The sequence below is a fragment of the Streptomyces sp. NPDC002776 genome, assembly GCF_053592195.1.
The window spans coordinates 57672-112606 of the sequence record NZ_JBSFVG010000010.1; the positions used below are offsets into that span (position 1 = coordinate 57672).

57 protein-coding genes and 2 pseudogenes (2 of these 59 cut by a window edge) are annotated in these 54935 nt (G+C 69.9%); 29 read left to right on the forward strand and 30 right to left on the reverse strand.

Features of this window, described 5'->3' with window-relative positions:
- The 3 genes from ACWD11_RS20825 to ACWD11_RS20835 form a co-directional block, all read right to left on the reverse strand.
- A protein-coding gene (locus ACWD11_RS20825; protein ID WP_451284661.1) for an aldehyde dehydrogenase family protein crosses the window boundary here: on the reverse strand, window positions 1-1241 show its 5' portion. 205 nt of this gene lie to the left of the window's left edge; the window shows 1241 of its 1446 coding nt (coding positions 1-1241); the start codon lies at window positions 1239-1241; its stop codon lies off the left edge, out of view.
- Between the two features lie 134 nt (window positions 1242-1375).
- Entirely contained in the window at window positions 1376-3061 is a 1686-nt protein-coding gene (locus ACWD11_RS20830) for a PucR family transcriptional regulator (RefSeq protein ID WP_451284663.1), read from the reverse strand.
- A 110-nt stretch (window positions 3062-3171) separates the two neighbouring features.
- Window positions 3172-5286 carry an ATP-binding protein gene (locus tag ACWD11_RS20835; RefSeq protein WP_451284665.1) on the reverse strand — a complete coding sequence of 705 codons (2115 nt, stop codon included), beginning with the start codon at window positions 5284-5286 and terminating at the stop codon, window positions 3172-3174.
- A 392-nt stretch (window positions 5287-5678) separates the two neighbouring features.
- On the opposite strand from ACWD11_RS20835, the gene gabT reads away from it, so the two are divergent.
- Together gabT and ACWD11_RS20845 are read left to right on the forward strand one after the other, a co-directional pair.
- Complete coding sequence (gabT, locus tag ACWD11_RS20840) at window positions 5679-7013, forward strand: 4-aminobutyrate--2-oxoglutarate transaminase (protein WP_389414700.1); 1335 nt, start codon at window positions 5679-5681, stop codon at window positions 7011-7013.
- Between the two features lie 133 nt (window positions 7014-7146).
- The gene (locus ACWD11_RS20845; protein ID WP_451284667.1) at window positions 7147-7989 is read left to right on the forward strand and encodes a phosphatase PAP2 family protein; all 843 of its coding nucleotides are present in this window, start codon (window positions 7147-7149) and stop codon (window positions 7987-7989) included.
- Here ACWD11_RS20845 and ACWD11_RS20850 read toward each other — a convergent pair.
- From ACWD11_RS20850 to ACWD11_RS20885, 8 genes are all read right to left on the reverse strand, one after another.
- Complete coding sequence (locus tag ACWD11_RS20850) at window positions 7928-9721, reverse strand: chitinase (protein ID WP_389414702.1); 1794 nt, start codon at window positions 9719-9721, stop codon at window positions 7928-7930. The genes ACWD11_RS20845 and ACWD11_RS20850 overlap by 62 nt on opposite strands.
- 112 nt (window positions 9722-9833) lie before the next feature.
- Window positions 9834-10280 carry a hypothetical protein gene (locus ACWD11_RS20855; protein WP_451121705.1) on the reverse strand — a complete coding sequence of 149 codons (447 nt, stop codon included), beginning with the start codon at window positions 10278-10280 and terminating at the stop codon, window positions 9834-9836.
- A gap of 114 nt (window positions 10281-10394) precedes the next feature.
- Window positions 10395-11813: an NAD(P)/FAD-dependent oxidoreductase gene (locus ACWD11_RS20860; protein ID WP_389414704.1), complete on the reverse strand. Its 1419-nt coding sequence runs from the start codon at window positions 11811-11813 to the stop codon at window positions 10395-10397.
- Window positions 11814-11837: 24 nt separating this feature from the next.
- The gene (locus tag ACWD11_RS20865) at window positions 11838-12638 is read right to left on the reverse strand and encodes an ABC transporter permease (RefSeq protein ID WP_389414705.1); all 801 of its coding nucleotides are present in this window, start codon (window positions 12636-12638) and stop codon (window positions 11838-11840) included.
- The gene (locus ACWD11_RS20870) at window positions 12639-13568 is read right to left on the reverse strand and encodes an ABC transporter permease (protein WP_451284670.1); all 930 of its coding nucleotides are present in this window, start codon (window positions 13566-13568) and stop codon (window positions 12639-12641) included. It abuts the gene before it with no gap.
- Window positions 13568-14725 carry an ABC transporter ATP-binding protein gene (locus ACWD11_RS20875; protein ID WP_389414707.1) on the reverse strand — a complete coding sequence of 386 codons (1158 nt, stop codon included), beginning with the start codon at window positions 14723-14725 and terminating at the stop codon, window positions 13568-13570. The genes ACWD11_RS20870 and ACWD11_RS20875 overlap by 1 nt, the downstream gene beginning before the upstream one ends.
- The gene (locus ACWD11_RS20880) at window positions 14722-15969 is read right to left on the reverse strand and encodes a polyamine ABC transporter substrate-binding protein (RefSeq protein WP_451284671.1); all 1248 of its coding nucleotides are present in this window, start codon (window positions 15967-15969) and stop codon (window positions 14722-14724) included. The genes ACWD11_RS20875 and ACWD11_RS20880 overlap by 4 nt, the downstream gene beginning before the upstream one ends.
- Before the next feature lie 51 nt (window positions 15970-16020).
- On the reverse strand, window positions 16021-17556 hold the full coding sequence (locus ACWD11_RS20885; protein WP_451284673.1) for a gamma-aminobutyraldehyde dehydrogenase: 1536 nt from the start codon (window positions 17554-17556) through the stop codon (window positions 16021-16023).
- Window positions 17557-17767: 211 nt separating this feature from the next.
- On the opposite strand from ACWD11_RS20885, the gene ACWD11_RS20890 reads away from it, so the two are divergent.
- Entirely contained in the window at window positions 17768-18322 is a 555-nt protein-coding gene (locus ACWD11_RS20890; RefSeq protein WP_389414710.1) for an NADAR family protein, read from the forward strand.
- Between the two features lie 68 nt (window positions 18323-18390).
- Here ACWD11_RS20890 and ACWD11_RS20895 read toward each other — a convergent pair whose 3' ends face one another.
- Window positions 18391-19077, reverse strand: a complete 687-nt coding sequence (locus tag ACWD11_RS20895; protein ID WP_389414711.1) for a DUF4190 domain-containing protein — start codon at window positions 19075-19077, stop codon at window positions 18391-18393.
- A gap of 61 nt (window positions 19078-19138) precedes the next feature.
- Here ACWD11_RS20895 and ACWD11_RS20900 point away from each other — a divergent pair.
- Both ACWD11_RS20900 and ACWD11_RS20905 read left to right on the forward strand, forming a co-directional pair.
- Window positions 19139-20295, forward strand: a pseudogene (locus ACWD11_RS20900) (adenosine deaminase); the annotation flags it as partial.
- 8 nt (window positions 20296-20303) lie between these two features.
- A complete protein-coding gene (locus ACWD11_RS20905) occupies window positions 20304-20996 on the forward strand; it encodes a glycerophosphodiester phosphodiesterase (protein ID WP_451284676.1) in 693 nt (230 codons plus the stop codon).
- A gap of 67 nt (window positions 20997-21063) precedes the next feature.
- Here the strand turns inward: ACWD11_RS20905 and ACWD11_RS20910 are convergent, their stop codons facing one another.
- Window positions 21064-22503, reverse strand: coding sequence for a gamma-aminobutyraldehyde dehydrogenase (locus ACWD11_RS20910; RefSeq protein WP_389414713.1), 1440 nt, complete (start codon window positions 22501-22503; stop codon window positions 21064-21066).
- 171 nt (window positions 22504-22674) lie between these two features.
- Here ACWD11_RS20910 and ACWD11_RS20915 point away from each other — a divergent pair, with 171 nt between their 5' ends.
- The 7 genes from ACWD11_RS20915 to ACWD11_RS20945 all read left to right on the forward strand — a co-directional run bounded on the left by ACWD11_RS20915 (window position 22675) and on the right by ACWD11_RS20945 (window position 29373).
- Entirely contained in the window at window positions 22675-23205 is a 531-nt protein-coding gene (locus tag ACWD11_RS20915; protein WP_389414714.1) for an Lrp/AsnC family transcriptional regulator, read from the forward strand.
- A gap of 19 nt (window positions 23206-23224) precedes the next feature.
- Entirely contained in the window at window positions 23225-24589 is a 1365-nt protein-coding gene (locus ACWD11_RS20920; RefSeq protein WP_451284678.1) for an aspartate aminotransferase family protein, read from the forward strand.
- Window positions 24590-24783: 194 nt separating this feature from the next.
- The gene (locus ACWD11_RS20925; protein WP_389414716.1) at window positions 24784-25524 is read left to right on the forward strand and encodes an ABC transporter ATP-binding protein; all 741 of its coding nucleotides are present in this window, start codon (window positions 24784-24786) and stop codon (window positions 25522-25524) included.
- Entirely contained in the window at window positions 25506-26855 is a 1350-nt protein-coding gene (locus ACWD11_RS20930) for a hypothetical protein (protein WP_451284680.1), read from the forward strand. Before ACWD11_RS20925 ends, ACWD11_RS20930 begins: the two co-directional genes overlap by 19 nt.
- A gap of 119 nt (window positions 26856-26974) precedes the next feature.
- On the forward strand, window positions 26975-27382 hold the full coding sequence (locus tag ACWD11_RS20935; RefSeq protein ID WP_389415603.1) for a VOC family protein: 408 nt from the start codon (window positions 26975-26977) through the stop codon (window positions 27380-27382).
- Between the two features lie 26 nt (window positions 27383-27408).
- Window positions 27409-28530: an LOG family protein gene (locus ACWD11_RS20940; RefSeq protein WP_451284682.1), complete on the forward strand. Its 1122-nt coding sequence runs from the start codon at window positions 27409-27411 to the stop codon at window positions 28528-28530.
- A gap of 150 nt (window positions 28531-28680) precedes the next feature.
- A complete protein-coding gene (locus ACWD11_RS20945) occupies window positions 28681-29373 on the forward strand; it encodes an LAETG motif-containing sortase-dependent surface protein (RefSeq protein WP_389414719.1) in 693 nt (230 codons plus the stop codon).
- A 66-nt stretch (window positions 29374-29439) separates the two neighbouring features.
- Here ACWD11_RS20945 and ACWD11_RS20950 read toward each other — a convergent pair whose 3' ends face one another.
- The 4 genes from ACWD11_RS20950 to rlmN form a co-directional block, all read right to left on the reverse strand.
- Window positions 29440-30459, reverse strand: a complete 1020-nt coding sequence (locus ACWD11_RS20950) for an ABC transporter ATP-binding protein (RefSeq protein WP_389414720.1) — start codon at window positions 30457-30459, stop codon at window positions 29440-29442.
- The gene (locus ACWD11_RS20955) at window positions 30459-32060 is read right to left on the reverse strand and encodes an ABC transporter permease (RefSeq protein ID WP_451284879.1); all 1602 of its coding nucleotides are present in this window, start codon (window positions 32058-32060) and stop codon (window positions 30459-30461) included. Before ACWD11_RS20955 ends, ACWD11_RS20950 begins: the two co-directional genes overlap by 1 nt.
- 35 nt (window positions 32061-32095) lie before the next feature.
- The gene (locus tag ACWD11_RS20960) at window positions 32096-33178 is read right to left on the reverse strand and encodes a thiamine ABC transporter substrate-binding protein (protein WP_451284684.1); all 1083 of its coding nucleotides are present in this window, start codon (window positions 33176-33178) and stop codon (window positions 32096-32098) included.
- A gap of 221 nt (window positions 33179-33399) precedes the next feature.
- Window positions 33400-34506 (reverse strand): 23S rRNA (adenine(2503)-C(2))-methyltransferase RlmN, encoded by a 1107-nt coding sequence (rlmN, locus tag ACWD11_RS20965; RefSeq protein WP_389414722.1) that lies wholly within the window; start codon window positions 34504-34506, stop codon window positions 33400-33402.
- A gap of 229 nt (window positions 34507-34735) precedes the next feature.
- On the opposite strand from rlmN, the gene ACWD11_RS20970 reads away from it, so the two are divergent.
- Together ACWD11_RS20970 and ACWD11_RS20975 are read left to right on the forward strand one after the other, a co-directional pair.
- A complete protein-coding gene (locus ACWD11_RS20970) occupies window positions 34736-35281 on the forward strand; it encodes a RipA family octameric membrane protein (protein ID WP_451284686.1) in 546 nt (181 codons plus the stop codon).
- Between the two features lie 76 nt (window positions 35282-35357).
- Entirely contained in the window at window positions 35358-35756 is a 399-nt protein-coding gene (locus ACWD11_RS20975; protein WP_451284687.1) for a hypothetical protein, read from the forward strand.
- A gap of 5 nt (window positions 35757-35761) precedes the next feature.
- On the opposite strand, the gene ACWD11_RS20980 is transcribed toward ACWD11_RS20975, so the two are convergent.
- The 3 genes from ACWD11_RS20980 to ACWD11_RS20990 all read right to left on the reverse strand — a co-directional run bounded on the left by ACWD11_RS20980 (window position 35762) and on the right by ACWD11_RS20990 (window position 38222).
- Window positions 35762-36616: a toll/interleukin-1 receptor domain-containing protein gene (locus tag ACWD11_RS20980; protein WP_451284689.1), complete on the reverse strand. Its 855-nt coding sequence runs from the start codon at window positions 36614-36616 to the stop codon at window positions 35762-35764.
- Between the two features lie 65 nt (window positions 36617-36681).
- Entirely contained in the window at window positions 36682-37302 is a 621-nt protein-coding gene (locus ACWD11_RS20985) for a TIR domain-containing protein (protein WP_451284691.1), read from the reverse strand.
- On the reverse strand, window positions 37299-38222 hold the full coding sequence (locus ACWD11_RS20990; protein WP_451284693.1) for a DUF4231 domain-containing protein: 924 nt from the start codon (window positions 38220-38222) through the stop codon (window positions 37299-37301). The genes ACWD11_RS20985 and ACWD11_RS20990 overlap by 4 nt, the downstream gene beginning before the upstream one ends.
- A 494-nt stretch (window positions 38223-38716) precedes the next feature.
- On the opposite strand from ACWD11_RS20990, the gene ACWD11_RS20995 reads away from it, so the two are divergent.
- Entirely contained in the window at window positions 38717-39277 is a 561-nt protein-coding gene (locus ACWD11_RS20995; protein WP_451284695.1) for an HDIG domain-containing metalloprotein, read from the forward strand.
- Here ACWD11_RS20995 and ACWD11_RS21000 read toward each other — a convergent pair.
- Both ACWD11_RS21000 and ACWD11_RS21005 read right to left on the reverse strand, forming a co-directional pair.
- Window positions 39265-39735 carry an NUDIX hydrolase gene (locus tag ACWD11_RS21000; RefSeq protein WP_451284697.1) on the reverse strand — a complete coding sequence of 157 codons (471 nt, stop codon included), beginning with the start codon at window positions 39733-39735 and terminating at the stop codon, window positions 39265-39267. The genes ACWD11_RS20995 and ACWD11_RS21000 overlap by 13 nt on opposite strands.
- Before the next feature lie 28 nt (window positions 39736-39763).
- A complete protein-coding gene (locus ACWD11_RS21005; RefSeq protein WP_451284699.1) occupies window positions 39764-40495 on the reverse strand; it encodes an XRE family transcriptional regulator in 732 nt (243 codons plus the stop codon).
- A 155-nt stretch (window positions 40496-40650) separates the two neighbouring features.
- Here ACWD11_RS21005 and ACWD11_RS21010 point away from each other — a divergent pair, with 155 nt between their 5' ends.
- The 13 genes from ACWD11_RS21010 to ACWD11_RS21070 all read left to right on the forward strand — a co-directional run bounded on the left by ACWD11_RS21010 (window position 40651) and on the right by ACWD11_RS21070 (window position 47930).
- Window positions 40651-41007 (forward strand): SCO3933 family regulatory protein, encoded by a 357-nt coding sequence (locus tag ACWD11_RS21010; RefSeq protein ID WP_451284701.1) that lies wholly within the window; start codon window positions 40651-40653, stop codon window positions 41005-41007.
- Between the two features lie 2 nt (window positions 41008-41009).
- A complete protein-coding gene (locus ACWD11_RS21015; RefSeq protein WP_451284703.1) occupies window positions 41010-42365 on the forward strand; it encodes an FtsK/SpoIIIE domain-containing protein in 1356 nt (451 codons plus the stop codon).
- An 81-nt stretch (window positions 42366-42446) separates the two neighbouring features.
- Window positions 42447-42620, forward strand: a complete 174-nt coding sequence (locus ACWD11_RS21020; protein ID WP_451284705.1) for a hypothetical protein — start codon at window positions 42447-42449, stop codon at window positions 42618-42620.
- Window positions 42620-43294, forward strand: a complete 675-nt coding sequence (locus ACWD11_RS21025; protein ID WP_451284706.1) for a DUF2637 domain-containing protein — start codon at window positions 42620-42622, stop codon at window positions 43292-43294. The genes ACWD11_RS21020 and ACWD11_RS21025 overlap by 1 nt, the downstream gene beginning before the upstream one ends.
- A 17-nt stretch (window positions 43295-43311) precedes the next feature.
- Window positions 43312-43500 (forward strand): hypothetical protein, encoded by a 189-nt coding sequence (locus tag ACWD11_RS21030; RefSeq protein WP_451284708.1) that lies wholly within the window; start codon window positions 43312-43314, stop codon window positions 43498-43500.
- Window positions 43501-43505: 5 nt separating this feature from the next.
- Window positions 43506-43697: a mobile element transfer protein gene (locus ACWD11_RS21035; RefSeq protein WP_451284710.1), complete on the forward strand. Its 192-nt coding sequence runs from the start codon at window positions 43506-43508 to the stop codon at window positions 43695-43697.
- Window positions 43698-43708: 11 nt separating this feature from the next.
- A complete protein-coding gene (locus tag ACWD11_RS21040) occupies window positions 43709-43867 on the forward strand; it encodes a hypothetical protein (protein ID WP_451284712.1) in 159 nt (52 codons plus the stop codon).
- Between the two features lie 19 nt (window positions 43868-43886).
- Window positions 43887-44210 carry a SpdD-like protein gene (locus ACWD11_RS21045; protein WP_451284714.1) on the forward strand — a complete coding sequence of 108 codons (324 nt, stop codon included), beginning with the start codon at window positions 43887-43889 and terminating at the stop codon, window positions 44208-44210.
- Between the two features lie 94 nt (window positions 44211-44304).
- Window positions 44305-44859: a GGDEF domain-containing protein gene (locus ACWD11_RS21050; RefSeq protein WP_451284716.1), complete on the forward strand. Its 555-nt coding sequence runs from the start codon at window positions 44305-44307 to the stop codon at window positions 44857-44859.
- An 85-nt stretch (window positions 44860-44944) separates the two neighbouring features.
- Window positions 44945-45127 (forward strand): hypothetical protein, encoded by a 183-nt coding sequence (locus ACWD11_RS21055; protein ID WP_451284718.1) that lies wholly within the window; start codon window positions 44945-44947, stop codon window positions 45125-45127.
- A complete protein-coding gene (gene repSA / locus ACWD11_RS21060; protein ID WP_451284720.1) occupies window positions 45120-46496 on the forward strand; it encodes a replication initiator protein RepSA in 1377 nt (458 codons plus the stop codon). Before ACWD11_RS21055 ends, repSA begins: the two co-directional genes overlap by 8 nt.
- A gap of 1 nt (window position 46497) precedes the next feature.
- Window positions 46498-46695 carry a helix-turn-helix transcriptional regulator gene (locus ACWD11_RS21065; RefSeq protein ID WP_451284722.1) on the forward strand — a complete coding sequence of 66 codons (198 nt, stop codon included), beginning with the start codon at window positions 46498-46500 and terminating at the stop codon, window positions 46693-46695.
- On the forward strand, window positions 46695-47930 hold the full coding sequence (locus tag ACWD11_RS21070) for a tyrosine-type recombinase/integrase (protein WP_451284724.1): 1236 nt from the start codon (window positions 46695-46697) through the stop codon (window positions 47928-47930). Before ACWD11_RS21065 ends, ACWD11_RS21070 begins: the two co-directional genes overlap by 1 nt.
- A 156-nt stretch (window positions 47931-48086) precedes the next feature.
- Here ACWD11_RS21070 and ACWD11_RS21075 read toward each other — a convergent pair whose 3' ends face one another.
- The 6 genes from ACWD11_RS21075 to rpsB all read right to left on the reverse strand — a co-directional run bounded on the left by ACWD11_RS21075 (window position 48087) and on the right by rpsB (window position 53376).
- The gene (locus ACWD11_RS21075; protein ID WP_389414723.1) at window positions 48087-48536 is read right to left on the reverse strand and encodes an SRPBCC family protein; all 450 of its coding nucleotides are present in this window, start codon (window positions 48534-48536) and stop codon (window positions 48087-48089) included.
- Between the two features lie 122 nt (window positions 48537-48658).
- Window positions 48659-49783: a phosphatidate cytidylyltransferase gene (locus ACWD11_RS21080; protein ID WP_389414724.1), complete on the reverse strand. Its 1125-nt coding sequence runs from the start codon at window positions 49781-49783 to the stop codon at window positions 48659-48661.
- Window positions 49783-50340 (reverse strand): ribosome recycling factor, encoded by a 558-nt coding sequence (gene frr / locus ACWD11_RS21085; RefSeq protein ID WP_389414725.1) that lies wholly within the window; start codon window positions 50338-50340, stop codon window positions 49783-49785. Before frr ends, ACWD11_RS21080 begins: the two co-directional genes overlap by 1 nt.
- A 144-nt stretch (window positions 50341-50484) precedes the next feature.
- Window positions 50485-51243 carry a UMP kinase gene (pyrH, locus tag ACWD11_RS21090; RefSeq protein ID WP_389414726.1) on the reverse strand — a complete coding sequence of 253 codons (759 nt, stop codon included), beginning with the start codon at window positions 51241-51243 and terminating at the stop codon, window positions 50485-50487.
- A 186-nt stretch (window positions 51244-51429) separates the two neighbouring features.
- Window positions 51430-52266: a translation elongation factor Ts gene (tsf, locus tag ACWD11_RS21095; RefSeq protein WP_451284726.1), complete on the reverse strand. Its 837-nt coding sequence runs from the start codon at window positions 52264-52266 to the stop codon at window positions 51430-51432.
- A gap of 183 nt (window positions 52267-52449) precedes the next feature.
- A complete protein-coding gene (gene rpsB, locus ACWD11_RS21100) occupies window positions 52450-53376 on the reverse strand; it encodes a 30S ribosomal protein S2 (protein WP_389414728.1) in 927 nt (308 codons plus the stop codon).
- Between the two features lie 272 nt (window positions 53377-53648).
- Here rpsB and ACWD11_RS21105 point away from each other — a divergent pair.
- A pseudogene (locus ACWD11_RS21105) lies at window positions 53649-54074 on the forward strand (peptidoglycan DD-metalloendopeptidase family protein); the annotation flags it as partial.
- Between the two features lie 168 nt (window positions 54075-54242).
- On the opposite strand, the gene ACWD11_RS21110 reads toward ACWD11_RS21105, so the two are convergent.
- Together ACWD11_RS21110 and whiG are read right to left on the reverse strand one after the other, a co-directional pair.
- The gene (locus ACWD11_RS21110; protein WP_389415605.1) at window positions 54243-54800 is read right to left on the reverse strand and encodes a TetR/AcrR family transcriptional regulator; all 558 of its coding nucleotides are present in this window, start codon (window positions 54798-54800) and stop codon (window positions 54243-54245) included.
- Between the two features lie 85 nt (window positions 54801-54885).
- Window positions 54886-54935: the end of an RNA polymerase sigma factor WhiG gene (gene whiG, locus ACWD11_RS21115; RefSeq protein ID WP_389414729.1), read on the reverse strand. 793 nt of this gene lie beyond the right edge of the window; 50 of the gene's 843 nt are visible here — the last part of the coding sequence; its start codon lies off the right edge, out of view; it ends in the stop codon at window positions 54886-54888.

Below are 54935 nucleotides of genomic sequence, written 5' to 3' on the forward strand. Positions count from 1 at the left end.
AACACGCCCGCCTGGAGGCCGTACTTGGAGTCGTTGACGGCGGCGAACGCCTCGGCCTCGCCGTCCACCTTCTGCACCGACAGCACCGGGCCGAAGACCTCCTCGCAGGCCAGCGTGGTGCCGGCCGGCAGGTCGGTCAGGACGGTCGGCGCGTAGGAGGCGCCGTCGCGCTTGCCGCCGGTGAGCAGCGAGGCGCCCGCCCCGACCGCTTCCTGGACCCACGCCTCGACGCGCCGGGCGGCGTCCTCGCTGACCAGCGGGCCGACGTCGGTCTTGTCGTCGGAGGGGTCACCGGTGACCTGGGCCTCGACGGCGGCGACGATCCGCGGCAGCAGCCGGTCGTACACCGAGGCGTCGGCGATCACGCGCTGCACCGAGATGCAGGACTGGCCGCCCTGGTAGTTGGAGAAGGTGGCGATGCGCGTCGCGGCCCAGTCCAGGTCCTCGTCGCTCGCCCAGTCGCCGAGGACGACGGCGGCGCCGTTGCCGCCGAGCTCCAGCGTGCAGTGCTTGCGCGGCACCGAGTCCATGATCGCGTAGCCGACCTGCTCGGAGCCGGTGAAGGAGATCACCGGCAGCCTCTCGTCCTGCACGAGGGCGGGCATCCGGTCGTTGGCGACCGGCAGGATCGACCAGGAACCGGCGGGCAGCTCGGTCTCGGCGAGCAGGTCACCGAGGATCAGACCGGAGAGCGGGGTCGCCGGGGCGGGCTTGAGGATGATCGGGGCGCCGGCGGCGATCGCGGGGGCGACCTTGTGCGCGCACAGGTTCAGCGGGAAGTTGAACGGCGCGATGCCGAGCACGACCCCCTTCGGGAAGCGCCGGGTCAGCGCCAGCCGGCCCTGGCCGCCGAGGTCGGTGTCCAGGCGCTGGGCCTCGCCGCCGTTGAAGCGGCGGGCCTCCTCGGCGGCGAAGCGGAACACCGAGACGGCACGGCCGACCTCACCGCGGGCCCACTTGATCGGCTTGCCGTTCTCGGCGGAGATCAGCTGGGCGATCTCCTCGGTGCGCTCGGCGAGACGGCGGCTGACGTGGTCCAGGGCGGCGGCCCGTACGTGCGCCGGGGTCGCGGCGAACTCGTCCCGCACGGCATACGCGGCGGCCACGGCCTCCTCGACCTGGGCGTCGGTCGGCACGCTCACCTTGCCGACGACCCGGCCGTCCCACGGCGAGGTGACGTCGAAGGTGTCCGCGCCGGAGACCTGGCGGCCGGCGAGCCAGAAGGCGTGGGTGGAAGTCATGTGATTCCCGGCCCTTCCGCGTTGGGGGTGGGTGTTCCTCGGTTCGGGATCCACGGTAGGGGCGCGAGGGCGGCGGGGTGTTTGTCCGAGTCGTAGTAGTGGCGGAGCAGGGCACTACGGATTGGCGCGGTGGGCTATTCGACGGAGGTCGCCTTCAGCGCCAGCCACAGCTCCATGCGGACGTCCGGGTCGTCCAGGGAGCGGCCGAGGATCTCCTCGACGCGCCGCATCCGGTAGCGCAGGGTGTGCCGGTGGACGCCGAGGTCGGCCGCGGCCGCGTCCCACTGGCCGTGCCGGGACAGCCAGGCCCGCAGGGAGGCGACCAGATCGCCGCGGCCGGTCGCGTCGTGGTCGTGCAGCGCCCTGAGCAGCCCGTCGGCGAAGGCCCGCACCGCGTCGTCCGCGAGCAGCGGCAGCACCGATCCGGCCGCCAGCTGCTCGTGCTCCACGCACACCCGCCCGCGCCGCCGGGCCACCGACAGCGCCTGCTCGGCCTGCTTGTAGGCGGCGGCCGCGGCGATCGGGCCGGCCGGCGCGGAGAGCCCGACGACCAGTTCGTCCTCCTCACCGGCCGCCGTCTCCCGTCCGGCGCTGCCCGCCCGCGCCGCCTCCAGTGCCGTCGCGTACTCCGCGCACGCGGCCACCGCGGCGCCGCCGTCCGCGGCCAGCACCACCAGGCGCTCCCCCTCCGGTACGACGAGCACCGCCTCCCCGGCGCGTGCGGCGGCCGACTCGACGATCTCGGCGAGCGCGCCGAGCGGGTCGCCGTCGGTGCCGGAGGCGGCGGCGAGGGCGGCGGCCGAGGGCTTGGCGCCGGACGGGACGCGCGGCGGGTTCTCCACGGCGGCCAGGGCGGCCGAAGCGGAGCCCGACACCACCACCGACTCCGCGACGATCACCCGGAAGGGGGCGTCCAGCAGCACGCCGTACAGGTCCCCGGCGACCGCCCGGGCGTGGTCCGGCTCGCCCGCGAGCAGCATGCGCAGCACTGCGGTGCCGATCCGCTGCTCGGCGGCGTGCAGGGAGCGGGAGCGCTCGGTGGTCAGGGTGAGCAGCGCGATGGCCGAGTGGACGGCGTACCGCTCGGCGGTGCCGAGGGCCGCGGCGGTGCCGACCGCGAGCGCCGCGCGGGGCCTGCGGCCGGTGCCCAGGGAGTGCAGTTCGACCCGGTCCTCGTTGTCCGGGCCGCCGACGACCGACGAGGCGGGCGCCGGCCGTTCGCGCAGCCGTTCCACGTCCGCGGTGATCCGCGCCGCCCGGCGGCCCGCCCACTCCGGGGCGGTGGCGACGACGGCGCCGGAGGCGTCGTAGAGCGCGGCCCAGCCGTCGACCTGCGAGGCCAGCGCGGTGAGCAGCCCCTCGGGGCCGTCGGTCAGCGCCTGCCTGGTCAGCTCGCGCTGGGCGGCGAACCCCGCCGTCACCGCCCGGTACTGGTCGGCCGCGATGGCCGCCGACACGGCCTTGCTGATGGCGAGGAAGGGGGTGCGGCGCGGCACCTCCAGCAGCGGCAGCCCCTCCTGCCGGGCCGCCTCGACCAGGGCGGCCGGGATGTCCTCGTAGTTCACCCCGACGGCGAACCCGAGTCCGACGACCCCGGCGCCGGCCAGCCGCTTCACATAGCGGCGCATCACCTCGGGGTCCTCCGCGTCCAGCTTCAGGGCGGTGATCAGCAGCAGCTCCCCGCCCTCCATGTAGGGGACGGGGTCGGCGAGCTCGCTGACGTGCGCCCAGCGGACGGGGACGTCCAGGTGGTCCTCACCCGCACGCACGGTCAGTTTGAGCGCGGAGTGCTGGACGAGCGAGGCGAGCGTGGGGGGCATGGGGCCTTCAGTTCGATGAAGTCTGTGTGATCGCGGTGATCATTTGGCCGCCGCGTATGAACGGCCTATGCCGATTCTGCCTCACCGTAAGGTCGCCGCGCCGCCTCGAATCAGCCCCGGAGATCCACCAGCAGCGGCGGCGCGTGCTCGCCCCGCACGTCCGTCAGCGACAGCACCGCGTGTCCCGGCGGCACCGCGTGCGCCAGCTCGGAGGCCGACCACCGCTCCCGCTCGACCTGCCGTACGGTGACGGCCCGCGCGGTCGCCGCCTTGCCGGTGATCACCCGGCGCACCATGTGCACGGCCTTCCCGGCGGGCGTCTCGGCGATGATCTGCCGGTCGGTGACGTCCCGTGCCTCGGTCCACTCCTTGCCCCACACGTCGGCGAAGTCCTGCCCGTCCCACGGGGTGATCCCGGACAGCGCCATCCGGCAGCCGGCGGCCCCGAGCAGCGGACCGCGCAGCGGCCTGGGCACGTCGTCCAGGGAGCGCAGGGTCAGCACGGCCCCGGCGTTCCCGGAGCGCAGCCGCTGGATGCCCCGGACGGCCTCGGGCGTCACGGCGCCCGTCGCGTCGTCGAGGATCAGACAGGCGAACAGCGAGCGGTCCTCGCGGACCGCCACGCTCGCCGTGAACTGGGCGAGCACCAGCCGCGTCAGCATGCGCGAGGCGTCCGCGTGCCCGCGCGCGGGCAGGTCGATCCGGACCCGCACGGGGTGGTCGAGGGCCTTGAGGGAGAACGGCCGCGACTGCCCGGAGGTGTCGAAGAACCCGGCGAAGGCGGGCCGGTCCAGCAGGGCCACCCGGTCGGCGAGGACGCCCCCGACATCGCCGGGCTGCGCCATCTGCCGCTCCCGCGCGTCCAGCTCCCGCAGCAGCGACTCCTGCCCCGAGCCCTCCAGCGCGGTCCGCAGCGCGGCGAACGGTCCGGGCGCGCCGTCGAGCAGCTGGCGCAGCTCCGGAACGGACGGGAAGCGTCCGTGCACCGCCCGGAACGGGCCGAGCAGCTGCGCCAGCACGGTCGTGGAGCGGCGGGTGTCGCTGCCGGGGTGCGGATCGGCGAGGTCCCCGGCCAGCGCCTCGGCCAGGACGGCCGCGGCCTCGTCGGGGTCGGTGGTCCCGCCGTACAGGTCGAGGTCGTACACGGACTCCGGGTTCCCGATGCGTACGACGACGTCGTAGGCATCGGCCGGGCCGAGTCCGGTGCCCGCGGCGCCGACCACCACGACCGCGGCGCGGCCGGCGAGGGCGTGCAGGCACAGCGACTCGGCGAGCGGGCGGACGACGGTGCCGGTCTTGCCGGAGCCGGCCGGGCCGACGGCGAGCAGGGAGGTGCCGAGCAGTTCGGGGCCGAGGGCGAGGCCGGTGCCGCGGTAGGCGTAGGGGTTGCGCGGGTCGTCGGCGGTGGTACCGAGCCGGACCTGGCCGGTGACCAGGTCGTGCGGGGCGAGCCGGGTGGGCAGATCGCGGGCGCCGGAGGGGTGCGGGCAGGCGGCGGCGCCGTCCTTGAGCACGGCGCCGGTGAAGGTGGCGAGGCTGTGCCGCCCACTGCGCACGCCCTGCCAGGCCCGGACGATCCGAGCGTGGTCCACATCCCGCATCATCCCGGCCCTGGCCTCCCCGGCCAGCCGCTCAGCAGCGTCAACGGCCCCCACGGCCCGAACCTGCGGCCACTCAGCGGGATCCTGCTCGGGGACGGGGGGCGCGGGGGCGGGCGGGCGCCGCCGGAAACGAGGGGCCACGAAACGGCGCCACACCTCGCTCCAGCGCCCGAGCCTGGCTACTCCGATCATGATGCCGATGGCGATGAGCACCTCGTAACCGCGGTACACGAGGGCATTGCCGACGTCCCCGATGACACTGTCGTCGCCGCGCCAGGAGTCGGGGACGATCAGGTCGAACGGCACCCACCACCAGCTGCCGAGATAGCCGTTTTGCAGCAGGGACCAGATGAGCCAGCCGACGAGGAACGCGATCAGCGCCCCGCTCAGCAACTGCCGCGTCGGAATCTCCTCGGGCTCCTCCGCCGACCGGGGGCTGTGCCCGAACCGCCACACCCCCGGCAGCGCGTCCGGCCGGGGTGTCCGCAACCAGATCAGGAAGGCGGAGCCGTCCGGGGCTCGCATCGGTCGGGGCGGTACCACCGGAGGCTCCGGTGGCGCCGCCGGACGCGGTACCGGAGTCGCATGCGTACCCCGAGCGTCCTGCGTCCCGTCGCTGTCCATCGCCCTGCCCCCTGAGCAGCCGTTCCGTCGCCCTTCAGTGAGCCAATCTAACGCCCCGGCAAGGGGAGTTCACCGTAAGGGCCGGTCTGACAAATCCCGCCTGCCCCCGACGCTTCGCCCGCGCCCCCGTGGCAGTGCCCGAACGCCCACGTGGTTCCTCCGTCCCGCTCGACTCCGCCCACGCGAAACCCTCCCGCGGGCGTAAGAAGCCATACGCTCAATCGGCCCTGGGCAGCACCCCCCGCGCGAGGGGCCCGTCCTCCCGCTATGTCCACCACGGACAACCCTCCCCCTCGACAACGCCCACATGGAGCATGCCCACCCCCCGTTCCCCGGCCTAGCCTGCGAGAAAAGAGAAGACAAGCGTCCGCAAGACCCCCCAGGAGCCCCTCATGTCCGACCTTCCGCAGGAGCGCCGCGTCGTCACCGCCATCCCCGGCCCGAAGTCGCAGGAGCTGCAGACCCGCCGCCTCGCCGCGGTGGCGCAGGGCGTGGGCTCCGTGCTGCCGGTGTTCACCGCGCGCGCGGGCGGCGGCATCATCGAGGACGTCGACGGCAACCGCCTGATCGACTTCGGCTCCGGCATCGCCGTGACGTCCGTCGGCGCCTCCGCCGAGGCCGTCGTACGGCGCGCGAGCGCCCAGCTCGCCGACTTCACCCACACCTGCTTCATGGTCACCCCGTACGAGGGCTACGTGGAGGTCGCCGAGGCCCTCGCCGAGCTCACCCCGGGTGACCACGCCAAGAAGTCCGCGCTGTTCAACTCGGGCGCCGAGGCCGTCGAGAACGCCGTCAAGATCGCCCGCTCCTACACCAAGCGCCAGGCCGTCGTCGTCTTCGACCACGGCTACCACGGCCGCACCAACCTCACGATGGCGCTGACGGCGAAGAACATGCCGTACAAGCACGGCTTCGGCCCGTTCGCCCCGGAGGTCTACCGCGTGCCGGTCGCCTACGGCTACCGCTGGCCGTCCGGCCCGGAGAACGCGGGCCCCGAGGCCGCCGCGCAGGCCATCGACCAGATCACCAAGCAGGTCGGCGCCGAGAACGTGGCCGCGATCATCATCGAGCCGGTGCTCGGCGAGGGCGGCTTCATCGAGCCGGCCAAGGGCTTCCTGCCGGCCATCGTGAAGTTCGCCAACGACAACGGCATCGTCTTCGTCGCGGACGAGATCCAGTCCGGCTTCTGCCGTACCGGCCAGTGGTTCGCCTGCGAGGACGAGGGCATCGTCCCGGACCTGATCACCACCGCCAAGGGCATCGCGGGCGGTCTGCCGCTCGCCGCCGTCACCGGCCGCGCCGAGATCATGGACGCCGCGCACGCGGGCGGCCTGGGCGGCACCTACGGCGGCAACCCGGTGGCCTGCGCCGGCGCCCTCGGCTCGATCGAGACCATGAAGGAGCTCGACCTCAACGCCAAGGCGAAGAACATCGAGGCGGTCATGAAGACCCGCCTCGGCGCCATGGCCGAGAAGTTCGAGATCATCGGCGACATCCGCGGCCGCGGCGCGATGATCGCCATCGAGCTGGTCAAGGACCGCACCACCAAGGAGCCGCACCCGGAGGCCACCGCCGCCCTCGCCAAGGCCTGCCACGCCGAGGGCCTGCTGGTCCTGACCTGTGGCACCTACGGCAACGTGCTGCGCTTCCTGCCGCCGCTGGTCATCGGCGAGGACCTGCTGAACGAGGGCCTCGACATCATCGAGCAGGCCTTCTCCCGCATCTGACGGGGACCCGGGGGACAGAGGGTGTGAAGAAGGTGTGCGAGGTCTCTGTCAGGACGCGAAACCGCCTGTCCTGGGCCCACGCCCTGTCGTAGGTTCTACCCAGATGAGAGATACACCCCGCCCACAGGGGACTGTGGGCGACATCAGGACGGGGCCTCCCCAGCTTCGGCCTGGTCGTGCCCTCGCGCACACATACGGGGCCTCTGGCTCCGGATCTCCTCACCGATCGGACAGCCGCCCGCCCCAAACCCCCCGGGGCGTGCGGCCACCCGATCCGGTCGGCCGCCCCGGAACTACCCCCCCTGTTCCGGGGCGGCCGACCTCCCTCCTCTCCCGGCTGGGACTTCTCGGGCTTCCCGCCCTTCTCTTCGCGCTGATCACCTGGCAGGTCGTCGCCGACGGCCCGCTGGTGGACCTGGACGAGCGCCTCAGCAAGGCCCTCGTCCACCCCGACCGCGCCGGCGAACTCCTCTCCGACCTGGGCGATGTCCAGATCGCGCTGCCCGTCCTGCTCCTCGGCGCGGGATACGCGGCCTGGCGGTCCCGGCGCGCCGGCACAGACCGGTGGTGGTGGCCGGCCGCCGGCGCCCTGCTGCTGATGGCCCTGGTCCCGGCCCTGGTCATCCCCCTCAAGGAACTGACCGACCGCCCGGGCACCCCGGCCGTACCGCCCGCCACCGGCTACTTCCCGTCCGGCCACACCGCGACCGCCGTCATCGCCTACGGCGCCGCCACCGTGCTGCTCCTGCCCCTGGTGCGTTCCGCGGCCGCCCGCCGCGCCGTCGTCACCGGCTGCGCGGCCCTCGTGCTCGGCGTCTCCTACGGCCTGGTCCGGCGTGGCTTCCACTGGCCGCTGGACGTCGTGGCCAGCTGGTGCCTCGGTGCGGTCCTGCTGACCGGTTACGTCCTGCTCGTCAGCCGAAGTATCCGTCGAACGTCCGCTGGAACTCCCAGTTCGCGTAGCGGTCCCAGTTGATCGACCACGTCATCAGGCCCCGCAGCGCGGGCCAGGTGCCGTGGGTGGCGTACGAGCCGCAACCGGCCCTCTTCGTCAGGCAGTCGAGGGTCTTGACGACCTCGGCCGGAGGGACGTGACCGTTGCCCGCGTTCGTGGAGGCCGGCATGCCGATGGCGATCTGGTCGGGGCGCAGCGGCGGGAAGACGTTGCCGGTGTCACCGGCTACCGGGAAGCCGGTGAGCAGCATGTCGGTCATCGCGATGTGGAAGTCGGCGCCGCCCATCGAGTGGTACTGGTTGTCGAGGCCCATGATCGGGCCCGAGTTGTAGTCCTGGACGTGCAGCAGCGTCAGGTCGTCGCGCATCGCGTGGATGACGGGGAGGTAGGCCCCGGCGCGCGGGTCCTGGCCGCCCCACTTGCCGGTGCCGTAGTACTGGTAGCCGAGCTGGACGAAGAAGGTCTCCGGGGCCATGGTCAGGACGAAGTCGTCGCCGTAGCGGGCCTTGAGGGTCTTCAGGGCGGAGATCAGGTGGACGATCACCGGGGTCTTCGGGTGCTTGAAGTCGGTGTCGTCGGCGTCCAGCGACAGTGAGTGGCCCTCGAAGTCGATGTCCAGGCCGTCGAGACCGTACTCGTCGATGATCTTCGAGACCGAGCTGACGAACGTGTCGCGCGCGGCGGTCGTGGTGAGCCGCACCTGGCCGTTCTGGCCGCCGATGGAGATCAGCACCTTCTTGCCGGCCGCCTGCTTGGCCCTGATCGCGGCCTTGAAGTCGGCGTCGCTCTCGACGTTCGGGCACTCGGCGGCCGGGCAGCGGTCGAAGCGGATGTCGCCGGAGCTGACCGAGGTCGGTTCGCCGAAGGCCAGGTCGATGACGTCCCAGCTGTCGGGGACGTCGGCGAGCCGGGTGTAGCCGGAGCCGTTGGCGAAGCTCGCGTGCAGGTAGCCGACCAGGGCGTGCGGCGGCAGGTCGGAGGAGCCGCCGCCGCCCGCGGTGGTGGTCGCGGTGACCGGGGCGGACCTCGAGGACTCTCCGGCGTCGTTCACGGCGGCGACCTGGAAGGCGTACGCCGTCTGCGGCGCGAGTCCGGTCATCGTCGCCGAAGTGCCGCTCACCGTCCGGACCTTGGTCCCGTCACGGTAGACGGCGTATCCGGAAGCGCCCGGCACCGCGGTCCAGGACAGGTCGACGCTGGAGGAGGTGACCGTGCCGGTGCGCAGGCCGGTGGGCGGGGCGGGCGGCTGACCGGGGTCGACGGACGGGCCGGCCAGGGAGATGTCGTCGGCGTGGTAGGCGCCGGTGCCGTACCAGCCGTGGGTGTAGATCGTGACCTTGGTGGTGGCCGGGCCGGTGCGGAAGGTGGTGGTGAGCTGCTGCCAGGCCGGGGCGGACTGGGTCCAGGCCGAGACGTCGGTGGTGCCGGTGCCGCTCGCGCCGAGATACACGTAGGAGCCCCGGACGTGTCCGGACAGCGTGTACTGGGCGTCCGGTTTCACGGTCACCGTCTGCGCGCACCGGGCGTTGTCGCTGCCGGCCGGGGTCGCCTGAAGCGCCGAACTGCCGCTGCGCACGGGTGAGGTGACGGCGGTGCCCGCCGTGCAGGTCCAGCCGGTGAGGCCGGACTCGAAGCCTCCGTTCCTGGCCAGGTCCGCGTCGGCCGCACGGGCGGCCGACGAGAGCGCGGTGATGCCGGTCGCGGCCAGCAGAGCGGCCGTCAGCACGGCGACGAAAGGTCTGGAGCGGTCCACGAGTGCCTCCGGGCATGGGGGATGTGGAGGGGTGGAACGCGCTCAACTTGGTCCAGACCAATCGGGTTGTCAAGACTTCTCACCGTGACCGCGCATCCGTCACGGCACCGCTTCAGTCGTCATCGGCCAATCCGGCCGCCGCTTCATGCATGGCGAGTTCCAGCAGCGCGGGATCGGTCAGCGTGCCGGAGCCGTCCGGCGGCACCAGCCATCGCACGCCCTGGGTGGAACGGCCCGGATACGGCACCACGATCCAGGTGCCGGCGCCCGCGGTGCGGATGCCGGTGCCCAGCCAGCGGGCCGCGGTGCCCGGCGGTACGAAGAAGCCCATGCGCGCGTCACCGAAGTCGACGAGCACCGGGCCGGGCCGGTCGAGAATGCGGGTGAGCACATCGAGGGTCGGGTAGCCGAGCCCGGCCGGCAGGACGAGCACGTCCCAGGCCTTCCCGGCCGGCAGCAGCGCGACCCCGAGCGGGTTGCGCTCCCATTCCCAGCGGCAGGCCTCGGGATCCGGTGCCACGGACGCGAGCCATTCGACCGCCGTCTTCGCCCCTGTCATGACGGGGACCTCCCTTGTCCGTCGTGGACGCCTTGTGCGTCACGAGGGAGAGGGAGGTCCCCTGCCTGCCATTACGCGGGTTCCGCGCACCCGTAAGGGTGACGTGGGTCACCGTCAGCTGTCGAAGCCCAGCCCCAGCCGGTCCATCGTCCTGAGCCACAGGTTGCGCCGCCCGTCGTGCGCGTCGGCCCGGGCCAGCGACCACTTGGTGAGCGCGATGCCGGTCCAGGCGAACGGCTCGGGCGGGAACGGCAGCGGCTTCCTGCGGACCATCTCCAGCTCGGTGCGCTCGGTGGACTCCCCCGACAGCAGGTCCAGCATCACGTCCGCGCCGAACCGGGTGGCCCCGACACCGAGCCCGGTGAAGCCCGCCGCGTACGCCACCTTCCCCTGGTGGGCGGTGCCGAAGAACGCCGAGAAGCGCGAGCAGGTGTCGATCGCGCCGCCCCAGGCGTGGGTGAAGCGCAGGCCCTCCAGCTGCGGGAAGCAGGTGAAGAAGTGCTCGGCGAGCTTGGCATAGGTCTCCGGGCGGTCGTCGTACTCGGCGCGCACCCGGCCGCCGTACGGATAGACGGCGTCGTAACCGCCCCACAGGATCCGGTTGTCGGCGGAGAGCCGGAAGTAGTGGAACTGGTTGGCGCTGTCTCCGAGGCCCTGGCGGCCCTGCCAGCCGATCTCCTTGAGCTGGTCGTCGGTGAGCGGCTCGGTCATCAGGGCGTAGTCGTAGACCGGGACGGTGAAGGCGCGCACCCGCTTGACCAGGTTCGGGAAGATGTTGGTGCCGAGGGCGACCCGGCGGGCGCGGACCGTACCGTACGGGGTGCGTACGGCCATGCCGGCGCCGTACGGCTTCAGGTCCAGCGCGGGCGTGTGCTCGTAGACCCGCACCCCGAGCCGGACGCAGGCCGCCTTCAGGCCCCAGACCAGTTTGGCCGGGTTGAGCATGGCGACGCCCCGGCGGTCGTGGAGCCCCGCCTGGAATGTCGGTGAGTCGACTTGTCGCCGTACGGCGTCGGCGTCCAGGAACTCGATGCCCTCGGCCAGTCCCCGGCGCTCGATCTCCTCGTACCACTCGCGCAGTTCCCGCGCCTGGTAGGGCTCGGTGGCGACGTCGATCTCGCCGGTGCGCTCGAAGTCGCAGTCGATGCCGTACCGGGCGACCGCCGCCTCGATCTCGTCGAGGTTGCGGGCGCCCAGCTCCTCCAGCTTGTGGATCTCGTCCGGCCAGCGGGTCAGTCCGTTGGACAGCCCGTGGGTGAGGGAGGCGGCGCAGAAGCCGCCGTTGCGGCCCGAGGCGGCCCAGCCCGCCTCGCGGCCCTCCAGCAGCACGACGTCCCGCTGCGGGTCGCGCTCCTTGGCCAGGAGCGCGGTCCACAGTCCGCTGTACCCGCCGCCGACGACCAGCAGATCGCAGGTCTCGGCGCCGGTGAGCGCGGGCTCGGGGTGGGGCCTGCCGGGGTCGTCCAGCCAGTACGCGACCGGCTGGGCATCGGAAAGTGACGTCGTCCAACGGCTCATGGCGCTTGGGGCCATGATTTCAACTCCCTACGACTGCGTTCATGCCTTGCGCTTGGTGCGGCGGTTGGTGATGACCATGGAGGTCAGGACGAGGAGTACGGCGATGACGAACATGGCGGTACCGATGACATTGATCTGCACGGGCGTTCCGCGCTGGGCCGAGCCCCAGACGAACATGGGGAAGGTGACGGTCGAGCCCGCGTTGAAATTGGTGATGATGAAGTCGTCGAAGGAGAGCGCGAAGGCGAGCAGCGCGCCCGCGGCGATGCCGGGCGCCGCGATCGGCAGGGTGACCCGCAGGAAGGTCTGCAGCGGGCCGGCGTAGAGGTCCTGCGCGGCCTGCTCCAGCCGCGGGTCCATCGACATCACGCGCGCCTTGACGGCCGTCACCACGAAGCTGAGGCAGAACATGATGTGGGCGATGAGAATCGTCCAGAAGCCCAGCTGGACGCCCATGTTGAGGAACAGGGTGAGCAGCGAGGCGGCCATCACGACCTCGGGCATCGCCATCGGCATGAAGATCAGCGAGTTCACCGCGCCGCGCGCCCGGAACCGGTAACGGACCAGAGCGAAGGCGATCATCGCGCCGAGGACCGTGGCGCCCAGCGTCGCCCAGAAGGCGATCTGGAGGCTGAGGGTGAGCGAGGAGCACAGCCCCGAGACCCCGCACGGGTCGGTCCAGGCGTCGGTGGAGAACTTCTGCCACTCGTAGTTGAAGCGGCCCTTGGGGTCGTTGAAGGAGAACACCGTCACGACGACGTTGGGCAGCAGCAGGTATCCGAGGGTGAAAAGGCCCGCGAGGACGACCAGATTGCGCTTGAACCAGTTGACGAAGGCCATTTAAACCAGATCCTCCGTGCCGGACTTGCGGATGTACAGCGACACCATCACGAGGATCGCGAACATCAGGATGAAGGAGAGCGCCGCCGCCGTCGGATAGTCGAGGATCCTGAGGAACTGCGACTGGATGACGTTGCCGATCATGCGGGTGTCGGTGGAACCGAGCAGATCGGCGTTGACGTAGTCACCGGCGGCCGGGATGAACGTCAGCAGCGTGCCGGAGACGACACCGGGCATCGACAGCGGGAAGGTGACCTTCCGGAAGGTGGTGATCGGCTTGGCGTACAGATCGCCCGCCGCCTCGTGCAGCCGGCCGTCGATGCGCTCCAGCGAGGTGTAGAGCGGCAGGATCATGAACGGCAGGAAGTTGTACGTCAGACCGCACACCACCGCCAGCGGGGTGGCCAGCACCCGGTCCCCCGCCGTCATGCCGAGCCAGCTGGTGACGTCCAGCACGTGCAGCGAGTTGAGCGCGCCGACGACCGGGCCGCCGTCGGCGAGGATCGTCTTCCAGGCCAGGGTGCGGATCAGGAAGCTGGTGAAGAACGGCGCGATCACCAGGATCATGATCAGGTTCCGCCAGCGCCCGGCCCGGAAGGCGATGAGGTACGCCAGCGGGTAGCCCAGCAGCAGACACAGGATCGTCGCGGAACCGGCGTACAGCACCGACCGCAGGAACTGCGGGTAGTACTCGGTCAGCGCGTCCCAGTAGGTCGCGAAGTGCCAGGTGACCTCGTAGCCCTGCTCCAGCGAGCCGGTCTGCACGGAGGTGGACGCCTGGTAGACCATCGGCAGCGCGAAGAACACCAGCAGCCAGGCCAGTCCGGGCAGCAGCAGCAGGTACGGCGTCCAGCGGCCCCTTCTGCGCGGGGGCTTCTTCTTCGGGGCGGGCGGCGCCAGGGGCGGCGGCGCGTCGGTGAGGGTCGCCATCAGACCGCCTCTTCCTGGATGCCCGCGTCGATGTCCTGCGTGGCGTCCAGGCCGAAGGTGTGGGCGGGGCTCCAGTGCAGGACGACCTCGGCGCCGGGGACCAGCCGGGCGTCGCGGTCGACGTTCTGGACGTAGACCGAGAGGTCGGCGCAGACCGGGCTGTCGATGACGTACTGCGTGGAGACGCCGATGAAGGACGCGTCGGCGATCGTGCCGGTGACGCGGTTGCGGCCGTCGGGGATCTCACCGGCGTCGTCGGCGTGCGTCAGGGAGATCTTCTCCGGGCGGATGCCGACCAGCACCTTGCCGCCGGTGGCGGCGGGGGCCGAGCAGCGCGCCTCGGGCAGGACGAGCTTGCCGCCGCCCGCCCGGAGCACGATGTCGTCGCCGCTCCTGGCGTCGACCTCGGCCTCGATGAGGTTGGAGGTGCCGAGGAAGTTGGCGACGAAGGTGGTCCTCGGGTTCTCGTACAGATCGGCGGGGGCGCCGAGCTGCTCGACGCGGCCCGCGTTCATCACGGCGACCCGGTCGGCCATGGTCATGGCCTCCTCCTGGTCGTGCGTGACATGCACGAAGGTGATGCCGACCTCGGTCTGGATGCGCTTGAGCTCCAGCTGCATCTGGCGGCGCAGCTTGAGGTCGAGGGCGCCGAGCGGCTCGTCGAGAAGGAGCACCTTGGGGTGGTTGATCAGCGCGCGGGCGACCGCGACCCGCTGCTGCTGGCCGCCGGAGAGCTGGTGCGGCTTCTTGCGCGCCTGCTCGCCGAGCTGGACCAGCTCCAGCATCTCCTCGACCTGCTTCTTCACGCTCTTGACGCCGCGCCGGCGCAGACCGAAGGCGACGTTCTCGAAGATGTCGAGGTGCGGGAAGAGGGCGTAGGACTGGAAGACGGTGTTCACCGGCCGCTTGTACGGCGGCAGCCGGGTCACGTCCTGGTCGCCGAGGAAGACGGTGCCGGAGGTCGGCTCCTCCAGTCCGGCGATCATCCGCAGGGTGGTGGTCTTGCCGCAGCCGGAGGCGCCGAGCAGGGCGAAGAAGGAGCCCTGGGGCACGGTGAGGTCCAGCGGGTGTACGGCGGTGAAGGAGCCGTAGGTCTTGCTGATGCCGGTGAGGCGGACGTCCCCGGTGTGGTCGTTCGTCGTGGTCACGTCTGTCACGCCCCCGTCAGCTTCGCGAACTTCGTTTCGAACTCGGTCTCTTCCTTCGAACTCAGCGAGCGGAAGGCGCGGGACTTCGCGGCCATGGCCTTGTCGGGGATGATCAGCGGGTTGTTCGCCGCGTCCTCGTCGATCTTGGCCAGTTCTTCCCTGACCCCGTCGACGGGGCAGACGTAGTTGATGTACGCGGCGAGCTGGGCCGCCGCCTTCGGCTCGTAGTAGTAGTCGATGAGCCGCTCGGCGTTCGTCTTGTGCCGGGCCTTGTTGGGGACCATGAGGTTGTCGGTCGAGGTCACGTAACCGCTGTCCGGGATGATGAAGTCGATGTCCGGGCTGTCCGCCTTGAGCTGGACGACGTCCCCCGCCCAGGCGATACAGGCGGCGAAGTCGCCGCTGGACAGGTCCGAGGTGTAGTCGTTGCCGGTGAAGCGGCGGATCTGGCCCTTGTCGACGGCCTTCTGGATACGGGCGATCGCCGCGTCGTAGTCGTCGGCGGTGAAGTCGCCCGGGTCCTTGCCCATGTCGAGCAGGGTCATGCCGATGCTGTCGCGCATCTCGGACAGGAAGCCGACCCGGCCCTTGAGCTTGGGGTTGTCGAGCAGGTCGGAGACCGTCTTCACCTCGACGCCGTCCAGCGCCTTCTTGTTGTAGGCGATGACGGTCGAAATGCCCTGCCATACGTACGAGTAGGAGCGGCCCGGGTCCCAGTCGGGGGAGCGGAACTGGGACGACAGGTTGGCGTAGGCGTTCGGCAGGTTGGCCGGGTCCAGTTTCTGGACCCAGCCGAGGCGGATCAGCCGGGCGGCGAGCCAGTCCGTGACGCAGATGAGGTCGCGCCCGGTGTCCTGGCCGGCCGCGAGCTGCGGCTTGATCTTGCCGAAGAACTCGACGTTGTCGTTGATGTCCTCGGTGTACTTGACCTTGATACCGGTCCGCTCGGTGAACGTGTCGAGCGTGGGGTGGTGCTTCTCGCTCTCGTCGACGTCCATGTACTCGGTCCAGTTGGAGAAGCTGACTGTCTTCTCCTTGGCCGAGTGGTCGTCCGAGGACACTTCGCCCTCGGTCTTGCCGGCGGCCGGGATGCCGCAGGCGCTCAGCGTGCCCAGACCGCCGACCGCGAGCGCGCCGCCGGTGGAGGCGCGCAGCAGCGAACGACGGCTGAGGGCGGCCCTGCCGTTGCGGAAGCTGCGCCGCATGGCGGCCACTTGGGCCGGTGACAGGCGGTCGGGCTCGTACTGCTCCATGCGCTTGGTGCCCTTTCGGAGGGGGCGGCCGCGGGTCAGGCGGCCTGGCTGCTATCGGTCCCCGAAGATCGTGCGGTGCCAGTCCTTGCGGGCGACCGCCGTGTTGTCGAACATCACGTGCTTGAGCTGCGTGTACTCCTCGAAGGAGTAGGCTGACATGTCCTTGCCGAAGCCGGACGCCTTGTAGCCGCCGTGGGGCATCTCGCTGATGATCGGGATGTGGTCGTTCACCCACACGCACCCCGCCTGGATCTCCCGGGTGGCGCGGTTCGCCCGGTAGACGTCCCGGCTCCACGCGGAGGCGGCCAGGCCGTACGGCGTGTCGTTGGCGAGCGCGAGCCCCTCGTCGTCGGTGTCGAAGGGGAGGACGACCAGGACGGGTCCGAAGATCTCGGACTGGACGATCTCGCTGTCCTGGGCGGCGTCCGCGACGAGCGTGGGCCGGTAGTAGGCGCCCTGCTTCAGGTCCCCCTGCGGGGCCTCCCCGCCGGTCACCACGCGCGCGTAGGCACGCGCCCGGTCGACGAACCCGGCGACCCGGTCGCGCTGGACGTGCGAGATCAGCGGGCCGAGGTCGGTGCCGGCGGCGAAGGGGTCGCCGAGCCGGACGCTTTCCATGAGGGCGGCGGTCCGCTCCACGAACGCCTCGTACAGCGGCCGCTGCACGTACGCGCGCGTGGCGGCCGTGCAGTCCTGGCCGGTGTTGATGAGCGCGCCCGCGACGGCGCCGTTGGCGGCGGCCTCCAGGTCGGCGTCGTCGAAGACGACGAAGGGTGCCTTGCCGCCGAGCTCCAGGTGGATCCGCTTCACGGTGGCGGTGGCGATCTCGGCGACCCGCTTGCCGACGGCGGTGGACCCGGTGAAGGAGGTCATGGCCACGTCGGGGTGCCCGACGAGGTGCTCGCCCGCCTCCTTGCCCGCGCCGGTGACGATGTTGACGACACCGTCGGGGATCCCCGCCTCGGTGCAGGCCTCGGCGAAGAGCAGCGAGGTCAGCGGGGTCAGCTCGGCCGGCTTGAGCACGATGGTGTTGCCCGCGGCGATGGCCGGGAGGATCTTCCAGGCGGCCATCTGGAGGGGGTAGTTCCAGGGGGCGATCGACCCGACCACGCCGATGGGTTCCCGGCGGACGTACGAGGTGTGGTCGCCGGAGTACTCACCGGCGGACTGCCCCTGGAGGTGCCGGGCGGCACCCGCGAAGAACGCGGTGTTGTCGATGGTGCCCGGCACGTCGAACTCACGGGTGAGCTTCAGCGGCTTGCCGCACTGGAGGGACTCGGCGCGGGCGAACTCCTCCGCCCGGTCGGCGAGCACGGCCGCCAGCTTGTGCAGCGCCTCGGAACGCTCGCCGGGGGTGGCTCCGGACCAGGCCGGGAAGGCGGCGCGGGCGGCGGCGACGGCGGCGTCCACGTCGGCCGGGCCGGCCAGCTCGTAGCTGAGTACCTCCTCCCCGGTTGCCGGGTCGACGACCGCGTGGGTGCGGCCCGAGGTGCCCTGGGTGAAGCGGCCCGCGATGTACTGCGCACCGGCCGCGAAGCGCTCGGATGCGGGGAATCGTTCCGGGGTGGCGTTGCCCGGGTTGTGCATGTCGCTCTCCTCCGCCTTCGCCCCGCTGTCCACGGGGGCGGGTGGCGTAGCTCCAGCTCGATTTGAGTGCCGATCCTGACAGAGCAATAGCACTCCAACAAGGGATTCCGTTGTTGCCTTTTGGTTACGCGACGGAATCTGTCGACCAGGTGTCGAGTGAACGCGAAAAAGCCAGGACGGAGTGTCCGTGGTGCCTGCCAGACTCGCGTGCATGGGAAAGATCGATTCTTTGGATGCCCTGGTCAGGGAGGTCCGCGCGGGGGCGGATATCAAGTATCTGCACTTCTGGGGCCATCGGCCGAGAACTGACGGCCGGGTCGGCGCGAGCTGTCTGAGTCAGTGGTGGCCGTCGCCGTTCACCGTGGACGGCGTGCGGTACGCGACGGCCGAGCACTGGATGATGGCCGGCAAGGCCCGGCTGTTCGGCGACCCCGACGCCGAGCGCCGGATCCTGGCGGCCGGGCACCCCTCGGAGGCGAAGAACGCCGGGCGGCTGGTGCGCGGTTTCGACGAGGAGACATGGGCGCGCGAGCGGTTCGGCATCGTGGTCGAGGGCAGCGTGCACAAGTTCGCGTCGGACGAGGCGCTGCGCGGCTTCCTGCTGGGTACGGGTCGGCGGGTCCTGGTGGAGGCGAGCCCGGTGGACCGGGTCTGGGGCATCGGCCTCGCGGCGACCGACGACGGGGCGATGAACCCGGAGCGGTGGCGGGGTCCGAACCTGCTGGGCTTCGCGCTGATGGAGGCGCGGGAGCGGTTGCGGGGGTAGGGGCGGATGTACGGGATGGAGGTACGGGCCGCGAGGCCTGACGGCCCCCGCAGCAGCTCCCGCACCCCCTACCGCGTAGCGATCACGAAGGCCAGCATGGCGCAGCCGAGGACGATGCCCGCGGCGCCGCAGATCACCCCGGCCAGGGCCTGGCCGCCGTTGGTCGCCTCGCCCCGGCGGGTTTTGCCCCGGCCGATCAGGCCGAAGATCAGCGCCAGGATGCCGAGCAGGATGGCCACCGGCCACAGGCAGAACACCGCCGCCGAGATGATCCCGAGCACCAGCGCGGTCGTGCCCATGCCGTTGCTCGGCATCGGCGCGGGCTGCATACCGGGCCAGGCGTACTCCCCGCCCGGGTAGCCGTATCCGCCCGGGTAGCCGTAGGGCAGCTGTCCGGGGCCGTCCGGGGCGATGGGCGGCGGAGGGACCGGCCCGCCCTGGCCGTAGGAGGCACCCGGAGCCGCGAAGGGGTTCGCCGGAGCGGGCCACGGCTGCTGCGGGCCCGGCGCGCCGGCGCCCGGCATGGAGGCCACCGTCTGCTGATCGTGCACGGAGGGCGCCGACGGAACCGAGGGCGCCGACCAGGTCCCCGACGACGAGGCCACCGTGTTCCCGGGACCGTCCGCCGACGGCGGTGCCCAGGGGTTCGGCTCGGGCGCGGACGCCTCCGGTCCCTTGTCCAGCCGGACCTCACGCGCGGGCCCGTGTCCCGACGGGTGCTGCGGTTCGCGCCGCGGCGGCGTGTCCTCGGACATGCGCGGGCCCCCCTCTGTCTGCCTCCCGTCATGCTACGGCGCGGCCCCGGACCCCGCGGCCCCGGCCTACGATGATCCCGAGTCACCGATCAGCCGATCACCCGCGTCCCGCCGCAACCCGGCCGGGGACGCCGTTCCCGGGGAGGAACCTTGACCGACCGCACCGCCGCCGGCCTCGCGGGCGCCACGCGCGACCTGCACGCCTTCATCGCCGGACTGCCCAAGGCCGAACTCCATGTGCACCACGTCGGCTCCGCCTCCCCGCGCATCGTCTCCGAGCTGGCCGCCCGCCACCCCGACTCCAAGGTGCCCACCGACCCCGAGGCCCTGGTCGACTACTTCACCTTCACGGACTTCGCCCACTTCATCGAGGTGTATCTGTCCGTCGTCGACCTGATCCGCACCCCGGAGGACGTACGTCTGCTGACGTACGAGGTGGCCCGGGACCTGGCCCGGCAGCAGGTGCGCTACGCCGAGCTGACCATCACCCCCTTCTCCTCCACCCGCCGCGGCATCGACGAGCGCGGTTTCATGGACGCGATCGAGGACGCCCGCAAGGCGGCCGAGGCCGAGTTCGGGACCGTACTGCGCTGGTGCTTCGACATCCCCGGCGAGGCCGGGCTCGACTCCGCCGAGGAGACCGTGCGGCTCGCCACCGACGACCGGCTGCGCCCCGAGGGCCTGGTGTCGTTCGGGCTCGGCGGCCCCGAGATCGGCGTGCCGCGGCCGCAGTTCAAGCCGTACTTCGACCGGGCCATCGCCGCGGGCCTGCACTCCGTGCCGCACGCCGGTGAGACCACGGGCCCGGAGACGGTGTGGGACGCCCTGACGCATCTGGGCGCCGAGCGCATCGGGCACGGCACGAGTTCCGCGCGGGACCCGAAGCTGCTCACCCACCTCGCCGAGCACCGGATCCCGCTGGAGGTGTGCCCGACCTCCAACATCGCCACGCGCGCGGTACGCACCCTCGACGAGCACCCGGTCAAGGACTTCGTCCGGGCGGGTGTCGTGGTCACGATCAACTCCGACGACCCGCCGATGTTCGGCACCGACCTCAACACCGAGTACGCGGTGGCCGCCCGCCTGCTGGAGCTCGACGAGCGCGGCCTGGCCGCACTCGCGCACAACGCGGTCGACGCGTCCTTCCTCGACGAGCCCGGCAAGGCCCGCGTCAAGGACGAGATCGACGCGTACACCGCCGCCTGGCTCGCCCCCTGACCGCCCCGATGACCACCGAGGTGACCGCGGTCGCCCACCGCGGCGACCCCTATCGGTTCCGGGAGAACACGCTCGACTCGCTGCGTTCGGCGCTCAGCAGGGGCGCCGACGCCGTGGAGGTCGACGTACGCCTGACCCGGGACGGCACGCCCGTCCTGCTGCACGACGAGTCGCTGAAGCGGCTGTGGGAGCTGGACCGCCCGCTGTGCTCCCTGTCGGCGGACGAGGTGCTGGGACACACGGGCGGCAAAGTGCCGACGCTGGCCGAGGCGCTGGCGGCGACCGACGGTCACCGGGTGATGCTCGACCTGCCCGGCCGGCCGGACCTGCGCGCCGCCCGCCGGATCGTGGACGCCGTACGGGAGGCGGGCGCCTCGGACCGCGTGTACTACTGCGCCGGCGCCCCCGCCATGCTCGCGGTGCGCGCCGCCGATCCGGCCGCCGAGATCGCTCTGACCTGGACGACGCTGGCACCGCCGCGGCCCGCGCTGCTGGAGGCGGTGCGGCCGCGCTGGCTCAACTACCGTTTCGGCCTGGTCGACCGGGCCCTCGCGGAGCGCGTCCACCGGGGCGGGCACCTGCTGTCGGTCTGGACCCCGGACACCCGCCGCTCGATGCGCCGGCTGATCGCCCTGGGCGTCGACTCGATCACCACGAACCGCATCGACACCCTCCTCGCCGCCCGCCGCGGGAACGCCTGACGACACCAGGGGTGCCGGGACTTCTCCCGGCACCCCTGGTGCGAAACGAAACCGCGGAGACCAGCCGTCAGCCGTCCAGCGACGTCATCACGTGCTTGATCCGCGTGTAGTCCTCGAAGCCGTACCCCGAGAGGTCCTTGCCGTAGCCGGACTTCTTGAAGCCGCCGTGCGGCATCTCCGCGACCAGCGGAATGTGCGTGTTGATCCAGACGCAGCCGAAGTCCAGCGACTTCGACATCCGCATCGCCCGCCCGTGGTCCTTGGTCCACACCGAGGAGGCGAGGGCGTAGTCCACGCCGTTCGCCCACTCGACGGCCTGCGCCTCGTCCGAGAAGGACTGGACGGTGATGACCGGCCCGAAGACCTCGTTCTGGATGATCTCGTCGTCCTGCTTGAGCCCGGAGACGACGGTCGGCGCGTAGAAGTAGCCCTTGTCGCCGACCCGCTGACCGCCGGCCTCGACCTTGGCGTGCGCGGGCAGCCGCTCGATGAAGCCGGAGACCTGCTTGAGCTGGTTGGGGTTGTTCAGCGGGCCGAAGAGCACGTCCTCGTCGTCCGGCTGACCCGTCTTCGTCTCGGCGGCGGCCTTGGCGAGCGCGGCCACGAACTCGTCGTGGATGGACTCCTGGACCAGGACGCGGGTGGCGGCCGTGCAGTCCTGGCCGGCGTTGAAGAAGCCCGCGACGGAGATGTCCTCGACGGCCTTGGCGATGTCGGTGTCCTCGAAGACGACGACCGGCGCCTTGCCGCCCAGCTCCAGGTGGACCCGCTTGAGGTCCTTGGCCGCGGACTCGGCGACCGACATGCCGGCGCGGACCGAGCCGGTGATGGAGGCCATCGCCGGGATCGGGTGCTCGACCATCAGGCGGCCGGTGTCCCGGTCGCCGGTGACGACGTTGAAGACGCCCTTGGGCAGGATCGAGCCGATGATGTCGGCGATCAGGACGGTCGAGGCCGGGGTGGTGTCCGACGGCTTCAGCACGACGGTGTTGCCCGCCGCGATGGCCGGCGCGAACTTCCATACGGCCATCATCATCGGGTAGTTCCACGGCGCGACCTGCGCGCAGACGCCCACCGGCTCGCGACGGACGATGGAGGTCATCCCCTCCATGTACTCACCGGCCGAGCGGCCCTCGAGCATGCGGGCCGCGCCGGCGAAGAACCGGATCTGGTCCACCATCGGCGGGATCTCCTCGGACCGGGTCAGTCCGATCGGCTTGCCGGTGTTCTCCACCTCGGCCGCGATGAGCTCCTCGGCACGCTCCTCGAACGCGTCCGCGATCTTCAGGAGGGCCTTCTGGCGCTCGGCGGGGGTGGTGTCGCGCCAGGCGGGGAAGGCGCGGGCGGCGGCCTCCATGGCGGCGTCGACGTCCGCCTGCCCGGACAGCGGCGCGGTCGCGTACGCCTCGCCCGTCGCGGGGTTGACCACCTCGGTGGTCCGTCCGTCGGCGGCGTCCCGGAACTCACCGTCGATGTAGTTGCGCAGACGACGCAGCTCGGTGCTCACTGCCGGCCTCCTGTTCAGGGGTTCTACTGTCCGATTGCTGAGACACCCACCCTAATCGGCAAGCCGACGTTTTCAACACCCCTGATCCCACGCGAACTGCGAAATCCGCAGGACTCACACACGTAAACAACGAATTTCATCGCCTGGACCTTGCGAAACTATCGAGACCTCGTGCACAGTGAGGTCGTGGCCAGTCGAAGCGCAGACCCCCGGGACTCTCGTGAGTCCCCCCGCGAATCCAGGAACGGCAGCTCGCCGCACCTGGACGCCGTCTCCCTCGCCATCATCGAACAGCTCCAGCAGGACGGCCGCCGGCCGTACGCCGCCATCGGCAAGGCCGTGGGCCTCTCCGAGGCGGCCGTGCGCCAGCGCGTCCAGAAGCTGCTCGACCAGGGCGTGATGCAGATCGTCGCCGTCACGGACCCGCTCACCGTGGGCTTCCGTCGCCAGGCGATGGTCGGCATCCATGTCGAGGGCGACGTGGAGTCCGTGGCCGACGCGCTCACCGCGATGCCCGAATGCGAGTACGTCGTGATGACAGCGGGCTCCTTCGACCTGATGGTGGAGATTGTCTGCGAGGACGACGACCACCTGCTGGACGTCATCAACCGCCGTATCCGAGCCATCCCCGGAGTGCGCTCCACCGAGAGCTTCGTCTACTTGAAGCTCAAGAAGCAGACCTACATGTGGGGAACCCGATAGCCGTGAGGACCCGATAACCGTGAGCACCAAGGACCTCAGCCAGACCGCGTACGACCACTTGTGGATGCACTTCACCCGCATGTCCTCGTACGAGAACTCCCCCGTCCCCACGATCGTCCGGGGCGAGGGCACCTACATCTACGACGACAAGGGCAAGCGCTACCTCGACGGGCTCGCGGGCCTGTTCGTGGTCCAGGCAGGCCACGGCCGCCAGGAGCTGGCCGAGACCGCCATGAAGCAGGCGCAGGAGCTCGCCTTCTTCCCGGTCTGGTCCTACGCCCACCCCAAGGCCGTCGAGCTGGCCGAGCGCCTGGCGAACGAGGCCCCCGGCGACCTCAACAAGGTCTTCTTCACCACCGGTGGCGGCGAGGCGGTCGAGACCGCCTGGAAGCTCGCCAAGCAGTACTTCAAGCTGACCGGCAAGCCGACCAAGTACAAGGTCATCTCCCGCGCGGTCGCCTACCACGGCACCCCGCAGGGCGCCCTGTCCATCACCGGCCTGCCGGCCCTGAAGGCCCCCTTCGAGCCGCTGGTCCCGGGCGCGCACAAGGTCCCGAACACCAACATCTACCGCGCCCCGCTCTTCGGCGACGACCCGGAGGCCTTCGGCCGCTGGGCCGCCGACCAGATCGAGCAGCAGATCCTCTTCGAGGGCCCGGAGACCGTCGCCGCGGTGTTCCTGGAGCCCGTGCAGAACGCCGGCGGCTGCTTCCCGCCCCCGCCCGGCTACTTCCAGCGGGTGCGCGAGATCTGCGACCAGTACGACGTGCTGCTCGTCTCGGACGAGGTCATCTGCGCCTTCGGCCGGCTGGGCAAGACCTTCGCCTGTGACAAGTTCGGCTACGTCCCGGACATGATCACCTGCGCCAAGGGCATGACCTCGGGCTACTCCCCGATCGGCGCCTGCATCATCTCCGACCGCCTGGCCGAGCCGTTCTACAAGGGCGACAACACCTTCCTGCACGGCTACACCTTCGGCGGCCACCCGGTCTCCGCGGCGGTCGGCGTCGCCAACCTCGACCTGTTCGAGCGCGAGGGCCTCAACCAGCACGTGCTCGACAACGAGGGCGCCTTCCGCGCCACGCTGGAGAAGCTGTACGACCTGCCGATCGTCGGCGACGTCCGCGGCAACGGCTTCTTCTACGGCATCGAGCTGGTCAAGGACAAGCACACCAAGGAGTCCTTCACCGACGAGGAAACCGAGCGCGTGCTCTACAACTTCCTCTCCAAGGAGCTCTTCAACAACGGCCTGTACTGCCGTGCCGACGACCGCGGCGACCCGGTCATCCAGCTCTCCCCGCCGCTGATCTCCAACCAGGAGACGTTCGACGAGATCGAGCAGATCCTGCGCGCGACGCTGACGGAGGCGTGGACGAAGCTCTAGCCCTCGAAAGGCCGAGCCGCCCGTACGGCCCGGGGTGCACCCATCCGAGTGAGAAGGGCGCACCCCGGGCCGCGTGCTGTCCGGGCTCCTGTCCCGGGATCCTTAGCGTGCCTGGTAACCGATCGGCCCTGCTGTCGTTCCCCCGCACGGGGGACCACGGCAGGGAAAACGGATCAGAACGAGGTGGTACGCGCATGGAGGCCCCGCCCGACAACGATGTGCTCTGGGCCCGTGCCCTGCACTTCACCCACCCCGACGGCTCGCCCGCGCTCGGCGGTGTCTCGCTCGGCGTCCGCGAGGGCGAGATCCTCGCCGTCAGCGGGCCCCGCGGCAGCGGCAAGTCGACGCTCCTGCGCTGCCTCTCCGGCCAGACACGGGCGCAGCGCGGCGAGATCTTCTTCAACAGCGCCCCGGTGCACACCCTGGGCCCCGTCGGCCGCGAACGGCTGCGCCGCGACCGCTTCGGCTGGATCGACCCCGAGCCGGTACTGGTCCCCGAGCTCAACGTCTGGGAGAACGCCGCCCTGCTGCTGATGCTGCGCGGCACCGGCCGCCGCCGCGCCAAGACGGCCGCCCTGGAGTGGCTGGAGCGCCTCGACATCGGTGACAGCGCCCGCAAGCGCCCGCGGGAGCTGACCCAGGCGCAGCGCCAGCGGGTCTGCATCGCCCGCGCGCTGGCCCCGGCGCCCACGGTCCTGTTCGCGGACGAACCGACGGCGCCGCTGCACCGCGCCGACCGCGCGCACGTCCTGCGCACGCTCACGACGGCGGCCCGCTCGCACGGCATCACGGTGGTCCTGGCGACCCATGACTCCGAGACCGCGGCCCTGGCCGACCGCACGGTGTCCCTGCTGGACGGGCGCCGCGTGAACACGGTGCACCTGCCCCCGATGGCCGAAGCGGAAGGCCGGGCCGCGTGCTCGCTCTCCGCCTGAGCCGCCGCGCCCACCCCGCCGTACAACTGCGCCGTCTGCTGGTGGCGACGGCGTCGGCGGGCACGGGGTTTCTGCTCCTGTGCACCCTGGGCCACGCGATGACCCACCCCGGCTCCCCCGGCGCGTCCTTCCTCCGCCTGACCTGGTGCGCGGCGCCGCTGGCGGCGACCGTCCACTTCGCGGTGGCGGTGGCCCGCACCGACCCGGGCACCCGCCCCCGCCCCGGTCTGTCGGCGATCGGTCTGGGCCCGGTCCGCCTGGTGGCCATCTCGGTGACGACGACAGCCCTGTCGACCCTGCTCGGGTCCATGCTCGCGCTGCTGTTCTTCCTCCACCTGCGCGGCGACCTGACGGGCATGCCCTTCGACGGCGCGGCGGCGGACTTCCTGGCGGCGACGCAGCCCCTGCCCCTCCCGGCGGCGCTGACCCTGCTGTCCCTGGTACCGGCGGCGGCGTCCCTGGCAGTGGCCCTGACGCTCCGGCCGAGAGAGGCACGGCTCGCGGGAGAAGGGCTCCGGCGCTACGGCCGGTTCGGGGCCCGGAGCAGCTCGGCGGAGCGGGAGACGTTCGGCGCGTACGGGCGGTTCGGCGCACGGTTCCGCCAGGCCACGGGCGGCCGGGCGGCCGGGGCGGCTCCCGGCACGCAGACCGGCGGCACCCCGCGGGCGCGGTCGGGCGAGGAGACTGCGCCGGCCTCGATCCCGCAGGCCCCGCAGGCCACGGCTACGCCCTCCGGCCTGCCCTGGGGCACCGCCGTCCTCGCCGCGGGCCTGGCCGTGGAGGCGTACGCCAGCGCGGCCACCACGAACGCCACCAGGATGCCGTCGGGCCTTCCCACGGGCCCCGCCGCCGTCCTCGTCGGCTGGGCGCTGACCGCGGTCGGCCTCGCCCTGGCCGGCCCGGGACTCACCCATCTGTGCGGCCGGCTGCTCCAGACGCTCCGCCCCGGCGCCCTGCGCCTCCTGGCCGGCCGGGTCCTCATGGAGGAGGCCACCAGGATCGGCCGCCCCCTCGGGATCGTCTGCGCCGTCGCCTCCGCCGGGTACGCCCTGGCCGTCCTGCACGACCCCGCGGCGGACGGACGCTCGCTGGGCCCGCTCACCACCCTCGGCGCGAGCGTGGTCACCGGCTGCGCGGTGGCCACCCTGTTCACCGCCGCCGTGGAAGCACGGCAGGCCCGCGCCGACACCACGGCCGCCCTGCTCCGCCTCGGCGCCCCGCCCACGGCCCTGCGCGGCGCCGCCGCCCTGCGCGCGGGCGCGCTGCTGGCCGTCTTCGGCCCGCTCACCCTGATCGTCGCCGAGCTGGCGGCGCTGCCGCTGGCCCGCTGAGCGGTCGCGGAACCGGCACCAGAAATCCGTACGGAAAAAATCACCGGACCGCGATGAGTTCCGCCCGGCCCCCCGGTCTACCCCATCGAACAGACCGACACCGAATGGGAGAGACCCCGATGTACCAGCAGATGATCTTCGTGAACCTGCCCGTCGCCGACCTCGACGCCTCGAAGAAGTTCTTCACGGACCTGGGCTACTCGATCAACGCCCAGTTCAGCGACGAGAACGCGGCGAGTGTCGTGATCAGCGAGACCATCGTGGCGATGCTCCTCACCAAGCCGTTCTACTCGACCTTCACCGACAAGGAGATCGCGGACGCCACGAAGACCAGCGAGGTGCTGATCTGCCTGAGCGCCGAGAGCCGCGAGAAGGTCGACGAGCTGGTGGAGAAGGCGGTCGCGGCCGGCGGCACCGCCTCCGAGAAGGTCCAGGACATGGGCTTCATGTACGGCCGCGGCTTCGACGACCTCGACGGCCACAGCTGGGAGGTCGTATGGATGGACCCCGCCGCGGTCGAGGGCTGAGCAGTCGCCGTGTCTAGCATGGGCGCGTGCAGACGATGCCCGCCCATGCGGCCCACCACGACGACCGTGAGATCGAGACGCTCCAGGAGTTCGACGCCACCGTCTCGGCCCGCGGCACCCTCGCCGGATTCCGGATCCAGGCCGTCGATCTGACCGACCGGACCCGGGAGTTGCTCGCCACGGACACGGCGGGCGCCGTCTTCCTCGGCTGCCCGATGCGCGAGGACGCGGCCGTGAAGATCCGCGCGGACGGCGCCATGGTCTTCCCGCCGGTACCGGACCTCCCCTTCGACCCGTACCGCGGCCTGCTCTACTCCCCCGACGGGCTGTTCGCCGGGCTGGACCGGGGCTATGAACAGACCCCCGACGCCCTCGCGTACGCCTGGTTCCAGCAGACCAAGGCGGACGGCGACATCTTCGCGTCGATGCTCCGCTCGATCCATGACGACGCCGTCTCCGACGCCCTCGACGAACTCCTGCGCGGTGCCCGGGTGGTGGGGGTGATGGGCGGCCACGCGATGGCCCGCGGCACGCAGGCGTACGCCGGTGCGGCCCGCCTCGGTCGGGAGCTGACCCGCGAGGGCTTCACGGTCGCCACCGGCGGTGGCCCGGGCGCGATGGAGGCGGCGAACCTCGGCGCGTACGCCGCCCCGCACGACGACACCATGCTCACCGAGGCGCTCCGACTCCTCGCCAAGGAACCGATGTTCACCCCCTCGGTCACCGCCTGGGCGACCGCGGCCTTCGAGGTCCGCGCCCGCTGGCCCAAGGGCGGCGGCTCCATCGGCATCCCGACCTGGTTCTACGGCCATGAGCCGCCCAACGCCTTCGCGGCGCACATCGCCAAGTACTTCGCCAACGCCACCCGCGAGGACGGCCTGCTGGCCCGCTGCAACGCGGGCGTGGTCTTCCTGCCCGGCGCCGCCGGCACCGTGCAGGAGATCTTCGACAACACCACGCCGAACTACTACGAGTCGCGCGGCGAGCCCACCCCGATGGTGCTGGTCGACCGCGCGCACTGGACTCAGAAGCTGCCGGCCTGGCCGTTGCTGCAGGCGCTCGCGCGGGAGCGGTCGATGGAGTCCCGGATCGCCCTGGTCGACCGGATCGAGGAGGCCCCGCAGGCGTTGAAACGTCTCGGCGGTTAATAAGAGGGCAAAGCCAAGGCCCTTGTCCGGCATATGCGTTGACACTGCTTACGCGGCACTTATAAACCTGTGAGCCTCCGGGGAGTGGAGATGCCGGTGCGTCTGCGCTCCCTCAACCCCCCGCATATGCGCAACATGTGAAGGACCAACGTGGCAGTCCTGTCCATACCCCGCCGACCCCTCGCCCGTTCCGCGCGCGTGCTCGGCATCGCCTCCGCCTCGGCCGCGCTCGTGCTCGGTCTCGGCGGCAACGCGTTCGCGTGCGACATCAAGGATTTCTCCGCCGAAGCGAAGTGCGATGGTGACAACGGTGTCATCACCGTCACCGACGTGGACCCCGGCGGTGTCCCCGCCACCGTCAGCGTCTACCTCCAGAACAACGGCGCCGACCTGAAGAAGGTCGGCGAGCAGGTGGTCGAGGGCTCGCGCGAGGGCGTCACCATCACCTTCGCCGAGAACTGGAAGCCGAACGCCGAGTACCGCATCCACGTCAAGGCCGCGGGCTATGTCGACGAGGACATCAAGCCCAACCTGACGACCCCGGCCACGGCCTGCAAGAAGGAGGACACCGACACCCCGGCGCCGACTCCGTCGGACAGCGCGACACCGACGCCGTCGGCCTCCGCCCCGGCCGAGGAGACCCCGGCCCCCGCGCCCTCCGAGGGCGACAGCACCGCCCCGGCGGACACCTCCAGCAACGTCCCGACCCCGGCCGGTGAGTCCAACCTCGCCGAGACCGGCGCCGACTCCAACACCGGCCTGATCGCGGGCATCGCGGTCGCGCTGGTCGCGATCGGCGGCGGCGCGGTCTTCCTCGGCCTGCGCAGGCGCGGCTCCCGCTGAACCCCCGGAGCGGGCCATCGTCCGGGCCGTACCGGACGGGGGCCCGCTCCCCCGCGATCGGGCCGGTCAGCCGAGCACCACGATGTCGGCCGCGTCGAACTCCACCCCGACCCGGTCCCCCACCTCCGGCGCCTCCCGCAGCGCGCACGCCGCCTCCAGCCGGGGCGCGCCCTCGGGCTGCAGGTGTACGGCGACATGGGTGCCCTTGAAGGTGCGCGCGGCCACCGTGCAGGGCAGGCCCTGGTCGGCCGCGACCAGGCGGACCCCGGCGGGCCGGACGAGGAGCGTGCGGCTGCCCTCGGCGGTGTCGTCGGGCACCGGCAGCTTGCCCCAGGGGGTGTCGGCGGCCTGCCCGGAGACCGCGGCGGGGACCACGTTGTCGAAGCCGAGGAAGCGGGCCACGAACTCGTCGGCCGGCCGCTGCCACACCTCCAGCGGCGTACCGGACTGGGCGATCCGCCCGTCCCGCATCACCACCACCCGGTCGGCGAGCGCGAAGGCCTCCCCCTGGTCGTGCGTCACGGCCAGCACGGTCGTGCCCAACTCGCTGAACAGCTCCCGCAGTTCGACGACCAGTCGCTCCCGCAGCGAGCGGTCGAGCTGGCCGAGCGGCTCGTCGAGCATCAGCAGCCGGGGACTGGGCGCCAGCGCCCGGGCCAGCGCCACCCGCTGCTGCTCCCCGCCGGAGAGCGCGGCGACGGCCCGGCCTTCGGCACCCGGCAGCCCGACGAGGTCGAGCAACTCCCGCACCCGTTCGGCCTGCTGACGCTTCGACGCCCCGTGCATCCGCAGCCCGAAGGCGACATTGCCGCCCACGTCCCGCTGCGGGAAGAGCTGATGGTCCTGGAACATCAGCCCCACCCCCCGCCGGTGCGCGGGCACGCCGCCCTGGTCACGCCCGTCGAGCGACACCCGCCCGGCGTCCAGCGGCCGGAGTCCGGCCACCGCCCGCAGCAGCGTCGACTTGCCGCAGCCGCTGGGCCCGAGGACACAGACCACCTCGTGCTCGGCCACCGCCAGATCCACGGCGTCGAGCACGGCCCGCCCGCCGAACCGCACGGTCGCGTTCTCCAGGCTCAGCAGCATCAGAACTCCCCCGTCCGATCGGTCCGCAGCCGCTCCAGCACCAGCAGCGCCACCGCGCACACCACCATCAGAATCGTCGAAAGGGCCATCGCCTGGCCGTAGTTGAGCTGCCCGGCGCGCCCGAGCAGCTTGGCCACCGCGACCGGCAGCGTCGGATTGTCGGGCCGCGCGATGAACACGGTCGCCCCGAACTCCCCCAACGACACCGCGAAGGCGAACCCGGCCGCGATCAGCAGCGCCCGCCGCACCATCGGCAGGTCCACCTCCCGCCACACCCGCCACGGCGACGCCCCGAGCACGGCCGCCGCCTCCCGCAGCCGGTGATCGACGGCCCGCAGCACCGGCAGCATGGTCCGTACCACGAACGGCACGCCGACCAGCGCCTGCGCGAGCGGCACCAGGATCCAGGTGGCCCGCAGATCCAGCGGCGGCTCGTCCAGGGCGATCAGGAACCCGAACCCGACGGTCACCGCGGAGACCCCGAGCGGCAGCATCAGCAGCGCGTCGAACCCGCGAACGAACCGGCCCGCGTCCCGCCGGGTCAGCGCGGCGGCGGCGAGACCTCCGACCAGTACGGCGATGGCGGTGGCGACCACGGCGTACGACAGCGAGTTGCCGATCGCCTCGATAGGCGGGACCAGGAAGACCCCGCCGTCGGCCGAGGTCAGCGCCCGGTAGTAGCCGAGCCCGGGGGCGCCCAGGGACCGCTGCACCAGCACGGCGAGCGGCAGCAGGAGCAGCACGGCGATGGTGGCGAGGACCCCGGCCAGCAGCGCCCACTGCCCGGCCCCGCGCGGCCGGCGTGCGGTCAGCGAGGCGTCCACCAGGCGCAGGGCGGTCTCCCGGCGCCGTACGGTCCAGGCGTGCAGGGCGAGGATCGCGCCGACGGCCGCGAACTGGACGAGCGTGAGGACCGCGGCCGTGGACAGGTCGAAGATCTCGGAGGTCTGGCGGTAGATCTCCACTTCGAGGGTGGAGAAGGTCGGGCCGCCGAGGATCTGCACGACACCGAAGGAGGTGAAGGTGAACAGGAAGACCATCAGGGTGGCGGCGGCCACGGCCGGCCCGAGCGCCGGCAGCGTCACCGTCCGCCAGGCCCGCCGGCGGGACGCGCCGAGCATCCGCGCCGCCTCCTCCTGCCGCGGGTCCAGCTGCGCCCAGAGCCCGCCGACGGTGCGGACGACCACGGCGTAGTTGAAGAAGACGTGCGCCAGCAGGATCGCCCACACCGTCGTGTCCAGCCGCAGGCCCCACAGCTCGTCGAGGAGTCCGCCGCGTCCGACGAGCGCCAGGAAGGCCGTACCGACGACGACCGTCGGCAGCACGAACGGCACCGTCACCACCGCCCGCAGGATCTGCTTGCCGGGGAAGTCGAAGCGGGCGAAGACATAGGCGGCGGGCAGCGCGAGCAGCAGGGTCAGCGCGGTGGAGGCGAGCGCCTGCCAGGTGGTGAACCACAGAACGTGCCGGACGTCCGGCTGGGTCAGCACGTCCGCGATCCGGTCGAGCTGCCAGACCCCGTCGACCCGCAGGCCGCGGGCGACGATCGCGGCGACGGGGTAGGCGAAGAAGACGCCGAAGAACGCGACGGGCAGGGCCATCAGGCCCAGCCGCGCCGCGTGCCGGCGCCGGCCGGCTACTTCAGTACGAGCGAGGTCCACGACTTGACCCACTCGTCGCGGTGGTCGGCGATCTTCGCGGGGTCCATGGTCAAGGGCTTCTTGGCCGCGGGCCCGTGCTCGGTGAACTCCGCGGGCACGTCCGCCTCCTCGACCACGGGGTAGACGAACATGTTCAGCGGCATGTCCTCCTGGAACTTCTTGCTGATCAGGAAGTCGATCAGCGCCTTGCCGCCCTCGCTGTTCTTCGCGTTGCCGAGCAGGCCCGCGAACTCGATCTGCCGGAAGCAGGTGCCCTCGGCGACGCCGGTGGGAGCGGTGGCCGGCTTCGGGTCGCCGTAGATCACCTCGGCGGGCGGCGAGGAGGCGTACGACACCACGAGCGGCCGGTCGGCCTTGGCCGCCTTGCCGCCGGCGGAGCCGGAGAACTCCTCGTTGTAGGCCTGCTCCCAGCCGTCGACCACCTTGACGCCATTGGCCTTGAGCTTCTTCCAGTACTCCGGCCAGCCGTCGTCGCCGTAGCGCGCGGCGGTGCCGAGCAGGAAGCCGAGGCCGGGCGAGGAGGTGGAGGCGTTCTCGGTGACGAGGAGGTTCTTGTACGCGGGCTCGGCCAGGTCGTCGAGGGTCGACGGCGGGGCCAGGTCACGGTCCTCGAAGTACTTCTTGTCGTAGTTGACGCAGATGTCGCCGTAGTCGACCGGGGTGACCCGGTGCTCGTCCCGGTCGAGCTGGAACGTGGCGTCGATCCGGTCGAGGCCCTTCGCCTCGTACGGCTGGAAGAGCCCGTTGTCGAGCGCGCGGGACAGCAGGGTGTTGTCGACGCCGAAGAAGACGTCGCCCTGCGGGTTGTCCTTGGTCAGGATGGCCTTGTTGACGGCCTGCCCGGCGTCGCCGTCCTCCAGGACCTTGACCTGGTACCCGGAGCTCTTCTCGAAGTCCGCGAGGACCTCCTTGGACACGGCCCACGAGTTGTGGCTGACCAGGGTGACGGTCCTGGCGGCGCCGCCGGACCCCTGGTCGTCGTCGGAGGACCCGCACGCCGAGAGCGTGACGAGGCCGAGTCCGACGGCCATGACGGTGGCCTTCTTGGTGATGCTCACTGAATTCCTCCTGGAGTGGACCAGGAAGAGACGCGGCCCTGCCCGGACCTCCCAAGAGTCCGGGCAGGGCGCAACAGCTCGAGTGACGACCGATCTCCCTACCCAGAATGACCTGGGCGAGGTTCAGAGGGTCTGCGGCCTGTCCCGCACTCTCAGCGCTGTGGCGCTCCCCTGTCGGAATATGAAGATGTACGTACGACGATCAGACTACCGCGCGCACACTACCGCTCGGTGGCCGCGAGCTGACCACACGCCCCGTCGATCTCCTGGCCCCGGGTGTCCCGGACCGTCACCGGCACCCCGTGTGCCGCGATGGCCTCGACGAACGCCTTCTCGTCCTCGGGCCGGGAAGCGGTCCACTTCGAGCCCGGGGTCGGGTTCAGCGGGATCAGGTTCACATGCACGGGCTTGCCCTTGAGCAGCCGCCCGAGCCGGTCGCCCCGCCAGGCCTGGTCGTTGATGTCCCGGATCAGCGCGTACTCGATGGACAGCCGGCGCCCGGACTTCGCGGAGTACTCGAACCCCGCGTCCAGCACCTCGCGGACCTTCCAGCGGGTGTTCACCGGGACGAGGGTGTCGCGCAGCTCGTCGTCGGGGGCGTGCAGCGAGATCGCGAGCCGGCACTTGAAGCCCTCGTCGGAGAACCGGTGGATCGCCGGGACCAGACCGACGGTGGAGACGGTGATCCCGCGCTGCGACAGCCCCAGCCCGTCCGGCTCGGGGTCGGTGAGGCGCCGGATGGAGCCCACGACCCGGTTGTAGTTGGCGAGCGGCTCGCCCATCCCCATGAAGACGATGTTGGACAGCCGGGCGGGCCCACCGGGCACCTCCCCGTCCCGCAGCGCCCGCATCCCGTCGACGATCTGATGCACGATCTCGGCGGTGGACAGATTCCGGTCGAGCCCGGCCTGCCCGGTCGCGCAGAACGGGCAGTTCATGCCACAGCCGGCCTGCGAGCTGATGCACATGGTCACCCGGTCCGGATACCGCATCAGCACCGACTCGACGAGCGTCCCGTCGAACAGCCGCCAGAGCGTCTTGCGGGTGGTCCCCTGGTCGGTCGACAGATGCCGCACGACCGTCATCAGCTCGGGGAACAGCTCCTCGCGCAGCTTGCCGCGCGCCGCGGCCGGGATGTCGGTCCACTGCTCGGGGTCGTGGGTGTACCGCGCGAAGTAGTGCTGCGAGAGCTGCTTGGCACGAAACGGCTTCTCCCCGACCGCAGCGACGGCGTCCTTACGCTCGGCGGGCGAAAGATCAGCAAGATGCCGCGGCGGCTTCTTGGCTCCGCGGGGGGCGACGAATGTGAGTTCTCCGGGCTTTGGCATAACCCTTCCAGTGTGGCAGATCATCGCCCGGAGCCCAGGCCAGAGCGGGGTGGGGGTGGTCACCTGTGGGTGCCGACTGTCGCCGTTGGTCGGCCTCGGACGGCCCAAGGACGGCCCGAGCGGGCGCAAGGCGAGATCATTCCACCGATCTAATGCGTCCTCAGGTAGGCAGCTGTGAAGACCGCTACCATCCCAAGTCACCAGTCAAATGATCAGTTGGGGGGTATCCATGAAGTCCCTGCCCTCACCACCTCCCGTATCTTTCGACGAGTATCGGCTGTACTACGAGTCGGCGGAACGTGTCACCGAGCGACGCCTAGCCATGAACCGTTGGAACTATTCCATCCTTACGGCGACCCTTGTGGCCATTGGCATTTCCCTCGGATGGGCATTCTCGCATAGATCCTTCCTTTTAACCGGTGTCGCTGGAGCGTCCATATTGAGCGCCAACGGATGTTTCATGTGTTTCTACTGGCTGAAGCAGATCGACGATTTTAAGGCGCTGAATACGGCAAAATTCGAGATTTTGAACAATATGGCACCGCAAGTCATTTTCGACGGACCTCACGGCCCGTCACAAGCAAAATCGTTCAACTGTTTCGAAAAGGAATGGCAGGAGCTTTCGAGAGCTGATGCACTTCAGTCTGCCGTGTCAAATAGTTTCGTTCGCGGCCTACGCTCATCCAGTGCCGAACGTTTCATTCCGCGCGCCTTTGGGGCGATCTTCGCCTTGGTGTTTTGTTCAGTATTGACGTCTTCACTCATCAGCCAGTAAAGCAACCATCTCTATTAGGCCAGTCGCTACAGGAAACCAAGAAAAGTAAGCAATAATGCGATACATTTACTCGATCATGCCAGTGTCGTCCGATAGCGAGTACGGCCAGAAAAGGGTGCGGCTAAACGAGGCAGCCCGCGCTTTTGATCTAGCGGTTCATTTTCCATTGGACCGTGGACTGCCCGAGGAAGGGATGGAGTTTGATCTCGCAGCCGCCTCGACAGATATCAGAAAGTCAGTGATGGTAATCGCCGACCTCACATTTGAGCGGCCGAGCTGCTATTACGAACTCGGTCTAGCTCAGGCGCTAGGCGCCCGCGTCTCGCTGATCGCCAAATCCGGAACTCCAATCCATCAAGCATTTGGCAGAAATTCAGTCCGTGAATATCAAAACCTAGAACACTACACTGCGATTCTGGACCAAATTCTGCAAACCATGCAGTCCGACCCCTCAGGGAACCTTGCAATTAAGTGACGCGGTCATGGCTGGACGACATTTTCAATCGCTTCAGCAACCCTGTCGTAGACCACTTCTTGCTCGTGTTCAGCCATACCAGCCAAAGGCTTTTTCGGATTGTTAGCAGCCTGAAATTTGGACAGCTGTGGGTCACGGACGAAACGACACGCCTTGATGATGACCGGGAGAATCCGAGTTCCATGCCCTTGAGCCTTTGCAAGCAACGGGGGGAGTTCGTCGTTGACGATGAAATCGGAGGCCAAAAAGTCGGCGGATATCAGCAAAACTGCGATGCGCGCCCCTTCGAGTGCTTCTTCGATTTTCTCGCGCCAGGGATCACCTACGTCGATCCTCTGATCAGACCAGACGTTAATCATGCCTTGCCTGTCAAGGGGGCGGAGATGCACTAGCAGTCTTCGCAAATACTGTTCGTCCGTGTGACTGTAGCTAATGAATACCCTATTACCCTTTTCGTCGCTTGACCATCCGGAAGGGTCGGCGTCTGGCTTCTCTTCCAAAGCGCGGAGTTCACGCCTGAAAGTATGGATTAGCCCCTGGCTGTCGGCTAGCGAGTTGCCGTATATGAGGGTCCTGTACCCAGACAGGTCTCCAGGGATCTCAAGGCTCGACGCCGCGATTAGAACCACGCGCACACCGGCTTCACGGAGTGAGCCCAGCTCCACTGCTTGCCGCAGGGCAGCTCTCGTGATATCCAGCACTGCGACGTCTCCAGGACGCACCCGCTCATGGTTTCCGTGCAGCGATACATCTGGATCAACATAATCGCTGTCGAATCCCATGTCGCGGGCGACTTCGGCAAGAATTGACATGATCCGGAATGTCGGTTCAGACCCATTCAAGAAAAACGCGATCTTCACGGTGCACTAGGCTCCAAGATGAGGTCGGCAATTCAAGCAGCCCTGGTCTGCCGAACTAAATGCGGCTAAGGACAAGAAGAGTTTCGCAGCTTTCGCGGCCCGCCAATGCGAATGAGGGAGTCCCGCTTCTTTCTTGCCACGAAGGCATCTTCGATAAGATCACGAAGGGAACTTTCACTTGTAGGGTAACTCCAATAACGCGCATAAGCGTCACTATCGCCTGCTTTTTTGAGATTCTCCCCCAGCCTTGAGGGAACTTGTGCATTAGACACAGCTGCGCTGGGTAGCTGGATTCCCATCAAGCCATTTAGCCGATTCACCCGGTCTCGACGCAAAGAGCTGTAAATTTCCCAGTCAATGAACTTCCGAGACCATGTACACGCTCCTACCATCACAATCGTAACGGTCGAATCGGCAAGGTACTTATCTCGAATTGTGTCCATAATATACTCGGTATCATCACTGCTGATCGCAGGATCTTCCTCCGTGATTCCGATGACACGAGGAATGAGGACACTCTCATATTTCGTAACGAACGAAAGAACCTCTTGCGCATCCGCCCCGTGGTAGCTAATGAAGCATTTGTGTCGGGTTGCTGAATCTCTCGAATTCGCGTAGAGCTGCGTGATCTTGCGCAGTTCCTGTTTGGCACTCTCATTGGCGAAGTATTGGTTCAACGAGTTCATCTCGTTTCCCTTCGTACCATCCGTGTACGCACTCTGCGGGCAAGCCACATCGTGTGCTCTCGACTAATGGCTTGTTCCGCGGAATTTACGTAAGCCGACCAGGGCCCTTCGTCGTCCACCGGTTGGGCCGCCGACCGAACAAGAGCGAGTTCCGTAGCGGTAAGCGCGTATGCGCTGGCCAAGTTGTCAAATTGTTTAACTTCGATCCAAGCTCCACCCGCAGCTACACCAGCCGCCAACGCGCTCCCAAATTCGATCGATGTGGCGTCCACGAGCATCAGCAGCGCACTCACGGCACCAAGAACTTCGAGTGCTAGTAGGATGCAACGCCACAAAAGAGAGCTTTTCTCATTTCTTCTGGCATTCTTCGAATACCATGCCTTCTGATCATCAACCCGACCTTCGGTATATGCGCTCTTCCGTGTTTGCAGACTCGCATCACGAAGGTCTTTCATTTTGGTGCTCACTTGCTCAGAGCCGGTGGAGCTGTAATCTGCCAGAATCGGCGACTCGGCGACAATATCGCTAAGTTGCTGATTTAGCAGCCTCTCAGCATCTGCTCGCGACATGGTCCGCGGAAAAGGATCGGCACAAACCGCAAACTTCCAGGCCAAAGTCTTTGCTGATTCGGCTACAGCTCGTCCGTGATACCACGTTTCCTCAGGGCGGGTAGAAAGCAAGACAATCTCAGTTGCGAGAGCTAGCAAGAAAAATACTAGCGACGCAACGATAAGGGCTTTCCGACCCTCGCCGTCGGTGCTTCCCGTGAATACTCCAGCTACTGCTGCCGCAATAACAAAGTAGAGCCGCCATCGAGTCCACCGCAGGTACGATCTCTGGCCTTCAAGAGAGGCAAGGTCCGCAGCGCGCTGCACTGCCGGCATATCGTCTGGGAGCAATGCATGCGCATGTTGAGCCACTCGCACTCCGACCGCTAAGTCTCATCTTTGGCACACTCTAGATCGAGACACGATGCCGTGTCAGGGGTTCGTGTTGCTTAGGTTGACTAACGACTAGGTCGGTGGAGCGGCTTTGGGCTGGAGCTGCTTTGGGGCGAGTGATCATGGCCCCGTAAGCTTCCGGCGAGTCGGGCAGTCTGTGGACCTGCCCGTTAAAGCACGACGTTGGGGCCATGATCTTAGAGGCTCGCCCCAAAGTGGCTGCCTTAAAGCCGTGGAGCCGACCGCCCCAGCCACAGAGGGTGTCTCCCACCTTCATGCCCGCTGCCGCCGAGCGCGCCGCCGGGCGCGGCCAGCCGGGGCGAAGACAGGAGGCGGGCCGCGCCGTAGAGGCGGCGCGCGCCCGCGCCGTGCGCGGGCCTTGATGAAGTAGGGAAAGTTGTACCGCGCCCATGATCGAACCCACTCGATCGTGGCCTGTCGGCTCACCGCCGCTCTCGGCTACCGTTCCATGCATGCCTTCTGCACTGGACACGCCTCAAGGAGCGGCCGAACTCGCCGAGTCTCTGCTTCCTCCGCTCGGGAACCGCTGGCTGCACACTCAGGCTGTGGCCGCTCGTGCTCAAGAGGCTGCCACGGCTGTGTCGGTGGCTGACCGGGATCTCCTCGTCGCTGCAGCGTGGCTGCACGACATCGGTTACGCCCCCGAACTGCGTGACACCGGATTCCATCCCCTCGACGGTGCCCGTCACCTGGAAACATTGGGTGCGCCAGCACGCCTCGTGCGGCTGGTCGCCCATCACTCCGGGGCCGTGTACGAAGCGGAGCAGCGCGGTCTCTCGGCAGAGCTGGCCGCCTACGAGCGGGAGGACTCCCCCGTCCTCGACGCGCTGATCTTCGCCGACATGACGACTGGCCCCGCCGGACAGTCCTTCGCCTTCGACATCCGGATTGACGAGATCCTGGTCCGCTACGAGCCGGGCACTGAAGTGCACAACGCGATCAGCAAGGCGCGTCCGTACCTCCAGGCCGCCGTCGAGCGAACCCTCGACCGCTTGGCCGCTCAGCCGATGTAGGGCTCGGTCCGGCCGGCCAACCCGTGCTCGATCCGCATGCGCATCGAGGGGTGGATACTCAACTCGTTCAGCCTGCCCGGATCGACGAACGCCACTTCCTTGCTCTCGCTGCTCGTCCGCAGCTGGCCGCCGACGATGCGGGCGTGGAAGCAGATGGAGAACTGCTGGCGGACTTCGCCGTCGTCGTACGCCATGACGTGTCCGGGGTTCGTGTAGATCCCGACCAAGCCGGTCACCTCGACGTCGAACCCGGTCTCTTCCTTGGTCTCACGTACAGCCGCGTCGGGTGCTGACTCCCCCAGATCGATGCCGCCTCCTGGCAGAGCCCACAGATCGTTGTCGGTCTTGTGGATCAGCAGGACCTCACCGGCCCCGTTGCGGGCCAGAGCGGTCACGGAGGGGACGAGGCTGTTCGCCTTCGGGGCGTTCGGATCGTTGAAGTAGTCGACGCGTGCCATGTGTTCAGCGTCGCACGTTGGGAGCCGGTCATGCCTTCCGGCCCTGGTCCCACGCATAGTCGAAGCTCCGCATGTAGTGCCGGAACGTCCGCGCTCCCGGCAGGTACTTGAAGTGCATCACCGGGTTCTGCCCGGCGGGAGCTCCGAGGACGTGGGGGTTCACCAGCACGTCGTCGTCGAACCGGTAGATCGAGTTGTAGAGGATCGTGTCGTGCAGCCGGATCTCAACCCCAGGCGTCGACATGGCGGGCTGCAAGTACCGGCGAGTGATCCGCGCTCGCGCCGCCAGGTCGTCGCCGATGCCTTCCTCTTCACCACGCTGCCGGACAGCCGCGGACTCCGGGTCTCCCAACAGGATGCGGACCTGGGCGCCGGCCTTCGCCTTCTCGGCCAGCTGATCCGGTAGGTCCGGGTGACTGTCGAAGAGGAACAGTCCCGCGTACACCAGGATGTCAACCTGGTCCGTCGCCTTGTCGATCAGGGAGGACCACAGCGGAGCCGGGACCGCACCCCGGTGCGGGTAGTACGTGATCAGCTCCGACGCGCTCGCCTTCTCGGCCTGCTTCTCGACTGACGGCCACACGTAGACCTCGTCGACCCCGAGGAAGCTCGCGGCCTTCCAACGGTGCCCCCGGTGCGGGGTCCGGTTCGTGGTGATCCAGCGCTCGACGCTCTTGGGGTCGACTCCGACGTGTTCGGCAACGGACTGGATCGTCTCGCCCTTCGCCGAAATCGCTGCGCGCAGACGCTCGTTCGCCATGGCATTCCTCCTGCGGACCTCCAGGGACGTTTTGATAGTAGCTCAGACGTCCCTAAACGTCCACACGGGCCGTGATGCGTCCACGCCCTCTCGCGGTCTCCTGATCTCACCGACGGGATGTCGGCCAAGAGCCCGCCACAGCAGGAGACAAGACGATGCGTCAGATCCCAGTAGACACCTCCGTCGCGACCGTGATGGTTGCCAAGACCCCCCAGCCCAAGGTCAAGGACCGTCGTACCGGCGAGATCGCCACCGACATGGAGACCGGGGCGAAGCTGATGACCGTGGACGTGATGTTCGCGGCCAACGACGAGGTGGAGATCCTTTCCATCACCGTCCCCGAGCCGGGTATTTCGGGTGAGCTGACCATGGGTACCCCGGTCGCGCTCACGGGCCTGATCGCCCGCCCGTGGGAGAACGACTTCAACGGCCAGAAGCGGCACGGCATCGCCTTCCGTGCCGTCGCGGTCACGTCCCTGGTCGCCGCTGCCGCGAACTCGAAGGCGGCTTGATCATGACCGGTTTCACGGTCGCTCTGGTGCTGGTCGTCGCCGCTGCGGGTCTCCTGCGGTGGCGGCGCCCCGCCTGGTACTGGATGAGCTTCGGCATTACCTGGGCGAGCGTCCGGGTGCTGATCCGGTACTCGTCGGTCATGGACGCATGCGGACTGACGGTGCCGCCCTCGCGCTGGCGCCTGACTCTCGCCCGGATGACAAACCGGCCTGTCCCGGCGTCTCGTGCACCGCGCATCCTGCGGTTCCGGCCGACGCGCACCGGCCTGGTCCTGCGGCTGGGGCTGCGCCCTGGTCAGGACGCCTTCGACGTGGCCGCCGCGTCGGACCGGCTACGGCACTCCTTCTCGATGTACGGGGTCACCTCGCGTGAGCTGCGCTCGGGTGTGGTGGAAGTGCGGATGACCGGCTACGACGTCCTCAAGCGGGTGCAGATGCCCGCTGTGGTCGACACCCGTCCCATGCGGGTTCCCGTCGCCTTGCGCGAGGACGGCTCGGTGCACTTCCGCGACTACCGTGCGGTCCCGCACGCCCTCACGCTCGGGGCCACCGAGTCCGGGAAGTCGGTCTACCAGCGGAACCTGGTCGCCGGGCTCGCCCCGATGGACGTCGCGCTGGTCGGGATCGACTGCAAGCAAGGAGTTGAGCTGTTCCCGCTGGCCCGCCGGTTCTCCGCGCTGGCCGACTGCCCCGACGACGCTGCCGCCCTGCTCGATGCCCTGGTGGCCCGGATGGAGGACGTCTACCGGATCATCCGTGCCGAGCAACGGATCACCGCCGCCATCCCGGACGCGGAGATCGCCGCCGACATCTGGGACCTGCCCGACCACCTGCGCCCGGTACCGGTCGTCGTCCTGGTCGACGAGGTCGCCGAACTCGCCCTGTTAGCCAGCAAGGACGAGGAGAAGCGCCGCGACCGCATCATCACCGCCCTGGTGCGCCTCGCCCAGCTCGGCCGCGCGGCCGGCATCTACCTGGAGATCTGCGGGCAGCGCTTCGGCTCGGAACTCGGCAAGGGCATCACGATGCTCCGTGCCCAGCTCACCGGCCGCACCGCCCACCGCGTCAACGATGAGACGAGCGCGAACATGGCCTTCGGGGACATCTCCCCGGACGCCGTCCTGGCCGCCATTCAGATCCCGGCCGAGCTGCGGGGAGTCGCTATCGCCGGGGACTCCACCGGTGGCTGGCACCGCATCCGCGCCCCGCACACCTCTCTGCGCCAGGCCGTCAACACCTGCAACCGGTACGCCGACCGCACCCCGGACCTGCCCGAGCTGGCGCCGTTCCGGCCGGTGCTGAGCGGCCCCCGGCACAGCCCGGTCCCGCTGTCCAAGACGGTCACCGTCACCGCCTGACGCCTCTTCCCACCCTGGTCGGCGCGACCTCACCGCGCCAAGTCCCTACCTCCGCCATGCCTCTGAAGGGAGGCGCACGCCATGTGCCCCGACTGCGAGGACTTCGCCCGCACGGTCCTGCTGCTAGGCCAGCTCGCCCTCTACGCCGACTCCGCCGATGCCGACATGGGTTTCGTCGAGGCTGTCAGCCCGGCCCTGGCCGCCTCACTCCCCACTCCGCCCGGCGCCTCGGACGATGCGGGTGAGGTGTCCTGATGGCCACCCGTCACGGACTGCGCGTGGACGCCGTCCTCATCCAGGCCGTCATCGCCGGAGCTCTGTCCTTCGCTCACCTCCATGACCTGGCCGCCGCTGCGGGACAGGACGGCTGGAAGGCGTGGGCCTACCCGGTGAGCGTGGACCTGCTCCTGGTCGCAGCCTGGCGGCGCCTGCGGACAGAGGGCCCCTCCCGGCTGGCCTGGTGCTGGTTCCTCATCGCGCTGTTCGCCTCCCTGGGCGCCAACGTCGCCACCGCCGGATTCCTCGACCTGGCCGACCCGCCCGCCCTGCTCCGCCTCGGCGTCGCCGGGTGGCCTGCCCTCGCCTTCCTCGGCGGCACCCTCCTCGCCCACTCCGCCCGCCACCCGGCGCCCACCGTTCCGGAGCCCGTCCCAAGCCCCGAGCCCGCAGGCCAGCCCGCACCGGAGCCCGAACCCGCCCCTGCCCCGGTCGAGGCCGACCAGCCACCGGCCCTTCCGCCCACCGACCCTGCCTCCGACTCCGACTCCGACGCCGGGCCCGCGGTTCCCGCCGTCCTCGTCGACCACGCCCGCAAGGTCGCCGCCGAGTACCGCGACCGGACCGGCGCCCCGATCGACACCGACACCCTGCGCGCCCGCCTCGGCGTCCCACCCCACCTCGCTGACGCCATCGCCGCCCACCTCGCCTGACCCGGAAGGAACGACAGATGACTTTCGACCCCGCTGGCCTGACCGCTGCCGACTACCTCGACGGCGCCCGCGAGATGGCCACCGCCAACCGGCCCTACCTCGCCTTCATGCTCGCCGAGGAAGCCGCCAAGCTCACCACCGACCCGGCCGCCGCCGCCGACATCCGCGCCGCCTTCCCCGACCCCACGACGACGCGGAAGGACTGACGCCCATGCCCGCCCGCGACCACTTCCACTCCGTGATGCGGATCGGCCCGGTGCAGATCGGCAGCCACCGCGACCGCCACGGCCGCACCAAGCACGCCGCCGTGTGCACCGCCGACCGCTGCGGCTGGTCCGCCGACTACTCCAGCCAGTCCGCCGCCCAGCTCGCCGCCCGCACCCACCGCTGCCGCGTCAGTTAGGAACTCTTGCCATGCAGGTCCCGCTCTGGTTCGTCCTCGCCGTCGTCGGCTACCTCGGCGTCAAGTTCCTCCGCCCGCCCTGGTGGCTCGTCGCCGTCCTCCTGCTCGGCGGCTACCTCCTCGCCGACAGCCTCCTGGCCCCCGCGATCGACACCGCCCTCACCAAGTAACCGCGAAGGGACACCCGCCATGCTCCGCCCGAAGATCCCCACCATGCCCGTCCCGACCGGCCACGGCCCGCGCCCCGCCGTCGTCGAGCCGACCGCCGTCATCCCGCACACCCCCACCGCGACCGCCCAGGCCCCTGCCGTCGTGCAGGCGCCGTCCCGGCCGACCGTCCAGCTCACGCCTGGCACCGCGCTCGCTCTCATCGGCGGCGGCACGGCCGTGGTCCTGGTCGTCGGCGCGGTCCTCGTCTCGATGCTCCTAGCGGTCGCCGTCACCGCTGCCTCAGTCGCGGTCTGCGCCCTCGTCATCAAGTCCCTGATCACCGCCGACGCCAAGCGCCGCTGATCGACCCCGGGGACGGCGCACAAGCCGCCAGCACGCCGCCGCCCCTGACTCCCGGCACCGCCCCGAGCCAACCGCCATCGCCAAGGAGAAGTCCATGGACCTGCAAGCAGCCGCGAGCATCGTGCCGTTACTCGGCTGGGCCCTGCACAGCGGCCTCCTCACCCGCCGTCTCGCCTCGGCCCGCCGCGACCCCCTCACCGGCATGCACACCCGCGCCGGATGGACCGCCCGCGCCGAACGGCTCATGCACCATCACGCCGACGCCGCCGTCCTCCTGGTCGACCTCGACGACTTCAAGACCCTCAACGACACCCACGGACACGCCGCCGGGGACGCCGCCCTGGTCGCCACCGCCGACCGACTGCGCACCTGGTGCGGCCGTAACGGCACCGCTGGCCGCCTGGGCGGGGACGAATTCGTCGCCGTAGTCCAGCACCTGACCGCCGCCGACATCGACGCGCTCACCGACGCCCTGCACCAGCCACTGGCCTACAACAGCGCGCACCTGCCGCTGGCAGCCTCGGTGGGCGTCTGCCGCGTCGCGGATCTTCCCGTGCCTTTGCTGACCGACGCGCTCACCGCCGCCGATGCGGCCATGTACGCCGCCAAGGGCCGCTCCCGTCGCGGGACCCGCACCAGCACGCGCTGACCGGCCACCGGGTGGCTCACAAGCCGCCAAGCACGCCGCCACCCGGGGCCGTTCCTTCCAACCGCAATCGAAAGGAACCTCCAGCATGACGCACCGCACTCCGCCCCCGCTCCGCATCTGCGGCAACTGTGACGGCTTCGCCTCGGTCGCCCTCACCCTCGGCGGGCGCGACCGACGCGGTCACCTGCGCACGATCACCGCCTACTGCCCGGCCTGCCACGGCACCGGCACCCGCCCCGCCCGTACCCGGGAGGGCGCCCGTGCCTGACCTGCTCCACGACCCGGCCACCCTCGGCGATCTGCTGAGGGTGGCCTCGTCGTCCGACTACGCCCGATGGGAAGACCAGATCCGCCGCACCGGCGGCTGCGCCGACCCCATCCACCTGACCGGCTGGACCCTCACCAAGGACAAGACCACCGGCGAGACCCTGCACCACTACTCCACAGAGACCGAACCCGGGGGCCGCCTCCGGGTCGCCTGCGGCAACCGCCGCGCCTCGCGCTGCCCGTCCTGCGCCTGGACGTACTCGGGCGACACCTACCACCTCATCCGCGCCGGACTCGCCGGGGACGACCGTCGCGGCATCCCGGACGCCGTACGCGACCATCCCCGCGTCTTCGCCACTCTCACCGCGCCCTCGTTCGGCCCAGTCCACAACCAGCCCTCTCACGGCGCCTGCCGGTGCGGCACGCATCACGCCGCCGACTCCCCCGTCCTCGGTTCCGCCATCGACCCCGAGACCTACGACTACGCGGGCACCGTGCTGTTCAACAACCACGCCGGACAGCTCTGGCAGCGCTTCACCAACCGGCTCCGCCGCGAAGTCGCTGCCCGCGCCGGCCTTTCCCAGCGCGCGTTGGCGCAGGCCGCCCGCATCTCTTACGGCAAGGTGGCCGAGTTCCAGAAGCGGGGCGCCATCCACTTCCACGCCGTCGTTCGCATCGACGGCCCTGACGGACCTGCCAGCCCTCCCCCGGCCTGGGCCACGGTGCAGCTGCTCGACGACGCGGTCCGCGCCGCCGCCGCGCACCCCTACACGTCCGCCTCCGTCCCGGCCACCGACGACCAGCCCGCCCGCACCTTCCGCTGGGGCACCCAGCTCGACGTCCGTCCCATCAAGGCGTTCGGCGACGGCTCCGCTCTCACCGAACAGGCGGTCGCCGCCTACGTCGCCAAGTACGCCACGAAGGCCGCCGAGACCACCGGCACCCTCGACCGCCGCGTCGGCGAGCTGGCGGAACTGGACCGCCACGGCGTGCCCGACCACGCCCGGCGTCTCATCACCGCGTGCAAGAACCTCGATCCGCTCTACCCCGATCGCCGTCTGTGGGCCTGGGCTCACATGCTCGGCTTCCGGGGCCACTTCTCCTCCAAGTCCCGCCATTACTCGACCACTCTGGGCGCCCTTCGCCAGGAACGCGCCGACTACCGCGCAGCCCAGGAACGGGAAGTCCTCGGCCTGGAGGAGATCGAGCCCGACAGCGTCCTGGTCCTGGCCGACTGGCAGTACGCCGGGCACGGCCACACCCCCGGCGAGTCCGCGCTCGCCGCAACCATCGCCCGCGGCCTCCAACTCAGCCGCGAGACAGCCCGCGACGCCCTACGCGACCTCATCGCCGACGAAGGGAGCCGGTGACATGGCCTCCGAACTGCCCGCCCGCTTCCTCACTCCGGACGACCTGGTCGACATGTTCGAGCTGCCCAGCGTCGAGACGGTCTACCAGTGGCGCCGCAAGCGCACGGGCCCCCGCGGCTTCCGGGTCGGCCGCCACCTCCGCTTCGACCCCACCGACGTCCGCGCCTGGGTCGACTCCCAACTCAGGGAGGCCGCCTAATGGCTGGCCACATCCAGGACCGCTGGTACCGCACAGAGACCGGCCCGGCCGGCCAACCCGTGAAGGTGAAAACCGACCGCTACGGAACAGGGCTGCGCTACCGGGCCCGGTACGTCGGCCCCGACGGCACGGAGAAGAGCAAATCCTTCCCGGACCGCCAGAAGCGCCGGGCCGAGGAATGGCTCGCTGAGACAGCGGCCGACATGTCGCGCGGGCAGTACGTCGATCCCCGGGCTGCCCAGACGACCTTCCAGCAGTACGCGGAACGCTGGATCGCCGGACAGACGACCGACCTGAACACGCGCATCGGAACGGAGACCCGACTCCGGCTGCACGCCTTCCCCCGCATCGGGGCGCGTCCGCTCGGCTCATTCCGCCCGGTGCACATCCGCGAGTTCGTGCGGGACCTGGAGAACGCCTCGATCGGCGGCACCTACGCCCGCAACATCTACGCCAACGTCCGCGCGGTGCTGTCGGCCGCCGTGGACGACGGTCACCTCGCCCGCAATCCCTGTTCGGCCGCGTCGGTCCGGCCTCCCGCCGCCTCTGCCGCTCGGGTGGTGCCCTGGCTCCCGTCCCAGGTTCGTGCGGTCCGCGCAGCCCTGCCGGAGCGCTACCAAGCCATGGTCGACGTGGGAAGCGGCTGCGGTCTCCGCCAGGGCGAGATCATCGGACTCGCCGAAGACACGGCGCAGCTCGACGGCGAAACCCTTCGGGTGACCACTCAGGTCAAGCTGATCCGGGGCGTCGCGGTCTTCGCTCCGCCCAAGGGCAACAAGGAGCGTGACGTACCGCTGCCGTCCTCGGTGGCCTCCGCGCTGCGCCGGCACATCGCCCGCCACCCGCCCGTGCCGACCAAGCTGCCGTGGCTGCGGCCGGACGGCCCGCTCACCGAACGCCGCCTGATCTTCACCAACACGGCCGACGGGATCGTCTGGCGGAGCAACTTCAACGTCCATGAATGGAAGCCCGCTCTCGCGGCCGCGGGCCTCATCCCCACGCCCGAACCTGGCAAGCCGTACGCCTCCGCCCGGCAGCACGGAATGCACGCGCTCCGGCACTTCTACGCCTCGGTCCTCCTGGACGCGGGCGAGAGCATCAAGGCCGTCAGCGAATACCTCGGGCACTCCGACCCGGCGATGACCCTGCGGGTGTACGCCCACCTCATGCCCAGCAGCGGCGAGCGTGCCCGCCGGGCCCTGGACGACGTCTTCATCACGGCCCAAGAGCCCTGACGGCCCGGAGACGGCCCAGCGGGCACAAGACAGCCCCCCACTGGCGAGAACACCGCTGGTAGGGGGCTTCTTCATGCCCGGAGCACATCAGTTCTCCGGGCTTAGGCATGGCTGTACCAGTGTCGCAGATCGATTCGTGTGGCCGGGGCCACCCGATCATCCGCCGATCCCCTCCAGCCGTTCCTTCAGCAGCGCCTCGTCCCGCGGCAGCTCCTTGCGGACCTGCGGGCGGACGACCAAGGGCACCAGGGCCTTGCCCAGGCCGTGTGCTTCGAAGTCGATCTCGATGGTCACGCGGCAGCGCCGGCCCTCGTCGAGCGGTTCGATCGAGCCGTGGGTGCGGGGACGGACCGGCCCTTCGATGCCGTGCAGGTCCCAGCTGTGCGGTGGGTCGAGGGCGTCGAACTCGATGGTCATGGGGACCTCGCGGGTGCCGATGCGGCGGGTGACCCGGACGCGCGAGCCGGGGTGCATCGGCCCCAGCTCCAGTGGCTCCGCCTTGACGGCGCTCAGCTGCCATTCGGGCAGATGGGAGGGGGTGGTGATGTACGCGAACGCTTCTTCGGGCGTGCAGTCGAGGTCGATGGATTCGCGGATGGCGGACATGGTGGGACCCCCTTCACGGGCGTACACCTCAAGCGTCCCACCACGCCGCCCCCGGGAACAGCGGAGCCCCCGCCGAGGCGGGGGCTCCCAGGGGTCCGTCGACGCTCAGCCGGACCCGACGCTCAGCCGGACCCGACGAACAGCACGAGCAGCAGCCAGACCACGGGCGCCGTGGGCAGCAGGGAGTCCAGCCGGTCCATGATGCCGCCGTGCCCCGGCAGCAGCGTGCCCATGTCCTTGATCCCCAGGTCCCGCTTGATCATCGACTCGCCGAGGTCGCCCAGCGTGGCGCTCGCCGCGACCGCGAGGCCGAGCAGGAGGCCCTGCCACCAGACGCCGTCGTCGATCAGGAACTGCATGCACAGCGCACCCGCCACCATGGCGAAGGAAACCGCCCCGAGCAGCCCCTCGCGGGTCTTGCCGGGGCTGATCCGCGGAGCGAGCTTGTGCTTGCCGAAGCGCCAGCCGATGGCGTACGCCCCGGTGTCGCTGACGACGGTCAGCAGCAGGAACGTCAGCACCCGGGCCGGGCCGTCGTCGGCGGTGAGCATCATCGCGACGAACGTGGCCAGGAACGGAACGTAGAACGCGGCGAAGACGCCCGCCGTGACGTCCTTGAGGTACCCCTCGGGGGGTTCCGTCATCCGCCAGACCAGCACGGCCAGCGCGGTCAGCGCCATCGCCACCCAGGCGCCCTCGGCGCCACGGACGTACCCGGCGACGACCATCGCCGCACCGCCGACCGCGAGCGGGACGAGCGGCGCCTTGATGCCCTTGCGCTCCTCCAGCCGCTTGGTCAGCTCCCACAGACCCACCACGACGGCGACGGCGACGACCCCGACGAACGCGGCCTTGTAGACGAACAGCGAGGCGACGATCACCGCGCCGAGCCCGATGCCGACCCCTATCGCCGCACCCAGATCGCGCCCGGCGCTCTTCTTCTGCGGTCGGGGCGCCGGCTGCGGGGCGTCGTGCATGGGCTCCGGATTCTGCGGCGCGTTGCCGTGGGGCTGCGCCCGCGGCGTCTCGTCGCGGAACAGGGGGCCACCCAGCCGAGCGGCCCCCCGATCGTCATCCTGGTCTCCGCCATACGCGGGTACGTCGGGCACGATGGGCATGGGGCGAGTCTGCTGCGCCTCAGGCGCATCGTACGTGGGACCCGCCGGGGCAGCCCCCTGGACAGGCCCCTGGTCGGACGGCCCCCAGTACCCGGCTTGTGGCGGCGCTCCCCAGGAAGAGTCGTTCATCAGACCTCGAGCAGCTCAGCTTCCTTGTGCTTCAGGAGCTCGTCCACCTGGGCGACGTACTTGTGGGTGGTGTCGTCGAGCTCCTTCTCCGCACGGCGGCCCTCGTCCTCACCGACGTCGCCGTCCTTGACGAGCTTGTCGATGGCGTCCTTGGCCTTGCGGCGCACCGAGCGGATGGAGACCTTGCTGTCCTCGGCCTTGCTCCGGGCGACCTTGATGTAATCGCGGCGGCGCTCCTCGGTGAGCTCGGGGAACACCACACGGATGATGTTGCCGTCGTTGCTCGGGTTGACGCCCAGGTCGGAGTCGCGGATCGCCTGCTCGATGTTGCGCAGGGCGGTCTTGTCGAACGGGGTCACGACCGCCATGCGCGGCTCCGGCACGGAGAACGAAGCCAGCTGGTTGATCGGCGTCGGCGCGCCGTAGTAGTCGGCCACGATCTTGTTGAACATCGCCGGGTGCGCACGGCCGGTGCGGATCGCGGCGAAGTCCTCCTTGGCGACCACGACGGCCTTCTCCATCTTCTCCTCGGCCTCGAGGAGGGTCTCTTCGATCACCACTTGCTCCTGCGTGTCTTGAGTAGGCCCGGCTGCGGTTCCTTGCGGGAGGCGGCGGCCGGCTGCGTCGCGTCTTCTTCCTGCACGGTTCCCGACCGGCAGGACATTGTCCATCCCCCGGTCAGGGTCCGTAGGTGTTGCCCGTCAGTGGCGGCTGTCCTGGTCACCCACAAGCGTGCCGATCTTCTCACCCTTGACGGCACGGGCGATATTGCCCTCCGCCAGAAGCTCGAACACCAGGATCGGAAGCTTGTTGTCGCGGCAGAGCGTGACGGCGGTGGCGTCGGCGACCTTGAGGTCCCGGGTGATGACCTCGCCGTAGCCGAGGGAGTCGAACTTGACCGCGTCCGGGTTGGTCTTCGGGTCGGAGTCGTAGACGCCGTCCACGCCGTTCTTGCCCATCAGCAGCGCCTCGGCGTCGATCTCCAGGGCGCGCTGGGCGGCGGTCGTGTCGGTGGAGAAGTACGGCATGCCCATACCGGCGCCGAAGATGACCACACGGCCCTTCTCCAGGTGGCGCACGGCGCGCAGCGGGATGTACGGCTCGGCGACCTGGCCCATGGTGATGGCGGTCTGGACCCGGCTGTCGATGCCCTCCTTCTCCAGGAAGTCCTGGAGGGCGAGGCAGTTCATCACGGTGCCGAGCATGCCCATGTAGTCGGAGCGGGCGCGGTCCATGCCGCGCTGCTGCAGTTCGGCGCCGCGGAAGAAGTTGCCGCCGCCGATGACGACCGCGATCTCCGCGCCGTCGCGTACGACGGCGGCGATCTCGCGGGCGATCTTGTGCACCACGTTCGGGTCCACGCCGAGGCCCCCACCGCCGGAGAAGGCCTCTCCGGACAGCTTCAGCAGATACCGGCCGCGTACTTTGCCGTCGTCGCTCTTCTGGGCCTTGGTGGTCATCGGACTCTCACTTCTTTCCACGGGTCGCACATACGAAGAAGGCCACTGCCGGTGGGGATGGGTTCGTATCCCATACGCGGCAATGGCCTCCTCGTCAGATCTGCTGTCGTCCGCCACCGAGGTGACGGCGTACGCGGACGACTGCTGTCGACCCTATCCGGGTCGAGCGTCGATCGCGGTACGGACTCAGATGCCGACCTTGATGCGCGTGAAGCGCTTCAGGGTGACACCGGCCTCGTCCAGAACCTTCTGGACGGACTTCTTGTTGTCGAGCGCGTACGGCTGGCCGAGCAGCGTGGCGTCCTTGAAGAAGCCGTTGAGGCGACCCTCGACGATCTTCGGCAGGGCGGCCTCGGGCTTGCCCTCGGCGCGGGTGGTCTCCTCGGCGACGCGGCGCTCGGTCTCGACGACGTCGGCCGGCACGTCCTCCTTGGAGAGGTACTTCGGCGCGAAGGCGGCGATGTGCTGGGCGACACCCTTGGCCAGCTCGGCGTCGGCCTTGTCCAGCTCGACCAGGACACCGATCTGCGGCGGCAGGTCGGGCATGGTGCGGTGCATGTAGGCGTAGACGAAACCGTCGGCGTACTGCGCGAAGCGGTCGAGGACGATCTTCTCGCCGAGGTTGGCGTTGGCCTCGTCCACGAAGGCCTGGACGGTCTTGCCGGCCTCGATCTCGGAGGCGAGCAGGGCCTCGATGTCCGCCGGGGAGGTGGCGGCCACGTGCTGCGCGAGCTGGTTGGCGACGGCCTGGAACTTCTCGCCCTTGGCGACGAAGTCCGTCTCGCACTTCAGCTCGACCAGGACACCGGAGGTGTTGTCGTCGGCGATGAGGGAGACCACGGCGCCGTTCTCGGCGGAACGGCCCTCGCGCTTGGCGACGCCCTTCTGGCCCTTGATGCGGAGCGCCTCGACGGCCTTGTCGACGTTGCCCTCGGCCTCGTCCAGCGCCTTCTTGCAGTCCATCATGCCGGCGCCCGTGAGCTCACGGAGCTTCTTGACGTCGGCGGCGGTGTAGTTCGCCATGAGTCTCGAAATCTTTCTCGAAGTCTGGAAGGTCGAAGATCTGCGGGGGTCCGCGCTCCACATGTAGACGCGGACCGACGACCCACCGCTGACCTAGGGGTGAACGGCGGGGGCGGAGTTGCCCGCGCCGGAGGCGCTATTGGCTGCAGCACCGCCCCCGCCGTCACCTCTGACGCTGACGGGTCAGGCCTGCTCGGCCTCGGCGGCCGGGGCCTCGGCAGCGGCCTCGACCGGAGCCTCGGCGGCGGGAGCCTCGGCGTCGGCGGGAGCCTCGGCCGGGGTCTCGGCGGGAGCCTCGGCCGGGGCCTCGGCGGCGGCCGGAGCGTCCTCAGCCTTCTTCTCGCCCTCGAGCAGGTCGCGCTCCCACTCGGCGAGCGGCTCGCCGGCGGCCTTCTCGCCCTTGCCCTCCGTCGCCACGCCGGAACGGGCGATGAGGCCCTCGGCGACGGCGTCGGCGATCACGCGGGTGAGCAGGGTGACGGAGCGGATCGCGTCGTCGTTGCCCGGGATCTTGTAGTCGACCTCGTCGGGGTCGCAGTTGGTGTCGAGGATGGCGACGACCGGGATGTTGAGCTTCCGGGCCTCACCGACCGCGATGTGCTCCTTCTTGGTGTCCACGATCCAGACGGCGCTGGGCACCTTGGACATCTCGCGGATACCACCGAGGGTCTTCTCCAGCTTGGCCTTCTCACGCGAGAGGACCAGGAGCTCCTTCTTGGTCAGACCCGAAGCGGCGACGTCCTCGAAGTCGATCTGCTCGAGCTCCTTGAGGCGCTGCAGACGCTTGTAGACGGTCGAGAAGTTGGTGAGCATGCCGCCCAGCCAGCGCTGGTTGACGTAGGGCATGCCGACGCGGGTGGCCTGCTCGGCGATGGCCTCCTGCGCCTGCTTCTTCGTGCCGACGAACATGACCGTGCCGCCGTGGGCGACGGTCTCCTTGACGAACTCGTAGGCGCGGTCGATGTACGACAGCGACTGGAGCAGGTCGATGATGTAGATGCCGTTGCGCTCGGTGAAGATGAAGCGCTTCATCTTCGGGTTCCAGCGACGGGTCTGGTGACCGAAGTGGACGCCGCTTTCCAGCAGCTCCCGCATCGTGACGACGGCCATGGCCGTATCTCCTTGAATTTCTCGGTTGCGCCGCGGGTGCCGGACGGCTCCCGCGCCTGACGCCCACATGCGCCGTGCCACGAAGGACCGAGGAGCGCTGACACGGGTCGTTATGTCGACCCGATGTCGGGGCGTGCGAAGTCGACCCGGTGACCCGGATCGCCAGAAGAAGTGTACGGGACCGAGAAGGCACCGGGTGACGCCGCTGTCCACAAGCGCGGGGTGGTCCACAGATCCCGCCATGATCGACGGGGTGGCGGGACCCTGTGGGCATGCGAGCGAAACGATGGGCGAGTACGGCGGTGCTGGCGCTGGCGGTTCTGGCGCCGCCCGGCGCGGGACCTGGGGTGCCCCTGTCCCCCGCGGCCACGGCCACCCCGGTTGCGGCCGCGGCCCGGAGCTGGCCGGTCCCCCGTCCCACGGTCCTGCGCGGCTGGGAACCGCCCCCGGCCCCGTACGCCCGCGGCCATCGAGGAGTGGATCTTGCGGCCCCCTCCGGTACTCCCGTACGGGCGGTGGCCCCGGGCCGGGTGAGCTTCGCGGGCCGGGTGGCGGGCCGAGGCGTGATCTCGATCGAACTGACGAACACGGGCACCCCGCCCCTGCGCACCACGTACGAGCCGATCACACCGGAGGTGAAGAGGGGAGCCGAGGTGACGGCGGGCGAGGTGGTGGGGACGGTGACCGGCCCCACGCCCCACTGCCCGGGGACCTGCCTCCACTGGGGCCTGCGCAGAGGGGACACCTACCTGAACCCGCTCGGCTTCCTGAGCAGGGGCCCGTCCCGGCTCCTGCCGGTACTGGACGTGCCGCTGCCCCAGCCGGCGCGGCCCTCGGCGGCCGTCCGATACAGAAGGACGCAGGCCTCAGCCCCGCACCCCGCGCAACGCCATCGACACCGCCGCGTCCGTGATCGTCGACGGCTCCTCCGCCGCCCCCAGCTCGATCCGCCGCACGGCCGCGTCCACCACGCCCTGCAACAGCATCGCCGCGAGCCGGGGCTCCGCATGCCCCATGTCCCGCAGCGCCTCGACGATCATCGCGACCAGGCTGCCGTGCGCGGCCCGGATCTTCTCCCGGGCCCCCGCGTCCAGCTCGCTCGCGGAGATGGCGACCACGGCCCGGTGCCGCCGGTCACCCACCAGGGCCAGCTGCGCCCGCACATACGCCTCGACCTTGCCCTCGGCCGACGCCGCCCCGTCCATCGCCGCGGCGACCTCCGCGGCCCACAGGGGGAAGTCGACCTCGCACAGCTCCTCGACCACGGCGGCCCGTGACCGGAAGTACTCGTACACGGACGACCGCGCAAGCCCCGTCCGCTCGGCGAGCGCCGGAAACGTCAGCGCTTCCGTCCCGCCCTCGGACAGCAGGGAACGAGCCGCGTCCAGCAGGGCGGCTCGCTGCATCGACCGGTGCTCGGCCACGGAGGCCGCTCGAATCCTTGGCACGTCAACCACTCTACGGACGCGCCGCCCACGACGGGAGTGACTCCCGGCCGCCCGCTCGGGCTCACCGACCGAAACTCGCCAGCTTCGCCCGCAGCTGGAGCACCGACTTGG

What these genes read in the sequence shown, in the direction of transcription:
- ACWD11_RS20830 (WP_451284663.1), bottom strand. Translation starts at nt 3,061, where the DNA reads ATGCCCCCCACGCTCGCCTCGCTCGTCCAGCACTCCGCGCTCAAACTG.
- ACWD11_RS20835 (WP_451284665.1), bottom strand. Translation starts at nt 5,286, where the DNA reads ATGGACAGCGACGGGACGCAGGACGCTCGGGGTACGCATGCGACTCCG.
- gabT (WP_389414700.1), top strand. Translation starts at nt 5,679, where the DNA reads ATGTCCGACCTTCCGCAGGAGCGCCGCGTCGTCACCGCCATCCCCGGC.
- ACWD11_RS20855 (WP_451121705.1), bottom strand. Translation starts at nt 10,280, where the DNA reads ATGACAGGGGCGAAGACGGCGGTCGAATGGCTCGCGTCCGTGGCACCG.
- ACWD11_RS20860 (WP_389414704.1), bottom strand. Translation starts at nt 11,813, where the DNA reads ATGGCCCCAAGCGCCATGAGCCGTTGGACGACGTCACTTTCCGATGCC.
- ACWD11_RS20865 (WP_389414705.1), bottom strand. Translation starts at nt 12,638, where the DNA reads ATGGCCTTCGTCAACTGGTTCAAGCGCAATCTGGTCGTCCTCGCGGGC.
- ACWD11_RS20870 (WP_451284670.1), bottom strand. Translation starts at nt 13,568, where the DNA reads ATGGCGACCCTCACCGACGCGCCGCCGCCCCTGGCGCCGCCCGCCCCG.
- ACWD11_RS20880 (WP_451284671.1), bottom strand. Translation starts at nt 15,969, where the DNA reads ATGGAGCAGTACGAGCCCGACCGCCTGTCACCGGCCCAAGTGGCCGCC.
- ACWD11_RS20885 (WP_451284673.1), bottom strand. Translation starts at nt 17,556, where the DNA reads ATGCACAACCCGGGCAACGCCACCCCGGAACGATTCCCCGCATCCGAG.
- ACWD11_RS20890 (WP_389414710.1), top strand. Translation starts at nt 17,768, where the DNA reads ATGGGAAAGATCGATTCTTTGGATGCCCTGGTCAGGGAGGTCCGCGCG.
- ACWD11_RS20895 (WP_389414711.1), bottom strand. Translation starts at nt 19,077, where the DNA reads ATGTCCGAGGACACGCCGCCGCGGCGCGAACCGCAGCACCCGTCGGGA.
- ACWD11_RS20905 (WP_451284676.1), top strand. Translation starts at nt 20,304, where the DNA reads ATGACCACCGAGGTGACCGCGGTCGCCCACCGCGGCGACCCCTATCGG.
- ACWD11_RS20925 (WP_389414716.1), top strand. Translation starts at nt 24,784, where the DNA reads ATGGAGGCCCCGCCCGACAACGATGTGCTCTGGGCCCGTGCCCTGCAC.
- ACWD11_RS20935 (WP_389415603.1), top strand. Translation starts at nt 26,975, where the DNA reads ATGTACCAGCAGATGATCTTCGTGAACCTGCCCGTCGCCGACCTCGAC.
- ACWD11_RS20950 (WP_389414720.1), bottom strand. Translation starts at nt 30,459, where the DNA reads ATGCTGCTGAGCCTGGAGAACGCGACCGTGCGGTTCGGCGGGCGGGCC.
- ACWD11_RS20955 (WP_451284879.1), bottom strand. Translation starts at nt 32,060, where the DNA reads ATGGCCCTGCCCGTCGCGTTCTTCGGCGTCTTCTTCGCCTACCCCGTC.
- rlmN (WP_389414722.1), bottom strand. Translation starts at nt 34,506, where the DNA reads ATGCCAAAGCCCGGAGAACTCACATTCGTCGCCCCCCGCGGAGCCAAG.
- ACWD11_RS20970 (WP_451284686.1), top strand. Translation starts at nt 34,736, where the DNA reads ATGAAGTCCCTGCCCTCACCACCTCCCGTATCTTTCGACGAGTATCGG.
- ACWD11_RS20975 (WP_451284687.1), top strand. Translation starts at nt 35,358, where the DNA reads ATGCCAGTGTCGTCCGATAGCGAGTACGGCCAGAAAAGGGTGCGGCTA.
- ACWD11_RS20985 (WP_451284691.1), bottom strand. Translation starts at nt 37,302, where the DNA reads ATGAACTCGTTGAACCAATACTTCGCCAATGAGAGTGCCAAACAGGAA.
- ACWD11_RS20995 (WP_451284695.1), top strand. Translation starts at nt 38,717, where the DNA reads ATGCCTTCTGCACTGGACACGCCTCAAGGAGCGGCCGAACTCGCCGAG.
- ACWD11_RS21000 (WP_451284697.1), bottom strand. Translation starts at nt 39,735, where the DNA reads ATGGCACGCGTCGACTACTTCAACGATCCGAACGCCCCGAAGGCGAAC.
- ACWD11_RS21005 (WP_451284699.1), bottom strand. Translation starts at nt 40,495, where the DNA reads ATGGCGAACGAGCGTCTGCGCGCAGCGATTTCGGCGAAGGGCGAGACG.
- ACWD11_RS21010 (WP_451284701.1), top strand. Translation starts at nt 40,651, where the DNA reads ATGCGTCAGATCCCAGTAGACACCTCCGTCGCGACCGTGATGGTTGCC.
- ACWD11_RS21015 (WP_451284703.1), top strand. Translation starts at nt 41,010, where the DNA reads ATGACCGGTTTCACGGTCGCTCTGGTGCTGGTCGTCGCCGCTGCGGGT.
- ACWD11_RS21020 (WP_451284705.1), top strand. Translation starts at nt 42,447, where the DNA reads ATGTGCCCCGACTGCGAGGACTTCGCCCGCACGGTCCTGCTGCTAGGC.
- ACWD11_RS21025 (WP_451284706.1), top strand. Translation starts at nt 42,620, where the DNA reads ATGGCCACCCGTCACGGACTGCGCGTGGACGCCGTCCTCATCCAGGCC.
- ACWD11_RS21030 (WP_451284708.1), top strand. Translation starts at nt 43,312, where the DNA reads ATGACTTTCGACCCCGCTGGCCTGACCGCTGCCGACTACCTCGACGGC.
- ACWD11_RS21035 (WP_451284710.1), top strand. Translation starts at nt 43,506, where the DNA reads ATGCCCGCCCGCGACCACTTCCACTCCGTGATGCGGATCGGCCCGGTG.
- ACWD11_RS21040 (WP_451284712.1), top strand. Translation starts at nt 43,709, where the DNA reads ATGCAGGTCCCGCTCTGGTTCGTCCTCGCCGTCGTCGGCTACCTCGGC.
- ACWD11_RS21045 (WP_451284714.1), top strand. Translation starts at nt 43,887, where the DNA reads ATGCTCCGCCCGAAGATCCCCACCATGCCCGTCCCGACCGGCCACGGC.
- ACWD11_RS21050 (WP_451284716.1), top strand. Translation starts at nt 44,305, where the DNA reads ATGGACCTGCAAGCAGCCGCGAGCATCGTGCCGTTACTCGGCTGGGCC.
- ACWD11_RS21055 (WP_451284718.1), top strand. Translation starts at nt 44,945, where the DNA reads ATGACGCACCGCACTCCGCCCCCGCTCCGCATCTGCGGCAACTGTGAC.
- ACWD11_RS21065 (WP_451284722.1), top strand. Translation starts at nt 46,498, where the DNA reads ATGGCCTCCGAACTGCCCGCCCGCTTCCTCACTCCGGACGACCTGGTC.
- ACWD11_RS21070 (WP_451284724.1), top strand. Translation starts at nt 46,695, where the DNA reads ATGGCTGGCCACATCCAGGACCGCTGGTACCGCACAGAGACCGGCCCG.
- ACWD11_RS21075 (WP_389414723.1), bottom strand. Translation starts at nt 48,536, where the DNA reads ATGTCCGCCATCCGCGAATCCATCGACCTCGACTGCACGCCCGAAGAA.
- ACWD11_RS21080 (WP_389414724.1), bottom strand. Translation starts at nt 49,783, where the DNA reads ATGAACGACTCTTCCTGGGGAGCGCCGCCACAAGCCGGGTACTGGGGG.
- pyrH (WP_389414726.1), bottom strand. Translation starts at nt 51,243, where the DNA reads ATGACCACCAAGGCCCAGAAGAGCGACGACGGCAAAGTACGCGGCCGG.
- tsf (WP_451284726.1), bottom strand. Translation starts at nt 52,266, where the DNA reads ATGGCGAACTACACCGCCGCCGACGTCAAGAAGCTCCGTGAGCTCACG.
- rpsB (WP_389414728.1), bottom strand. Translation starts at nt 53,376, where the DNA reads ATGGCCGTCGTCACGATGCGGGAGCTGCTGGAAAGCGGCGTCCACTTC.